Below are 55,146 nucleotides of genomic sequence, written 5' to 3' on the forward strand. Positions count from 1 at the left end.
GACGACCTCGACGTCCTTCATCAACTTCGGCGCGTTCCTCGCCTTCACCGCGGTCAATGTCTCGGTGATCGCACTCTATCTCAAGGGCAATGCGATCGTGCGCCCGCTCGGGCCGGTCCTTGCGCTCGCCGTTCCGGCGGCCGGCGCGGTCTGCGACCTCTTCCTCCTGTGGAACCTCGACGGGAACGCCAAGCTTCTCGGCATCGTGTGGCTGGCGGTCGGCGTGGTCTATCTTGCCTATCTCACCCGCTTCTTCCGGCTTGCGCCGCCGGAAATGGAGTTCGCCGAATGATCAGCGCCGGCTGAGGAACAGATGGAACAGCTCCGCCTGGCTGGAAATGGTGAGCTTGGCATAGGCCTGGCGGCGGTGGACCTTCACGGTGTTGGGCGAAAGGCCGAGCGTCGCGGCGATGGAATAGGTCGAGTGACCCTTGAGGATGAGGGTCACGATCTCCAGCTCCCGCTTGGAAAGCAGCGGGTGGCTGATCGTCGCGGCGGCATCCTCGCCCCCGGCCGGATCGAGCCGGGCATGCCAGTGCCGTTCGGCAAGCGCACGCACGACGGGCGCTGCACTTTCGAGGCGGACGATGTCGCGGCGCGAGAAGGCCGGCACCTCGCCCATGCGCGAAAGCGACAGCACCGCATCGGCATACCTCAGCTTCAGCACGAAGCCGATCTCGTCGACAATGCCCGTCGCCTGGTAGTGGCGGCGGTAATATTCCGTCTCGGCGAAGCGGTCGGGCGCGAGTTTGCGCATGATGAGCATGCCGCCGGGCGGCGGATTGCGGACGGCATCGTAGAAGGATCGAGGATATAGGCGCCGGCGAGATAGTGGTCGACGATGGTAGTGCGGTCGCCGACGATGCGCTCGTTGTCGAGGTCGAAGGCCTTGCCGCCGGGCGCATAGGCAAAGCCGTTCATCATCTCGAAGGACACGAGCTGCCTCAGCGCGCGCTCCAGCGCCGCGGGAAAGCCGCTCTCGCCGAGCAGCGATACGGCCGCGGCAAGCCCCGCATTCCACTGGTCGATATAGCCGCCCGCCCCGTCCGAACCTGCCGCCACGTTCCTTCCCCTCTTCCTTTCGAAAAGACCTAGCACGGAGTCCGCGACCATGCAGACTGTTTCTCACACGCCAGCGCCCGCCCATCCGCTCGACCTGCCCGCCACGCAGATCGCCGACGGCATCCGCTCCGGCGCGTTTCCGGCCGAGGCTGTCGTCGCCGAATCGCTCCGGCGCGCGAAGGCGGTGAACGGAGCGCTGAACGCCTTCACGCTGCTTCGCGAGGAGGCGGCGCTTGCGGCGGCGCGGGAGGCGGACCGGCGCGTGGCGCGCGGCGGCGACCTGCCCGCGCTCCTCGGCGTGCCCTTCGCCGCCAAGGACCTGACGCCGACGAAGGGCGACCTGACGACGCTAGGCTCCTGGACGAGCGGCAACCGGGTCCCGAACGAGAGCGCCCTCTGTATCTCACGGCTGGAGGCTGCGGGCGCGATCCTCATCGGCAAGACGACGACGCCGGAATTCGCCCATTCCAGCTTCACGGCAAGCCCGCGCTGGGGCATCACCCGCAATCCCTGGAACGCCGCTTGCACCAGCGGCGGCTCGTCGGGCGGTTCGGCGGTCGCCGTCGCCACAGGTGTCGTGCCCTTCGCCGAGGGCACGGACATGGGCGGCTCCGTGCGCATCCCCGCCGCATTCACCGGCATCGTCGGCCTGAAGCCGAGCCTCGGGCGTATTCCCATGACGATCCTGCCCAGCGTCTTCGACAATATCTCCCATTTCGGCCCGCTGGCCCGCTCGGTCGGCGATGCCGTGGCGTTCATGACGGCGACGGCCGGCCCGGACGATGCGGATATTTCCTCGCTGCCGCTCTCCTTCGAGGCAGGGAAGGCGGCGGCAAGCCCGCTTGCGGGGCGGCGCTTCGCGCTCTCCCTCGATCTCGGCTACTACAGCGTGGAGCCCGCGGTGCGCGGCCGCATCCTCGCGGCGGTCGAGGCGTTGCGTACCGCCGGGGCGGTCGTCGAGCCGGTGGAGATCGGCTGGACGCGGGCCGTCAACGACCGGTGGTACGATCTGTGGTGCGTCTTCATGGCCGCGTTCTTCGGCGAGATGCTGGAGGACCATCGCGCGCGCATGGATCCGATCGTCGTCGAGCTGATCGAGCGCGGCCGGACGCTCGATGCCGCCAATTACAAGAAGGTGGAACTGCTCCGCACGACGATGTGGCGCGACCTTGCCGCCATCCTCTCCCGCTACGACGCGCTGCTTTGCCCGACCTGCGCCGTCACCGCGCCCCCGGCCGAAGCGGACGACAACGACTATGTCGCGGACCTGTCCGACGGCCGTTTCGGCGGGCTGGACATGACCTGTCCGTTCAACCTCCTGCCGCAATGCCCGGCTTTGTCGGTGCCGGCGGGTCTGGGCGAGGACGGCCTGCCCGTCGGGCTGCAGATCGTCGGCCGGCGCTACGCCGACGAGGCGGTCCTGTCGATGGGCGATGCCGTCGAGGAGACGCTTCGCACGGCGGGCCTTGCACCGGGCCGGCCGGTGGGGTGGGACTGGGGCGGCCTCTAGGCGATCGCCTGTTCCACCGCAGCGGCTTTACCGCCCGCCGCGCAGCGCCACGTAGATCGCCGGGATGACGAGCACGGTGAGCAGCGTGGAGGAAGCGAGGCCGAAGAGCAGCGAGATGGCAAGGCCCTGGAAGATCGGGTCGGCGAGAATGACCGCCGCGCCGATCATCGCGGCGAGCGCGGTCAGCAGGATCGGCTTGAAGCGGATCGCGCCGGCTTCGAGCAGCACATCGACCAGCGGCCGTTCCGACCCGCCGGAATGGCGGATGAAGTCGACCAGCAGGATCGAGTTGCGCACGATGATGCCGGCAAGCGCGATGAAGCCGATCATCGACGTCGCCGTGAAGGGCGCGGCGAAGAGAAAGTGCCCGAGCATGATGCCGATGAAGGTGAGCGGAATCGGCGTCAGGATGACCAGCGGCAGGCGGAAGGAGCCGAACTGGGCGACCACGAGGATGTAAATGCCGAGGATCGCCACCAGGAAGGCCCCACCCATGTCGCGGAACGTCACCCAGGTCACCTCCCACTCGCCGTCCCACAGCAGCGTCGGGCGTGTTTCGTCGTCCGGCTGGCCGTGCAGCGCGATTTCCGGCTTCGGAAGGTTGCCCCAGTCTGCCTTCTCGATGGCCTCGTTCACGGCGAGCATGCCGTAGATCGGCGCCTCGTAGGCACCGGCAAGCTCGGCCATGACCATCTCGGCCGCCCGGCCGTTGTGGCGGAAGATCGGGTAGGACGCCGGCTGGCGGGAGACGGAGACCACGTCGCCGAGTTCCACCACGCCGCGCCCGCCCGGCAGCGCGTTCGCCGGGACGGGGGTCGCAAGCGCGCGCTCGTCGAGCACGCTTGCGCCCTTCGGCAAAGCGACACGGATCGGAATCGGCTGGCGCCCGCCGCCGCGATGCGAATAGCCGACGGTCGTGCCGCCGTAGAGCGCGCGCAGCGTGTCGTAGACGTCGGATTGCTCGACCCGGTAATATTCGAGATTGTCCTGGTCGATGGCAATGCGCAGGCGCTGCGGCTGGTTGTGATAGCTGTCGTCGACGTCGACGATGAACGGCACGCTCCTGAAGGCTTCGCGCACCTTTCCGGCCACGGCCCGGCGCGTTTCGGCATCCGGCCCGTAGATCTCGGCGAGGAGCGTGCCGAGCACCGGCGGTCCCGGCGGCGGCTCGACGACCTTCGTCACCGTGCCCTGCGGCAGGGCGAGGCCTTCGAGACGCTTGCGGATATCGAGCGCGATGGCGTGGCTTGCGCGTGCGCGCTCGCCCTTGGCGAGGAGATTGACGACGATGTCGCCCTGCTGCGGCTCGGCGCGCAGGTAGTAGTGCCGCACCAGCCCGTTGAAATCGAAGGGGGCGGCGGTGCCGGCATAGGTCTGGAAGGACACGATCTCCGGCACGTCGCCAAGCCGTTCCACCATTTGCTGCAAGGCCCGGTCCGTGTCCTCGACCGAAGCGCCCCTCGGCAGGTCGAGCACGACCTGAAGGTTCGCCTTGTTGTCGAAGGGCAGGAGCTTCACCGTGACGTTCCGGGTGTAGAGCAGCGTGAGCGAGGCAAGCGTCGCGACGCCGACGACCAGCAGGAAGGCCCAGGCGCGGGCCCGGCTTTTCAGGACCGGGCGTGCGACGGCGCTGTAGAGCCGGCCGAGACGCCCGCCGTCGGATGCCTCGGCGGCATGGCCGCCCGCGCCGTCCTTGCGCCCGAGCTTCATCATCAGCCAGGGCGTCAGCATGACGGCGACGAAGAAGGAGAACAGCATGGCGGCCGAGGCGTTGGCCGGGATCGGGCTCATGTAGGGGCCCATCATGCCGGAGACGAACAGCATGGGCAGCAGCGCGGCCACCACCGTCAGCGTCGCCACGATGGTGGGATTGCCGACCTCGGCGACCGCGTCGATCGCGGCCTCGGCCCGCGAACGGCCGTCGCGCATCGCCCAGTGCCGGGCGATGTTCTCGATGACCACGATGGCGTCGTCGACGAGGATGCCGATGGAGAAGATCAGGGCGAACAGGCTGACGCGGTTCAGCGTATAGCCCATGATCCAGGAGGCAAAGAGCGTGAGCAGGATGGTGATGGGGATGACGACGGCCACCACCATCGCCTCGCGCCAGCCGATGGCGAAGGCCACAAGCGCGACGATGGAGACTGTGGCGAGGGCGAGGTGGAAGAGAAGCTCGTTGGCCTTCTCGTTCGCGGTCTCGCCGTAATCGCGCGTGACCGTCATCTCGACGTCTTCCGGGAAGATCTGCCCGCGGACCTGCTCCAGCCGCCTGACGATGTCGTCGGCGATGACGACGGCGTTGGTGCCCGGGCGCTTTGCGACCGCCAGCGATACGGCCGGCGCGCGCTGCAATCCCTCCGGCGTGCGGCGGATGTCGGTGACCCGGCTTTCGGCCGGCGATGTCGCAAGCACGGTCCTGGCGACGTCGCGCACATAGACGGGCCGGCCGTCGCGCGCGGTGAGGAGGATGTTACCGATCTCCGAGAGCTCCTGCAGCGTCCGGCCGGCGACGACCGCGCGCTGCTCGCCGGCTTCGCGCACCGTGCCGACGCGGAAGGAGCGGTTCGCGCCCTCGATCTTGGCCGCGAGCTGCTGGAGCGTGATGCCGTAGAGCGAGAGCCGTTCCGGATCGGGCTCGACCGAAAACTGCTCGGGCTGCTCGCCGACGAGATAGGTAAGGCCGATGTCGGGAAGCTTGGCGACCTCGACCTGCAGCTCGCGGGCAAGCCGCGTCAGGCCGTTCGCCGTCCAGCGTTCGGCGCTCCCGGGAGATGGCCTCAGCGTCACGACGACAATTGCCACGTCGTCGATGCCGCGCCCGACGATCAGCGGCTCGGGGATGCCGACCGGGATGCGGTCCATGTTGGCGCGGATCTTCTCGTGCACCCTGAGGATCGCGGCGTCGGCATTCGTGCCGACCTTGAAGCGCGCCGTCACCAGCGCACCGTCGTCCTCGGTCTGGGAATAGACGTGCTCGACGCCGTCGATCCCCTTGACGATGGTCTCCAGCGGTTCCGTGACGAGCTTGACGGCGTCCTCGGCTCTGAGGCCGTTGGCGGCGATGCGGATGTCGACCATCGGCACGGAGATCTGCGGCTCCTCCTCGCGCGGCAGGGAGACGAGCGCGATGAGGCCGAGCGCGAATGCGGCAAGCAGGAAGAGCGGCGTCAGCGCGGAGGCGATGAAGGCGCGCGTGAGGCGCCCGGCAATGCCGGGACCGGGGATCGAAGGCTTCATGGCAGTACGATCCGGTCGCCGTCGTGAAGGCCGGTGAGGATCTCGATGCGCGGCGCACCGCCGTCCTCGAAGCGCTCGCCGGGGATGACGGCAACATCGGTCTCGCCCGATCCGTCGGCCAGCCGCACGTAGTCGATGCCGTGCAGCGTGCGCACCGCCTCCGGCGGAACGGCGAGCACCGAGCGCTTGCCGACCGGGATCGACACGAGCGTGCGCTCGTTGACGAAATAGTCGCCGATGCCGGCGACCTCCACGTCGGCGATCACGCGCCCGTCGACGATCTCGGGATAGACCTTGACGATGCGGCCGCGATGGGCCGGGGCGGTGCGGTCCGAAGCCTGCGTCAGGCCGCGCGCGCCGACCACGACGTCCGCGCCTTCCACGATCTCGGCGGCGTGGCGCTCGGGCAGCGACAGGCGCAGGTAGTAGGGGCCGGGTGCGATGCGGGCGATCTCCTCGCCCGGCAGCACCACCGAGCCGGGCGTGACCGGCACGGTAAGCACGCGGCCGGTGGCGGGCGCGACGACCGTGCCCTCGCGCGCGCTCTGCTCGATGACGGTGCGCTCGGCCTTCGCCGCCGCGACCTGGTTGGCGGCGACCTCGAACTGCATCTTCGCCTGGTCGAGGCTCGCCTGCGTGCCCGAGCCGCTTGCCCGGAGCTGTTGCGCCCGGTCGAGCTGGAGGCGGGCATTGTCGAGCTGGGAGCCGAGCGCGTCGATCCGCGCCCTTGCGGCGTCGAGCTGGAGGGCCAGCTTGTCGTCGACGATGACGGCGATGGTGTCGCCTTCCTTCACCTCGTCGCCCTGGCCGACGCTAAGTTCGCGCACCGTGCCGCCGATCCGCACGCGGGCGGGCACCACGATGCGGCTTTCGACCTGGCCGAACACGGCCTTCATGTCCGGGACGGTCGTCGCCCTGACGAGGAATTCGGCAGCGCCGGCATGGCCCGGCAAGGCCAGGAACAGCGCGAGGATCGCCATGGAGGGACGCGGGGTCGGACGGTGCATGAAGGACTGCTCTCCTGCTATTTGAATGCGACGCCTGCCGGACAGCCGAGCTTGCGGAAGACGATTGCAGCCGGGCAGAAGCCGGTGAACGAGGCCTGGACCAGATTGAGGCCGACGAAGACGGTGAGCAGGTGCCACCACGGCGAGACATAGAAGCCGAGCGCCAGGGAAAGCAGGACCATGAAGCCGGCGAAGAGCAGCACGGCGCGATCGATCGTCATCTTGAATACTCCTTGCGTTGCGGACCGGGGATCATTCCGCGGTCTCGATGTGGATGTCCTTGAGCTTGCGGATGCCGAGCATGTCGAGCACGAGATTCTCGTAGAAGGTCTCGGCCTTGCCCTGCCGCACCTTGCGCAGGAAGTACTTCTCGAAGCCGACCTTGGCGGCGTGCACCCATTTGCCCTGCGCGGACCAGTTGAGGTTGCGCGGCGGGATCTGCGGCTGGGCGACGAAAGCGATGCCCTCGTCGCCGAAATCGGCAAGGCAGACCGCGTTCCAGCTCGCAACGGCCCGCGGCGCCTCGCCCTTCAGGAGCGCGGCGATGTTCTCGGCGGTCGCCGTCACCATGGATTCGATCATGAAGCCGGTCTTCGGCACGCCGACGGCGAGCGGCGTCTTGCCGACGGGCGGGATGGCAACGCCGACGCCGATGGCGAAGACATTGGGGAAGGCCGGGTTGCGCTGGTATTTGTCGATGAGGATGAAGCCGCGCGGATTGGCAAGCCCTTCGATGCCGGCGACGGCCGGCACGCCGCGAAAGGCCGGCAGCATCATGGAGAAGGCGAAGGGCAGCTCGTGCGTCGCCTTGAGCGCGCCGGCCTCGTCCACCTCCTCGGCGGTCAGCATGCCGGGCTCGACCTTTGTCGTGCGGGCATTGGTGATCCATTTGATGTGGCGCTCGCGCAGCGCGCTTTCGAGCAGTCCCTTGGTGTCGCCGACGCCGTCGAGCCCGAGATGGCCGATATAGGGCTCGGGCGTGACGAAGGTCATCGGAACGCGGTCGCGGATGCGTGCGTTGCGAAGGGCGGTGTCGAGGATGAAGGCGAATTCGTAGGCCGGGCCGTAGCAGGAGGCGCCCTGCACCGCGCCGATGACGATCGGCCCCGGCGCCTTGACGAGCGCATCGAAGGCGGCCTTCGCCCTGAGGGCATGGTCGACATGGCAGATGGACTGCGTGTGGGCCTCGGGGCCGAGGCCCGGCACTTCGTCGAAGGCGAGATCGGGGCCGGTGGCGAGGATGAGGTAATCGTAGTCGAGGCTGGAACCGTCGTTGAGCTCCAGGCGGTTTTCGCCGGGATGCACGCGGCGCGCGCCCTCGGGCCTCAGCGTGATGCCGTGTGCCTTCAGCACCGGGACGAGGTCGACGGAGATGTCCTCGGGCCGGCGCCAGCCGACCGCGACCCAGGGATTGGAGGGAACGAAGGAATAGGTCGAGCCGAGGTTGACGACGGTGAGGCGATCGTCACGACGGAGCTTGCGTTTCATCTCGTAGGCCATGATGATTCCGCCGAGGCCTGCACCGAGAACGACGATATGGGTCATGGCTTTCGCTCCGTTGTGATGGTGGCGTCTCCGCCCGTTTGCGGAGGAGGGGAGGCCACGCTGTTCAAGGGTTTCGAGACTGCATGGCTTGCATGTAACATTCAAGGATTATAAATTCAAGAACATGAATGTAGAAGAAATGATCCCGGCGGCGGAAATGGCCGCAGACCTGATGCGCAGCCTCTCGCACCCGCAGCGGCTGCTGGTCCTGTGCGCGCTCGTCGACGGCGAGCGCTCGGTCGCCGACCTGCGCCACGCGCTCGCCATCGAGCAGGTGCCGATGTCGCAGCAGCTTATGCGGCTGCGGGCGGACGGCCTTGTCGAGGCGCGCCGCGAAGGCACGACCGTCTACTACTCTATCGTCCGGCCGGAGGTTCGCGCCGTCGTGCAGGCCCTGCACGACGCCTTCTGCCCGCCGGGGCGCGGCAAGCAGCCGTAGACCGCGGGGCCGGAAGGGAAAGACCGTTCCCCGAATTGATCTTGCGCAAGGTGGACATGACTGCCTGCGGTTTATTCGTCTCACATCTTGCCGATGGGAGAATGCACCTTGCCCCAAGCGAACCGGGACTTCCGGCAACGTCATTCCAGCACGATCCTGGTCGCGGTCGCGGCCGGAGGGCTTGTGATCGGGCTCGCCCTGTCGTGGCAGGCCGTCCGGCATGCAGATCTCGTGTGGACGGGCGCGACGCTGGTGATCCTTGCCGGCCTGCTCGTCCAGATCTTCGGCGCCCTGCGCAGGGGCGATGTCGGGCTCGATATCGTCGCCGCGCTGTCGATGTCCGCGGCGATCGCATTCGGCGAGCCGCTTGCCGGGAACGTCGTCGGCTTGATGTATGCCGGCGGCCAGTTGCTCGAGGCCTTTGCCGAAGGCCGCGCGCGCCGTGAGATGACGGCGCTGATGGGCCGCGTTCCGAGGTCGGCCATGCGCTATGCCGCAGCCGGGCTCGAGGAGGTCGCGATCTCGCAGATACGGCCCGGCGACCGGCTGCTCATCCGTCAGGGCGAAGTGCTGCCGGTGGACGGGATCGTGTCCGGCACCGCGGCGGCGCTCGACATGGCTGCCCTGACGGGAGAGTCGATGCCGCGGCCTGTCCTGCCGGGCGCGGAGGCCCTGAGCGGTTCCGTCTGTGCGGGAGCGGCCTTCGATCTCGTTGTGAGCCGGTCCGCTGCCGAAAGCACCTACGCGGGGATCGTGCGCCTGGTCGAGGCCGCGCAGGCCGGCAAGGCGCCGATGGCCCGCATGGCCGACCGTTTTGCGATGGGCTTTCTGGTCGTGACGCTCGGCATTGCCGGCGCTGCCTGGTACTGGTCGGGGGATCCGGTCAGGGCGCTTGCCGTGCTCGTCGTCGCGACGCCCTGTCCTCTCATCCTTGCCGTTCCGGTCGCCATCATTTCCGGGATGTCGCGCGCGGCAAGGATCGGCGTTCTCGTCAAGAACGGCGGCATGCTCGAAATGCTGGCGCGTGTCCGCACGGCGGTTCTGGACAAGACCGGCACGCTGACCCACGGCCAGACCGCCGTGGTCGATATCGGGACGGCGCCGGGTTTCTCGCCGGATACGGTTCTGGCGGCCGCCGCGAGCCTCGATCAGGCGTCCGGACATGTTGTCGCCGCTGCGCTGGTCCAGGCGGCAGCGGCAAGGGGCCTGCCTCTTTCGGCGCCGCAAAGCGTGCGGGAAACGCCGGGCACGGGCATCGAGGGGTGCGTGGATGGAAGACAGGTCGTCGTCGGCGGAAGCCGCTTCGTGCAGCGGACCTCCGGCTGCGACGACCCGCATCTCCTGATATCGCCCGAAATGCGCGCCTCCATGACCGTTGCCGTCGCCATCGACGGCGCCTTGGCGGGCGTGATCGTTCTCAAGGACCAAATCCGCGGAGATGCGGTGTCGGTTCTCAGCGATCTCCGGGCGGCCGGCATCCGGAGGCTCGTTCTGGCATCGGGCGACCGTGCCGAGATCGCGCAGGCCGTTGGCGAGGCGCTCGGCATGGACGCCGTTCTCGCCGACCTGACGCCGCAAGCCAAGGTCGCCGCAGTCGAAAGCGAAGCGCGCGACGGTCCCGTGATGATGGTGGGCGACGGCATCAATGACGCGCCGGCGCTCGCGGCGGCCGATATCGGCGTCGCGATGGGCGCGCGCGGCACGGCATCGTCGTCGGAAGCCGCCGGCGTCGTGCTTCTCGTCGACGAGCTCGGCCCGCTGGCAAGAGCGATCGCGATCGCGCACCGGACCCGCCGGATCGCGCTTCAGAGCGTCTCCGTCGGCCTTGCGCTTTCGATCGGCGCGATGGTCGTGGCGGCCTTCGGATATCTCCAGCCGGTCGAGGGCGCGATTCTTCAGGAGATGATCGACGTGGCCGTGATCCTCAACGCCCTTCGCGCGCTTCGATGACGTGAAGGCTCGGATGCCGATGGTCGGCGTCGCGCTCATGGCCGGCGAAGGTCCTTGCGGATGAGGACCAGGGTCGGGTCCTCGTCGTAGGGGACCGCGACGAAGCCCTGTTCGCGCTCCAGTTCGATGGCCTCGTGGTTCTCGCGGCTTTCGACCGATTCCAGGTATGCCGCGCCGCGGGCCTGCGCATAGCGCGCGACATGGCGCAGCATTTCCCAGGCGACGCCCTTGTGCTTGTCCTCGCGCCGGACGGAGATCGCCACTTCCGCTTTTTCCATGGACGGATCGAAGGCGACCATCGCCGTGGCGACCATCGTGCGGCCCTCACCGGCGAAGGCGAGGAAGTTCTCCGTCGTCCGGTGATCGACCCTCGTCATGGCGACGAGCCGCTCGTGGCTCACCTCGCGAACGCCGCCGAGGAAGCGGAAGCGCAGGTCCTCCGGCGCCACATGGGTGAAGAAGTCCGCCAGCGGCGCCTCGTCCTCGGGGCGGACCGGGCGGACGTGGAGCACGAGCCCGGTCCGGGTCGCCAGATCGCAGCTCCAGACGTCCGCGGCGGCGGGCGTGCCCGTTTCTTCCACCGTCTTCGCCGAAAGCGTCCCGGCGGCATCGGTCTCGATGATGACCTTCAGGGCCTGCGTGTTCGCGGCATTGGAGAAGGTCTCGTAGGCGTCGGCGATCCGATCGAGGGCGAAGCGGTGCGTGATCAGCTTCTTCGGGTCGATCTTGCCCGCCCGCACGGTCTTCAGGAGCATCGGTATCGTGACGGTGTCCACCAGCCGCGTGGTGATGGCGATGTTCTGCGACCACAGCCGTTCCAGGTGCAGGTCGGCCTTGACGCCGTGCACGCCGATATTGGCGATGATGCCGCCCGGCGCCACGATCTCCTGGCAAAGCTCGAAGGTCGCGGGAATGCCGACCGCCTCGATCACGGTGTCGGCGCCCTTGCCCCCCGTCAACGCCAGCACCTGCCGCGCGACGTCCTTGCCGCCCGCGCTGATCGTCTTCGTCGCGCCGAAGCGCGTCGCCACGGAAAGCCGGTTTTCGTCGAGATCGACCATGACGATCTCGGCGGGGGAATAGAACTGCGCCGTCAGCAGCGCCGCAAGCCCGATCGGCCCCGCGCCGACGATGGCGACGGACCCGCCGGGCTGTACCTTGCCGTTCAGCACGCCGCATTCGAAGCCGGTGGGCAGGATGTCGCTCAGCATCACCAGCGCTTCCTCGTCGGCCCCTTCGGGGATCGGGTAGAGGCTGGTGTCGGCATGGGGGATGCGGACATATTCGGCCTGGGTGCCGTCGATCGTGTTGCCGAGGATCCAGCCGCCGGTCGTGCAGTGGGAATACATGCCGCGCCGGCAGTATTCGCACTTGCCGCAGGAGGAGATGCAGGAGATCAGCACGCGGTCGCCCCTGGTGAACTGCGTGACGCCCGCACCCGTCTCCTCGACGATGCCGACGCCCTCGTGGCCGAGGATGCGGCCGGGCGTGCAGGTCGGCACGTCGCCCTTGAGGATGTGCAGGTCGGTGCCGCAGATCGTGGTGCGCGTCACCCTGACGATGGCGTCCGTCGCCGCGGCGATGACCGGCATCGGCCGTTCCATGAGGGATTTGCGTCCCGGTCCTTCGTAGACGAGAGCCTTCATCGGATGTCTCCTTCGCGATCGGTTGCGGACGGCGGCGATTGTGCCTTTCCCGCCCGGACCGGGCTTTGACGCGGGTCAAAGCGATGCCCGCGGATCGGGCGCACACTCTGCGGAACGCTCGAACTCCGGGAGACGCGATCATGACTGCCGCAGATGTTCCTTCCGCATCCACAGCCCCCGCCTTCAAGACGAGGGAGACGAAGCTGCGCCTCGGCGCGCTGACGGCGCTCGTCATCGGCTCGATGGTCGGCTCCGGCGTCTTCAGCCTGCCGCAGAACATGGCGGCGGGCGCCGGGCCGCTCGCCATCATGATCGGCTGGGCCATCACCGCCGTCGGCATGCTGGCGCTGGTCTTCGTCTACCAGTCGCTGGCGACGCGAAAGCCCGACCTCGACGCCGGCCCCTATGCCTATGCCAAGGCCGGCTTCGGGCCGTTCGTCGGCTTCAACAGCGCCTGGGGCTACTGGATCAGCGCCTGGGTCGGCAACGTCTCCTATGCGGTCATCGTCTTCAGCGCGCTCTCCTACTTCTTCCCCGCCTTCGGCGACGGGAATACGTGGCAGGCGGTGCTCGGCGCCTCCGTGCTCCTCTGGGCGATCCACATCCTCATCATGGCCGGCGTGCGGCAGGCGGCGATCGTCAACCTGATCGTCACGATCGCCAAGATCGCGCCCATCGTCCTTTTCGTCGGCCTCGTCGCGGTCGCCTTCAAGGTCGACGTCTTCAACGCCGATTTCACCGGCCTCGGCAATGCCGGGCTCGGCTCGATCATGAACCAGGTGAAGAGCACCATGCTGGTGACGCTGTGGGTGTTCATCGGCATCGAGGGGGCGAGCGTCTTTTCCGCGCGCGCCGAGCGGCGCAAGGACATCGCCACGGCCACCGTGCTCGGCTTCTTCACCTGCCTTGCGCTCTATGCGCTGGTCTCGCTGCTCTCGCTCGGCATCCTGAACCAGCCGGGGCTGGCCGCGCTGAAAAACCCCTCCATGGCCGGCGTGCTGGAAGCGGTGGTCGGGCCGTGGGGTGCCGTGCTCATCAACCTGGCGCTCGTCGTCTCCGTCATCGGTGCCTTCCTGAGCTGGACGCTGCTCGCCGCCGAGGTGCCCCATGTCGCCGGCAAGGACGGGACCATGCCGAAATTCTTCGGCCACGAGAACGCGCGCGGCGTGCCGTCGACCTCGCTCCTCATCACCAACCTCCTGGTGCAGGCCTTCCTCGTCATCACGCTGTTTGCGCAGAGCACGTACCAGGCGCTGTTCTTCATCGCCTCGGCGGCGATCCTCGTGCCTTACATCTTCTCCGGCGCCTACGCGGCCAAGCTCGCGATGACCGGCGAAAGCTACGGCGCCGGCGAAAACCGGACCGGCCCCATGCTGCTCGGCCTGGTCGCGACGGCCTACGGCCTCTGGCTCGTCTATGCGGCCGGGCTCTCCTACCTCTTCATGTGCGCCATCCTCTATGCGCCGGGCATCGTCTTCTTCGTCTGGGCGCGGCGCGAGAACGGCGAGCGCATCTTCCGTCCGGTGGAGGCGATCCTTGCGGCCGCGCTGGTGGCGGTGGGGCTCTATGCCGCCTACGCCATGTGGACCGGCACCGTCAGCGCCCTTTGAAACATTCCTCGAAAGGAACCGTCATGGCCGCTCTCGGCGCCCATTCCGAAGTCGGCCGGCTGCGCGAGGTGATCGTGCACCGGCCCGGTCTCAGCCTCCGCCGCCTCACCCCCGACAATTGCAGGGCGCTGCTCTTCGACGACGTGCTGTGGGTCAAGCGCGCCCGGCAGGAGCACGACGTCTTCGTCGATGCGCTGCGCGAGCGGGGCGTCACCGTGCACCTCTTCGGCGAACTGCTGGCCGAGACCATGGCCCTGCCGGAGGCGCGCGACTGGCTGCTCGACCGGCGCGTCGATGCCTCGGTGGTCGGCTACGACATGGTGGACGAGCTGCGCGGCTGGCTGGACGAAATGCCGGCCGGTGATCTCGCGACGCTGCTGGTCGGCGGCATCGCCCGCGCCGAGCTTCCCTTCCAGCCGGCCGGGCTGACCGGCCGGACGCTGCTGCCGCAGGATTTCGTGCTGCCGCCGCTGCCGAACCAGCTCTTCATGCGCGACAGCTCCTGCTGGATCTATCGCTCGGTTTCCGTCAATGCCATGTACTGGCCCGCGCGCAAGCCGGAGACGGCGAATGTGGAGGCGGTCTATCGCTTCCACCCGCGCTTCCGCGATGCCGGTCTTCCCTTCGTCTCGCCCGACAATCCCGGCCCCGGCGTGAGCCTGGAGGGCGGGGACGTCATGCCGGTCGGCGGCGGCGTCGTGCTGGTCGGCATGGGCGAGCGCACCACGCCGCAGGCGGTCGGCGGCCTGGCGCGCAGCCTGTTTTCGGCGGGGGAGGCGACCCGCGTCGTCGCCGCCCTGATGCCGCGCGACCGTTCCTTCATGCATCTCGATACCGTCTTCACCTTCTGCGACCGGGATCTGGCGACCATGTACCCGCCGGTCGTCGACCGGCTGCGCACCTTCTCGCTGCGCCCGGGTGAGGGCGAAGCCGCCGTCGACGTCGTCGAGGAGGAAAAACCCTTCGTCGAGGTGGTGAAGGAGGCGATGGGCCTTACGTCCCTGCGCGTCGTGTCGACCGGCGGCGACAGCTACGAGTCCGAGCGCGAGCAATGGGACGACGGCAACAACGTCGTTGCGGTCGAGCCGGGCGTGGTCATCGGCTACGACCGCAACGTCTACACCAACACCCTGCTGCGCCGCGCCGGCGTGGAGGTCATCACCGTGGAAGGCGCCGAGCTCAGCCGCGGGCGTGGCGGCGGCCATTGCATGAGCTGCCCCATCGCCCGCGACCCGATCTGACCGAGGAGACCCGACATGCCCGTCAACCTGCATGGCCGAAACGTGCTGACGCTGGACGATTTCACCGGCGCGGAGATCCGCTACCTGCTGCGCCTTGCCGCCGACCTCAAGACGGCCAAGCAGGCCGGCACGGAGGTGCCGCGCCTCGTGCGCAGGAACATCGCGCTGATCTTCGAGAAGGATTCGACGCGAACCCGCTCCGGCTTCGAGGTTGCGGCCTACGACCAGGGCGCAAACGTTACCTATATCGGCCCGTCCGGCAGCCATGTCGGCCACAAGGAATCGATGAAGGATACGGCGCGCGTGCTCGGGCGCATGTACGATGCCATCGAGTACCGCGGCTTCAGCCAGCACCAGGCGGACGTGCTGGCCGCCTATGCCGGCGTGCCGGTCTATAACGGGCTCACCGACGAGGCGCACCCGACCCAGGTCCTCGCCGACTTCATGACGATGCGCGAGTTCACGCACAAGCACCTGTCGGACATGACGCTCGTCTTCGTCGGCGAGGGGCGGGACAACGTGGCGATGTCGCTTGCCGTCGGCGCGGCGAAGGTCGGCATGGACATGCGCATCGCTTCGCCGCGTTCGCTCTGGCCGGAGCCGTCGTTCTGCGATCATGTCCGCGCGCTCGCGGAGGCGAGCGGCGGCCGCTTCCGGCTGGACGAGGACGTGACGGCTTCGGTGGAAGGAGCAGACTTCATCTATACCGACGTCTGGCTTTCCATGGGCGAGAAGGAGAGCGCCTGGGGCGAACGCATCGAGCTCCTGACGCCCTATCGCGTCACCCGCGCGCTGATGGCGGCCACCGGAAACCCCTATGCCAAGTTCATGCATTGCCTGCCGGCCTTCCACGACACGGAGACGGAGGTCGGGCAGGACATCGCGCGCAGCTACGGCATCGATTGCATGGAGGTGACGGACGAGGTCTTCGAATCCGCCGCGTCGGTCGTCTTCGACCAGGCGGAGAACCGCATGCACACGATCAAGGCGATCCTCGTCGCCACCATCGGAGCCTGAGATGCGGATTGTCGTCGCGCTCGGCGGCAATGCCCTCCTGAAGCGGGGCGAGCCGATGACGGCCGACAACCAGCGCGCCAACATCCGCCGCGCGGCAACGGTGCTTGCCGAATTGATCGCGGCCGGCCATGCGCTGGTGATCACCCACGGCAACGGGCCGCAGGTGGGCCTGCTCGCCCTCCAGGCGGCCGCGACGCCGGAGGCGCCGTTCCCGCTCGACGTGCTCGACGCCGAGAGCGCCGGCATGATCGGCTACGTCCTCCAGCAGGAGCTCGGCAATGCCGTGAGGGACAGGCTCTTCGCCGCGCTCCTGACGCAGGTGCGGGTCGATCCGCACGACCCTGCCTTCGGGGCGCCGACCAAGCCCATCGGCCCCGTCTACGACGAGACGGCCGCCCGCAGGCTGGCGGCGGAGCGCGGCTGGCGGATCGCCCCGGACAACGACAAATGGCGGCGCGTGGTCGCCTCGCCGAAACCGCTTTCGATCGTCGAGGCCGAGGTGCTCTCCTTTCTCGTTGCGCGCGGCGTCGTCGTCATCTGCGCCGGCGGCGGCGGCATTCCCGTCGTGGAATGCGAAGACGGCAGCCTCGTCGGCGTCGAGGCCGTCGTCGACAAGGATTTCGCCTCCGCGCTTCTCGCACGGCAGCTCGATGCGGATCTCCTGTTGATGCTGACCGATGTCGATGCGGTCTATGCCGGCTGGGGAGGGCCCTCGGCCCGGCCGCTGGGGCATGTGACGGCGCGCGATCTTTCGCCGGCCGACTTTCCTGCCGGCTCGATGCGGCCCAAGATAGAGGCGGCGGTCGATTTCGCCCGCGCCACCGGCAGGCCGGCGGCCATCGGGACGCTGGAGGACGCCGTGGAGATCGTCGCGGGAACGCGCGGAACGCGGATAGGGCCCGACGAAACGGCCGGGGCAACCGGCCCCGCTTGATCCGCGTCAAGGTGGCGGGCCGAGGGCCGATTATTCTTGTTAGGCATCAAGACGGACGGAGATTGGTCCAATGAGCTACAAATCCATTCTGGTGAATCTGGATATCGACGGGCCGATCAAGCCGGTCGTCAAGGCATCCGCCGAACTGGCGCGCCGTTCGGGCGCCCGGCTGATCGGTTTCTGCGCGGCCGATGCCTACCTGCCGGTTACAGGTCCGGAAGGCGCCACGCTGGCCGCCGACGTGTGGCAGCAGATGCGCGAAGACGACGAGCGCCGCTTCAAGGAACTGCGCAAGGAGTTCGAGGCGCTGGTCGCCGGCACGGTCGAGACCGAATGGCGCGATGCGCTGGAAAGGCCGACCTACGCCCTCGTGCAGGCCTCCAGGATGGCCGACCTCGTCGTCACGCAGGCGGTCGACGGCGCGGCGGCGCGGGACACGCCCCGCCGGTCCGATCCGGGAAGCGCCGTCCTGCAGACGGGCCGCCCCGTCCTCGTCGTGGGGACGGACACCGAACACAGGCTCGGCAGGAAAATCCTCGTCGCCTGGAAGGACACGCGGGAGGCGCGGCGGGCGGTGTGCGACGCGATCCCGCTGCTCAAGGCTGCCGACGACGTCGTCGTCGCGACGGTGGCCTCGCAGATCGACCACTGGGCCCGCGAGAGCCTGACCGATGTCTGCGCCTTTCTCGTCCGCCACGGCGTGACGGCGCGCAGCGAAACGGTCGAGAGCGCCCGGGAGAGCGACAGCCTGCTCCATCTCGCCGACCTCCATGATGCCGACCTCGTCGTGTCGGGCGCCTTCGGGCACAGCCGCCTCAGGGAATGGGTCTTCGGCGGCATGACCCGCTCGCTGCTCGACGAGATTCGCCTCCATCGTTTCATGTCGAGCTGACGGATCCGGGAACGGCGGCCGAGGCGGAGGCAGGCAGATGCAGCCAGAATCGCCCTTGCAGCGGGCTAGCGATGCTGCGCCGGCCTATTGGTCGATCCCCGCCGAGGCGCTTCTTGCGCAACTGGACACCCGTATATCCGGGCTTTCCAGCGAGGGGGCGAGGGCGCGCCTCGATGACGTCGGGGCCAATGCGATCCGGGCAGGGCGCGGCGCCTCGGCACTCACCGCCTTCGCGCGGCAGTTCCGCAGCCCGCTCGTCCTCATCCTCATCTTCGCGGCCGTGGTGTCTGGGATCGTCGGCGAGGGCAGCGAGGCCGCCATCATCGGCGTCATCGTGCTGGCGAGCTGCGTTCTTTCCTTCACGCAGGAATACGGCGCCTCCCGCGCCATGCAGGCGCTCACCGCCCGCATCGCCCGCAAGGCCCTCGTGCTGCGCGACGGGCGGGAGGCCCTGCTTCCCGTCGAGGCGATCGTGCCGGGCGACATTGTGCGGCTCTCGGCGGGAAACCTCGTTCCGGCCGACGGCATCCTTCTGGAAACGCGCGACTTCAACGTCAGCGAGGCGGCGCTGACCGGCGAGACCTTCCCCGTGGTCAAGACGGCCGGCATCTGCCCTCCGCAGGCGCGCATCGGCCAGCGGACGAACACGGCCTTCACCGGCACGTCCGTGCGCAGCGGCACGGCGACGATGGCGGTCGTGAAGACAGGCGGGAAAACGGAGTTCGCCGCGATCGCCGCAACCATCGCCCATGCCGCGCCCGAGACGGATTTCGCGCGCGGCATCCGCCGCTTCGGCTACCTGATGACGGAGATCATGCTGGTCATCGTCATCCTTGTCTTCTTCGCCAATCTGCTGCTGCATCGCCCGGCGGTGGATTCGCTGCTGTTCTCGCTGGCGCTCGCCGTGGGGCTGACGCCGGAGCTGCTGCCGGCGATCATCAGCGTGACGCTGGCGCGCGGGGCCCGCACCATGGCCGCGAACGGCGTCATCGTGCGCCGTCTCGACGCCATCGAGAACCTCGGCAGCATGGACCTCCTGTGCACCGACAAGACCGGCACGCTGACGGAAGGCGTCATCCGTCTCGACGGTTGCCGCGATGCATCGGGCGCCGAGGCGCCGCAGGTGCGGCTCTGGGCGCTCCTCAACGCGACCTTGCAGGCCGGCATGGCGAACCCGCTGGACGAGGCCATCGCCGCCGGAAAGGGCGTGGAGGACGACCTTGCTGCCTATGCCAAGGTGGACGAGATCCCCTACGACTTCATCCGCAAGCGGCTTTCGGTGATCGTCCGCCGGGCGGACGAGCCGGAGGACCTGATGATCTGCAAGGGTGCGCTGCAGACCGTGGTCGCCGCCTGCTCCGTCGTCCTTGGCGAAAGCGGCGCGCCGGTGCCGCTCGAAGCGGCACGGGCCGCGGCGATCGACGAAAAGGTCAGAGCCTGGAGCGGGCAGGGTTACCGCGTCCTCGGGCTCGCCGTGCGCCGCTTTTCGCGGCAGGACGCCTATCGCCGCGAGGACGAGGCGGGCCTTGCCTTCGCCGGCTTCCTGCTCTTCCTCGATCCGCCGAAAGCAGGCATCGCGGAGACGCTGAAGGCGCTCGCCGCCCGCGGCATCAAGGTGAAGATCATTACCGGCGACAACCGCTATGTCGCCGCCCATCTTGCCGAAATCGTCGGCCTGCCGCAGCGCCGTGTCCTTACCGGAACGCAGGTGAGCCGGCTGACGAAGGAGGCGCTGGTGCGCCGCGTCACGCAGAACGACATCTTCGCCGAGATCGACCCGAACCAGAAGGAGCGCATCATCGCGGCGCTGCGCAGGCACGGCCATGTCGTCGGTTATCTCGGCGACGGCATCAACGATGCGCCGGCCCTTCACGAGGCCGATGTCGGCATCTCGGTGGAGGGCGCGGTGGACGTGGCGCGCGAGGCTGCCGACATGATCCTGCTCGAGCGCGATCTCGGCGTGTTGCTGCGCGGGGTCGACGACGGGCGCAGGACCTTCGCCAATACGATGAAGTACATCTCGATCACCACCAGCGCGAATTTCGGCAACATGGTCTCGATGGCCTTCGCCTCGCTCGCTTTGCCTTTCCTGCCGCTGCTCGCCCCGCAGATCCTTCTCAACAACTTCCTCTCGGACGTGCCCTCGCTCGCCATCGCCACCGACAATGTCGACGCCGATCAGGTCCGCACGCCGCGGCGGTGGGACATCGCCTTCGTGCGCCGCTTCATGGTGACGTTCGGGCTGGTCAGCTCGGTTTTCGATTTCATCACCTTCGCCTTTCTCCTCCTTGCCGCCGGGGCGGCGGCCGGGGTGTTCCAGACCGGATGGTTCGTCGAATCCCTCATCACCGAGCTTGCCATCGTGCTGGTGGTCCGCACCCGCAAGGCCTTCTGGCGGAGCCGCCCGAGCGCGCTTCTCTCATGGCTGACGTTGGTCGTCGGCCTTCTCGCCGTCGCGATTCCCTTCCTGCCGGGTGCGGACTGGTTCGGTTTCGTCCCGTTGCCGCTCCCGGTCCTCGGCGGGCTCGTCGCAATCACGCTCGCCTATCTGGCGGCGTCCGAAGCCATGAAGCATTGGTTCTTCGCACGCCGGCGCCGCGGTTGAGAGAGGCTCATGGCGCGTGCCGCCCGTTGCCGGCCGGGTCGCTTTCGCCCCAGGCGCGCCAATGGGTCGGCGATATCTCGACATGCTCCCTCGTGCCGGATTTGACCCAGCCGACCAGCGTTCGCCGGCAGGGGAACACGAGCGCATTCATGCCGTCCCGGTCGAAGACCGCCAGTTCGAGATCCTGATTGTAGGGCGCAGTGGAAGCCGGTTGCCACATGGAGCGATGCCTGCGAGGAGCCCGATGCGAACGCGCATTCAAGCCGTCCGGATGGCCGCCTCGATCTCCGTTCTCGAGTGCCCGGTCATATCTTTCGCGATTTCGCCGAGCAGCCTGTCCCGCAGGCTCTTGTGAAAGTGCCGGCGCATCTCCCCGAGCGTTCGCGAATCCGCGACGATCAGGAGCTTGCCGATGCTTCCGGCGATCGCGGCCCGGTTCAGGGCAGCGCTTGCCGCCGCTGCGAAGTTGTCCTCCGAAAGGCGGGCCTTGTCGGGATTTCCCGCGCTGTTCCGGTGGCGTCCGCCGGACCCGGCGTGGTCTTCTTCCACCCGCGGTTCCGGCAGGGCGAAGAGCTCGATGCCGGGCTCGTGGGCGATGTTCTGGAACAGTAGCATCGTCCGCCCGTCGACGACCGCCACCGTTGCACCGTTCGGCAAGATCATTGTGTTTCTCCCTGTCTGTTCGTCCGCCGGTCCGCGGCGGTATCGTTGTTCGGATGCGCCGGCACCGGCTAGGCGGCCAGGTCCTTCAGCGCCTGGAGCTTGACGATTTCGACGCCGCGCAGGTTCGGCAGCCGGATGATGCCCTTCTGGCGGAACCTGGAGAACACGCGCGACACGGTCTCGATGCTGAGCCCGAGATAGTCGCCGATATCGGCGCGCGACATCTGCAGGTCCAGACGCCGCAGGCCGCCCTGGCGTTCCGACATGTCGAGCAGGAATGCGGCGGCCCGCTCGGCGGCGCTGTGGCGGCCGAGCACGAGCAGGTGTTCCTGCGCCCGCACGAGGCTTTGCAGCGCCATGGGCAGGAGCGCGCCGGCAAGGTCGCCTTGCAGCAGCGTCGCGCGCTGGATCCTGATTCCGGTGGCGCATATGGCTTCGGCGAAGAAGTGATGCGTGGTGTCCGTCTCGAACCCGAACATCTCGCCGGGAAGGAGAAAGGCGGAGATCTGCCGGCGGCCGTCGGCAAGGAGCCGATAGACGCGCACGGCGCCGAACTCGACGGTATAGAGGCTGCTGCTCTTTTCCCCCTGCGCGTAGATCTCGGCGCCTGCGCTGAAGAAGGTCGGAGCCTCGCCATTCGCGGGGCGGGCGGCAAGCCCCGGCTCGAATGCGGCCTTGCGGTAGAACGATGCCTGAATTTCTTCGTGAAGCGCCATGATCTTTCCCCGAATGTCGATGGGACGATCAATCGCGCAAATCCGGCGACACGGAAATTCGGTCATCTCCGTAAGGGAAACTACGTAGGCGCGGCCTAGCGTGCCTTGCCGGCGGCCTTGAGGGCGATGGTCATGCGCACGAGTTCCGGCAGGCTTTTCGCCTGCATCTTCGACATGATGTTGGCGCGGTGCACCTCCACCGTGCGCGGGCTGATGTCGAGGTCGTAGGCGATGGTCTTGTTTGCCGCCCCCGCGACGACCGAGGAAAGGACCTGCTGTTCCCGTTCGGAAAGGCTGTTCAGGCGCGCCCGCAACGTCGCGATGTCGGCGGATATCTCGGTCGCGTCTTCGAGGCGGCTGGCGGCACGCGTGATCGCGTCGATCAGGGTCCGGTCCTCGAAGGGTTTTTCGATGAAATCGACCGCGCCCGCCTTCATGGCCGACACGGCCATCGGCACGTCGCCGTGGCCGGTGATGACGACGGCGGGAATGAGAAGGCCGGCCGCACCGAGCTTTTCCAGGAGTTCGACCCCGCTCATGTCCGGCATGCGCAGGTCCGTGACGAGACAGGCCTTCGCAAGCGTCGGCGCCACGTCGAGAAAGCGTGTGGCCGATTCGTGTACGCGCACGGTGAAACCCGACATCGTAAGGAGGAAGGCAAGCGATTTGCGCACGGGTTCCTCGTCGTCGACGACGTGGACGACATAGCTGTCAATCGTCATGGGCCCTCCCTTCTCCGGCAATCGGAAGCGAGAAGCGGAAGGTCGTTCCCGCATCGCCGTTCCGGACTGCCGATATGTCGCCGCCATGCGCCTGGATGATGCGCCGGGATATCGAGAGCCCTATGCCCATTCCGCTTGCCTTGCTCGTAACGAAGGGCTGGAAAAGACGTGCCGCGATCTCGACGGGAATCCCGGGGCCCGTATCGGCGACCTCGACGAAGGCCATGCCGGCCTCGCCCCGCATGGTGCGGACCGTCAGCTCGCGCCGGCTGCTCTCGCGCATGGCTTCCATCGCATTGCGCATCAGGTTGATGAGAACCTGCTGGATCTGTACGCGATCGACAAGCACCTCTTTCGTATCGGGCGAAAAGGCGAACACCGTCCGCACGCCGAGCTCGCGCGAGCCGACAAGCGCGAGCGCAGCGGCTTCCTCGATCAGCTTGCGCAGGTCCTCCGGCGCCTTTTCCGTCTCGCCGCGTGTGACGAATTCCCGCAAATGGCGGATGATCTCTCCGGCGCGCAGCGATTGCCGGGCGGCATCCGCCAGCGCCTCGCGCATCTGTGCGGCCGGCCCCTCGGCGATGCCGTCCAGAAGCCGGACGCAGCCCTGCACGTAATTGGCGATGGCCGCGAGCGGCTGGTTGAGCTCGTGCGCCAGCGTCGAGGCCATTTCCCCCAGTTCGTTGAGGCGCGCCAGCCGCGCCAGTTCGCTCTGGGCCTCCTGCAGCAAGGCCTCGGACTCCTCGCGTTCGGTGAGGTCGCGGATGAAGCCGGTGAAATACCGCCCGTTCCCCGAGCGCATCTCGCCGACCGCCAGTTTCATCGGGAAGGTGGTACCGTCCTTGCGGCGCCCCACGACGACGCGATCGATGCCGATGATCCGCTTTTCCCCCGTCGCGACATAGCGGCGGATATATCCGTCATGCTCGTGGCGATAGGGATCCGGCATGAGAATATGCACGTTCTGGCCGATCACTTCGGCTTCCTTGTAGCCGAACTGCCGCACCGCGGCGGCGCTGAACGAGGTGATCCGCCCCTGTTCGTCGATGACGACCGTCGCATCGGGAACGGTGTCGAGGATCAGGCGGAGATGTGCCTCGCGCGCCCTCAGCGCGCCTTCCGTCTTGTCGATTGCCCGGCGTGCATGATGGAGCATCTCGCCCATCCAGGTGATCGTCAATCCGACGAAGGCGAAGAGGCCCGTCTGCACCCCGACAGCCTGGTCGGGGCCGGCTATATAGGCCGCGCCGATGAGGGAGAGCAGCGAGGCCAGCAGGCCCGGCCCCATGCCGCCCGCGATGGCCGCGACGAGGATGACCGGCGTGAAGAGGATGAAGGGCGCCGTGTTTCCAAGCACGCCCTGCAGCAGCCATCGGGCGATGAAGACCGCGGCGACGGCGATCAGCGCAAGGACATACCCCGCCCTTCCTTCGAAGCGTGGTGAAAAGATGGTCTGCAGGAAGCGTCCCTGCAATCGTGGCAAATCGCGCGCCGGCATGCCTCTCCCGTCAAGACGCCCGGTTTCGGCACCATCCGAGGACATATTGACTGGCGTCGAGAATATATCCATGCGCGCATGAAGGGAAGCGTGCAGGGCGACCTCAGGTTGCCGGCCACAGGTCGCGCAGCGGCTTGCTTTGCCCGGTGGGCTCGATCCGGCAGGCAATCCAGCAAACGCCGCCCGGCGCCCTGCTGCATTGACGCGGATCAAAATGCCCGCGGCGGCTCCGTTTCATTTCTCCGTCAGCCGGCGAAGGCTGAAATTTGTGCGAATGCATAATTTTGAGGCGCATGCCTTCCGGGGCCTGCGGCGATCATGGCTGCTGCGGGCGCTTTTGCCGGGATTTCGGTCACGCAGACGGATGGCATGGCCCTTGCATCGTGGTGGGGACAACCATCGGGGCCACGCAGACCATGGGCGATTTCGACAGAGGGCACATATCCGATCACCGCGCCGGACGGGGTTGCCGGTGATCGTGTTTCCCGCGCCGGATGTGCCGGACGGCTCGGCCGTGCCGGTGCGCATGCAGCGCGCCGAGGGCAGCGCGCGGCTTGCCTTCCACCGACGCCATGGCACGACGCGGCTGCGGACGCTCTACCAGGAGGGATGCGTCAAGATCCGCCTGCCGACGCCCTTGCCCGGATCGCCGCCGGAAGCGATCCTGATCAACACGGCGGGCGGGCTTGCGGGCGGCGACCGGATATCCGCCGAAATCGAGGCTGCGGGCGCGACGGCGGCGACGGTCACCACGCAGGCCTGCGAGCGGGTCTATCGTTCGACAGGCGAGGCGGCAACGGTGACGAACAGGCTTATGGTCGGCGCCGGCGGCCGCCTTGCCTGGCTGCCGCAGGAAACCATCCTCTTCGACGGCGGGTGCCTTTCGCGGCGGCTGGAGGCCGACCTTGAAGGCGATGCCGAGCTCGTGGCGGTGGAGGCGGTGCTGTTCGGCCGCACCGCCATGGGCGAGACCCTTTCCCACGGCGCGCTGCACGATCGCTGGCGCATCCGCCGCGATGGCAGGCTGGTTTTCGCCGAGGATTTCCGCGTTTCCGGCGCCATCGCCGCCCGGCTTGCCCGGCCTGCGACGCTATCCGGATGCACCGCCATGGCGACCGTCCTCTACGCAGCGCCCGAGCCGGAGCGGCTGCTTCAGGCCGTGCGCGCATCCATCGGGGATGCGGGCGGGGCGAGCGCCTGGGACGGCAAGCTGCTGGTACGTCTCGTCGCGGCCTCCGGCCTTGCGCTCCGCCAGCGTCTCGAACCGCTTCTTTCGCTTCTGCTCGCCGGACGCCCGCTGCCGAAAGTCTGGCAATTATAGGAAAGGTCCCATGAACCTCACCCCCCGCGAGAAGGACAAGCTGCTGATCGCCATGGCCGCCATCGTGGCGCGCAAACGGCTGGAACGCGGCGTCAAGCTGAACCATCCCGAAGCCATCGCGCTCATCACCGATTTCGTGGTCGAGGGCGCGCGCGACGGACGCCCGGTCGCCGACCTGATGGAGGCGGGCGCCCATGTCGTGACGCGCGACCAGGTGATGGAGGGCATCGCCGAGATGATCCACGACGTGCAGGTGGAGGCGACGTTCCCCGACGGAACGAAGCTCGTGACCGTCCACCAGCCGATCCGCTGACTTTTGAAAGGGCAAACCGATGAAAAGACTGCTTCTCACACTGCTTCTGACCGGCGCGGCCGCAAGCCCGGCCTTCGCCCATCTCGATCCGGCCGCGCACGGCTCGCTCGGAGCCGGCTTCTCGCATCCGCTGACGGGCGCCGATCACCTGCTCGCCATGGTCGCCGTCGGCCTCTGGGCATCGCTGATCGGCGGGCGGGCGCTCTGGGCCGTGCCCGCCGCCTTCGTTGCGGCGATGAGCGTCGGGTTCCTCGCGGCGCTCGGCGGGCTCGGCCTGCCCTTCGTCGAGCCGGTCATTGCCGCCTCCGTCGTGGTGATCGGGCTTCTGGCGATGGTGGCCCTTCAGGTGCCGGCCGCGGTCGGCATGGCCGTCGTCGGTTTCTTCGCCCTGTTCCACGGCTATGCGCACGGACTGGAGCTCGGCGGCGCGAGCGGCCTTTCCTTCATGGCCGGCTTTGCGGCGGCGACCGCGCTGCTGCATGGCGCGGGCGTGGCGCTGGGCCTCGGCCTCGGCGGGCGCGCCGGGCGGATCGCGGCGCGGATTGCCGGCGGCCTTGCGGCGCTCGGCGGCCTCTGGCTCGTGGCGGGGGCGTGACCATGATCCCCGGGGAAATCCTGACGGGCGACGGCGATATCGTGCTGAACGCGGGAAGCGAGCCGGTGACGCTCACCGTCGCCAATACCGGCGACCGGCCGATCCAGGTCGGCTCGCACTACCACTTCTTCGAGACCAACCCGGCGCTTTCCTTCGACAGGCCCCTTGCGCGCGGCATGCGCCTCGACATCGCGGCGGGCACCGCCGTTCGCTTCGAGCCGGGGCAGGAGCGTATCGTGCGGCTCGTGCCGATCGGTGGCAACCGTGAGATCTACGGTTTTCGCCAGCAAGTTATGGGGAAACTCTGATGGCCGCCCACCTTTCCCGCGCCGCCTATGCGCAGATGTACGGCCCGACCGTCGGCGACCGCGTGCGCCTTGCCGATACCGAACTCTTCATCGAGGTCGAGAAGGATTTCACCGTCTACGGCGAGGAGGTGAAGTTCGGCGGCGGCAAGGTGATCCGCGACGGCATGGGCCAGAGCCAGGCGACGCGCGCCGAAGGGGCGGTCGACACCGTCATCACCAATGCATTGATCGTCGATCATTGGGGCATCGTGAAAGCCGATATCGGCCTGAAGGACGGGCTGATCGCGAAGATCGGCAAGGCCGGCAACCCGGACACCCAGCCGGGCGTCGATATCGTCGTCGGCCCCGGTACGGAGGTCATTGCGGGCGAGGGGCGCATCCTGACGGCCGGCGGCATCGACGCGCATATCCACTTCATCTGCCCGCAGCAGATCGAGGAGGCGCTGATGTCCGGTGTCACCACCATGCTTGGCGGCGGCACGGGCCCTGCCCACGGCACGCTCGCCACCACCTGCACGCCGGGCCCCTGGCATCTGGCGCGGATGATCCAGTCCTTCGACGCCTTCCCGATCAATCTCGGCCTTTCCGGCAAGGGCAACGCCTCGAAGCCGGCGGCGCTCGTCGAGATGATCGAGGGCGGGGCCTGCGCCCTCAAGCTGCACGAGGATTGGGGCACGACGCCTGCCGCCATCGACACCTGCCTTTCCGTCGCCGACGACTACGACGTGCAGGTGATGATCCACACCGACACGCTGAACGAGAGCGGCTTCGTGGAGGACACCATCGCCGCCTTCAGGGGCCGCACCATCCATGCCTTCCACACGGAAGGGGCGGGCGGCGGCCATGCGCCGGACATCATCCGCGTCTGCGGCCTTGCCAACGTCATCCCGTCCTCGACCAACCCGACGCGGCCCTATACGCAGAACACCATCGCCGAGCATCTCGACATGCTGATGGTCTGCCACCACCTGTCGCCGTCGATCCCCGAGGATATCGCGTTTGCCGAAAGCCGCATCCGCAAGGAGACCATCGCCGCGGAGGATGTCCTTCACGATATCGGCGCCTTCTCGATCATCTCCTCCGACAGCCAGGCCATGGGCCGCGTCGGCGAGGTGCCGATCCGTACCTGGCAGACGGCCCACAAGATGAAGGTGCAGCGCGGCCGCCTGCCCGGCGAAACCGGCGACAACGACAATCTGCGCGTCCGGCGCTACATCGCCAAATACACGATCAATCCAGCCATCGCGCAGGGGCTTTCGAAGCATGTCGGCTCCGTCGAGACCGGCAAGCGCGCCGATCTCGTCCTGTGGAACCCCGCCTTCTTCGGCGTCAAGCCGGACATGGTGCTGGTCGGCGGCACCATCGCGGCAGCACCCATGGGCGATCCGAACGCCTCCATCCCGACGCCCCAGCCGATGCACTACCGGCCGATGTTCGGCAGCTACGGGCGTGCTCCGGCACTTTCCTCCGTCACCTTCGTCAGCAGGGTAGCGCTGGAGGGCGGCCTGAAGGCGCGCCTCGGCGTCACCAAGGACATGGTGGCCGTCGAGAACACCCGCGGCGGCCTTTCCAAGGCCTCGATGATCCTCAACGACGCGACCCCGCATATCGAGGTCGATCCCGAAACCTACGAGGTGCGCGCCGACGGGGAGCTGCTCACCTGCGAGCCCGCGACCGTGCTGCCCATGGCGCAGCGCTACTTCCTGTTCTGAAAGGGTCGGCCTTGCCCTACCGCTCCACCGAAATCCTGAAGCCCGACGACGGCCGCACCCCCATCGACGTGGTCGTCCTGCCGCACGACCAGCGCCATGTGCGCCGCAAGCTCCTGCACATGCAGCATGACGACGTCGTCATGCTCGACCTCAAGGCGCCGGTGCTGCTGGCCCATGGCGACCTCATTCTCACGGAGACGGGCGAGACCGTCGAGGTAATCGCGGCGGAGGAGTTGCTCTACGAGGTGACCCCGAAGGACAGGCTGCATCTCGTCGAGCTTGCCTGGCATCTCGGCAACCGCCACCTGCCGGCGCAGATCGAGGAGGCACGCATCCTGATCCTGCGCGATCACGTCATCCGCGACATGCTGACAGGGCTCGGCGCATCGGTCCGCGAGATATCCGAGCCTTTCCATCCGCTGCGCGGCGCCTATCACGGCCACCATCACCACGGCCATGACTGAAACGGCCGATCTCGTCCGGCTGATGACCTGGCTGTCGCCCGCCTTCCCGGTCGGCGCCTTCTCCTATTCCGGCGGGCTGGAGCAGGTCGTGGCGGATGGCGACGTGCGGGATGCCGGGACCTTGAAGGACTGGCTCGAAAGCCTCCTTGCATATGGCACTCTCTGGAACGACGCCGTGCTGTTCGCCGAGGCGCATAACGCCTTGGCCGACGATGAGCGGCTGGCGGAGGCCGCGGTGCTTGCGGAGGCCCTGTCGGGCTCGGCGGAGCGGCATCGCGAAACCATGCTGCAGGGCGGGGCCTTCCTTTCGGCGGCGGCGAACTGGCCGCATCCGGTTCTCGACCGTCTCGGCGGGGCGGCGGCCTATCCGGTCGCGGTCGGCGCGGTGGCGGCGGCTCATGGCATTGCAGCGGAGGCGGGGCTTGCCGCCTATTTGCATGCTGTCGCGTCGAACCTCGTCTCGGTCGCCATCCGCTGCGGCGTCATCGGCCAGAAGGACGGCGTGACGGTGCTGGCGGGACTGGAGGCGCGGATCTTGGCATCGGCGGCGCGGGCCGCGGGTTCCACACTGGACGATCTCGGGGCCGCGACGCTGCGGGCCGAGATCGCGAGCCTTCGCCACGAGACTTTGCCGACGCGGCTCTTCCGCTCGTGAGAAGGCTGCAAACCCGGATTTTCAGGAGGTGGGAATGACATCGAAGAACGGCCCCTTGCGCGTCGGCATCGGCGGTCCCGTCGGCTCCGGCAAGACGGCGCTGACAGAAAAGCTCTGCAAGGCGATGCGCGGGCACTATTCCCTCGCCGTCGTCACCAACGACATCTACACCAAGGAGGATGCCGAGGCGCTCATGCGCATGCAGGCGCTGCCCCTTGAGCGCATCGTCGGCGTGGAGACCGGCGGCTGCCCGCACACGGCGATCCGCGAGGACGCCTCGATCAACCTGCAGGCCATCGCCGATCTCAACCGGCGTTTTCCCGATCTCGACGTGGTCTTCATCGAATCGGGCGGCGACAATCTCGCGGCGACCTTCTCGCCCGATCTTGCGGACCTGACGATCTATGTCATCTCGGTCTGCCAGGGCGAGGAGATCCCGCGCAAGGGCGGGCCTGGCATCACCCGCTCGGACCTCCTCGTCATCAACAAGAAGGATCTCGCGCCCCATGTCGGCGCCGATCTCGACGTCATGGAGCGGGATGCGACGCGCATGCGCGCAGGGCGCCCCTTCGTCTTCTCCGACATGAAGCGCGCAGACGGCGTGGACCGCATCGTCGATTTCCTGCGCATCCAGGGCGGATTGTGAGGGAAGGATGCGGGGCCGCCCGAGCGGCGTCGCATTTTGTCGATAACGTCCTGAAAGGCTTGCGAGATCGTCATATATGGACGATCTTCCTGTATAGATGAGATGCCGGGGTCGACGCCCCAGAAGGAGGGCGCCGATGTATCGTGTCTGGAACTATGTCACCGACTACTCGCTGATGCTGATCGGCGGCGCGGTGATCGCGCTGCTTTGGGCCAATACGGCGCCCGACAGCTATCACGCCCTCGTGCATTTCCAGTTGTGGGCCGGCGGGCCGGTCGGTGTGCTGGAAGCCCATGAGGACGCGCCGCGCAGGGTCATGACCCTGCATTTCCTCTTCAACGACGGGCTGATGGCCTTCTTCTTCGCCATCGCCGCCAAGGAGGTCTGGGAGGCCGTGGCGCTTCGCGACGGTGCGCTTCGCGGCCGCAAGGCGCTGACGCCGCTGATCGCGACCGTCGGCGGCATGGCAGGCCCCGTCGTCGTCTATCTCTGCCTCGCCATGGCTCTTGGCGTTCTTGCGGATGTCTCGCGCGGATGGGCCATCCCGACGGCCACCGATATCGCGTTTTCCTATCTCGTCGGGCGGATGGTCTTCGGCGCCCGTCATCCGGCGATCGGCTTCCTGCTTCTCCTCGCCATCGCCGACGATGCCGGCGGGCTCGCCATCCTTGCGATCTTCTATCCTTCGGGCGAGGTGGCGCCGGCCTGGCTTCTGCTCTCGCTCGCCGCGGCGCTGGGCGTCTTCTTCCTTGCCAATGTGCTGCCGCGCCGGCTCGACCGGGGTAACCAGGACCGGCCTCGTTCCACCTGGGTGCGCAAGACGCTGGGATTCTGGCCCTGGGCGCTGGCGGGTGCACTGAGCTGGTACGCCTTCCAGATGGCCGGCCTGCATCCGGCGCTCGGCCTGTTGCCCATCGTGCCGACCATTCCGCATGCGGAGCGGGAATTCGGCGTCTTCGCCGAGGAGGAGCGTTACCAGACCGACCTGCTCAACGTGATCGAGCATGGCCTGAAGGTGCCCGTGCAGTTCGTGCTGTTCGGCTTCGGGCTGCTCAATGCCGGCGTCGAGTTCTCGACCATTTCCGAGCCCACCTGGCTGGTGCTTCTCGGGCTGATCATCGGCAAGCCCCTCGGCATCACCCTGTTCGGCTGGATCGCCGCCTATCCGCTGCGCCTCGGCTTGCCCCAGGGCATGGAGATACGCGACCTGCCCGTCGTCGGCTGCGTCGCTGCCATCGGGTTCACCGTCGCGTTGTTCGTGGCCTCGGTTGCCTTCCCGGCCGGGCCGGTTCAGGACGCGGCGAAGATGGGGGCTTTATTCAGCCTTGTCAGTGCCGTCATCGCCATTGCCGCCGGTCGTATCTGCAGGGTGCGCCGGAGCGTGTAGCGGCCCGGGTATAGTCATCCGCCCCCGGCTAGGTGCCCGGGGCTGTCTGGTCCGCGCTCTTTTCGGCGGCGCGGCGCGCGCGGATCGCGGCGGCGATGAAGACGCGGGAGAGCCCGTGGTAGAGCGGCTCGCGGGAAAGGATGCGGGAGGTGAGATAGCCGAGCATGGAGACTGCCATCAGCGGGATGACGGCGTCATGGTCGCCGGTCATTTCGAGGATGATGACGAAGGCCGTCATCGGCGCCTGCACGACGCCGGCGAAATAGCCCGCCATGCCGAGGACCGCCGCAAGCGCGACGCTGGTGCCGAGAAGCGAGCCGACCGTGCTGCCGAGGCCGGCGCCGACCGAGAGGGAAGGGGCGAAGATGCCGCCCGGTATGCCGGACAGCATGGAAAGGAACCCCGCCGCGAACTTTTCCACGAAGAAGAGGAGGGGAAGGGCCTCGCCCTGCACCGCGCTCCTGGCCTCGGCATAGCCCGTGCCGAAGGTGCGCCCGCCCGAAACGACGCCGATGAGGGCGATGGCGAGCCCGCAGCAAAGCGCGAACAGCACCATGCGCTTCATCGGTTCGGGCTGGGCCCAGCGGCGGATGCGCTGGCCGAAATAAAGGGCAAAGCCGCTGAAGGCCGCGCCGAGCGCGCCCCCGCCGATGCCGCAGACGAGGACGAGGCACCAGTCGCGCAGGTCGGTCGGGGCGACCGACGTGGAGCCGAAATACTGGTAGCTGCCCGAAATGCCGAGCGCGGCAAGGCCGGAGAGGATGACGGCGGCGAGCACGAAGCCGTTGGCGCGCGCCTCGTAGGTGCGGCTCATCTCCTCGATGGCGAAGACGATACCGGCAAGCGGCGTGTTGAAGGCGGCGGCGATGCCGGCGGCCGAGCCGGCGAGGATGAGGCCGCGCGCCTGCGCCATGCCGCCGAAGCGCGCGACGGCCAGCATGATGGAGGCGCCGACCTGGACCGTCGGGCCCTCGCGCCCGATGGAGGCGCCGGAAAGAAGGCCGAGCACGGTCAGCATGATCTTGCCGAAGGCGACGCGCAGGGACAATAGCCTGCCGCGGTCCTCTTCATCCTTCAGGTGCCGCGCGGCGATTGCCTGCGGGATGCCGCTACCCTGCGAATTCGGGAAAAACCGGATCGCCAGATAGGCCGAGAGCGCAAAACCGGCGGGCGTGAGGAGGAGCGGCAGCAGGAAGCTCCATTCCGTGGCCGCGGTCGCATGCGCGAAAGCGCGCTGGGCAAGGTCCGCGAGCTTGGCAAAGCCGACGCTGATCACGCCGGTCGCGAGCGCCCCGCACCAGAAGACGAGGCGCGGGCGCCAGAGCGAGAAGGATCCCCAGAAGACGCGGGAGCGCCGGAGCAGTTTCGATTTGCGGTATAGATCGGCCATCCGGGTTTTCGGTTTGCGCTGGACCGGCGGCATGCCCGTTCCGGGCCATGCCATGAAGGTGCCGTTCTTGCACGAGTCCGGGCGGAGCGACACCCCTTTTTTGGCGGTGCGCGCTGTTTGCCTTGCCGTCAGGCGCCGGATCGATGCCGGTTCCGGGTCCGCCGGGCGATCAGGGCGTCGATGGAGAAAAGCCCCGGGCCCCGCGCGGCGATGAAGAGGAGGCAGGCGGCCCATGTGCCGTGCGTCGGCCAGGCATCCGGATAGACGAAGATCTCGATCACCAGCGTCATCGCCAGGAGCGCCAGCGCGGAGAACCGGCTGGCAAGGCCGACGACGAGGAGGACCGGAAAGACATGCTCGGCGAAGGCTGCGAGATGCGCGGCAAGCCAGGGATCGATCAGCGGCAGCCTGTACTCGTTCTCGAAAAGATAGACCGCGCTGTCGGAGACCGACCAGCCGTCCAGCTTCGTTTCGCCGGATCGCCAGAAGACGCCGGCTATGGAAAGGCGCGCGACAAGGGCGATGACGTCGCTCGGGATATGGCCGAGCGCCTGTATCGCCCGTTCGACAAGGCGCTGCGGCAGCGATACGGCGAGGTCAGGCATGGTCGCGGTCTTCATCGTCTTGGTCCTTCCTGATGGCGGTGAAGGCTCCGGCACGGAGCAGGATTGCGAGATTTGCGGAAATGTCGAAGGCGGCATCGGCTGCCATGGCCGTGCTCGCGGCTTCGGCAAGTGCGCGGCCTTGCGCCAGATGCCCGAAGAAGGGCGCGCCGGCGGGCGGAAGCGGCACGACCTCGACGATCATGTGGGGCCGGACCACCAGCGCGTCCTGGCCCCGCCAGTCCGCAACGGGTTCGACAGGACGCTCGCCGGCGTTCATCGCCCAGATCGTTACCGCCGGATGGGGCGAGGAGAGGACCGAGAGGGACGGCTGGGGAACGAGGACGAGGCCGCCCAGCCGGTCGGGGGCGATCTCGGCGAGAACCTGCGGATCGAGCGGCGCGGCGTCGGCTGCATGATAAGCGCGCGTGCGGGCCGCCTCGATGCGCATGACATCCGCGAGATAGGCGATCTCCCGCGCCGGCTCGAAGTTCGCCGCGAAATCCGGAAAATCGTCGCCATAGGCCAGAAGCAGCGGCGAGCGCGGCGGATTGAGGCGGATGAAGACCGCGGCCATCGCCCGGAAGAAGTCGGGCCCGACGATCCGCTCGGCCGCGGGAAACCGCGTGGCAAGCGCGCCCGTGAGGCTGGCCGCCACGTTGTTGCGGTAGACGCCGTAGCGCCGCTCCGGCGAGGGCGAATTCCAGGCCGCGATGCCGGCGGGCGGCGGCGTCGCCTCCAGGAGGCCGGCGGCGAAGGCGCTCTGGGTGGCGTCCGACATGGTTCAGGCCGCCCTTTGCCGCGCGGCCGCGTCGAGCATGCGCTGCGCGGCGGCGGCTTCGCCCCGCAGCACCGGCCAGGCGGGCACGTCATTGTCCCATTCGATGAGGCTGGCGACCGGTCCCGTCCGGCTGATGACCGTCTCGTAGAGCGCCCAGACGGGATCCTTCACCGGCGTGTCGTGGCTGTCGATGAGGAGCGGCGCGCCGAGCTCGTCCACCGTTTCCGAATGGCCGCTGAGGTGGATCTCGCGCACCGCCTCCAGCGGGAAGCGGGCGATGTAGTCGCCTGGGTCCAGATTGTGGTTCGTCGCGGCGACGAAGACGTTGTTGACGTCGAGCAGCAGGCCGCAGCCGGTGCGCCGGGCGACCTCGGCGAGGAAGGCCGTCTCCTCGATCGTGCTTTCCGAAAACAGGACATAGGTGGCGGGATTTTCGAGCAGCATCTGCCGGCCGAGGGTCTCTTGCACTTCATCGATATGGTCGGCCACGCGGTCCAGCGTTTCCTGCGTATAGGGCAGCGGCAGGAGGTCGTTGAGGAAGACGCTGTCATGCGTCGACCAGGCGAGATGCTCGGAAAAGCTCTCCGGCCGGTAGCGCTCGCAGAGCGTCTTCAGCCGGGCAAGATGGGCGCGGTCGAGCGGCTGCATGGAGCCGATGGAGAGGCCGACGCCGTGGACCGAGAGGGCATAATCCTCCCGCAGCCGGCCAAGCTGGGTATGCGGCGGACCGCCGGCGCCCATGTAGTTCTCCGCATGGACCTCGAAGAAGCCGATGGGCTGCGGTTCGGCGATGATGGCGGCGAAATGCTCGGGCTTGAAGCCGGCACCGGTGCGCCGGGGCAGGGCGGAGGGGATCATGGTGAAGCCTTTCGACGGGAGAAGCGACGGCGCCGCGAAGGCGCCGTCCGGTGGGGCGGGTGCAGGCCTCAGGCCGGCGCCATGCCCTGTTCCAGCATGCCGTGGCCGTCCGGCGTCTTCATCGACAGGCACGTGCCCTTGGGAACGAGCTTGAAGACGTTCTGCTGGTAGTCGATCTTCGACGTGCCGGCGCAGGTCGTGCCGGCGCCCGCGGCGCAGTCGTTCTGGCCCTTGAGGGCGACGCCATAGCACTTTTCCTTCGCGTCGTCGGCAGCGGCGGCCGGGGTGGCGACGGCGGCGAGCGCGGAAGCGAGCGAACCGGCAAGGGCGAGGGTGGCGATCATGGTCTTCATCTTTGTCTCCGTTAGTGGCCAGCCCCATTGGCTGTGCATTGCGGGCTACGGAGAGCGCCGTGCCTTCGTTACAGGCCTTGCGTCGCTTTCGCCTGCCGGCGGCCCGCCCGGCGGGCGGTAGTGTTGGAAAAAGAATTGTTAAATCAGAGACTTGTTGTCGTTACGGAAATCTTTGCTTCCATGCGGTAACAAAATCGTGTTCCCCGGCGTAGGGTAGGAAACAGTGACACAGTCGGCGCGTGAAGAGGAATGGGCGAACTGGCTGCGCCTTGCCATAAAGGGCGACGCGCAGGCCTATAGCCGTTTCCTTTTCGCGGTGACGCCGTATCTGCGTGCCATGGCGCGGCGGCGTTGCAGCCTTTACGGCGCGCCCCTGAGCGAGGCAGAGGACGTGGTGCAGGAAGTGCTGCTCGCCATTCACCTCAAGCGCGGCACCTGGGATCCGGCCCGCCCGCTCGGCCCGTGGCTCACGACGCTGGTGCGCAACAAGCTGATCGACAGCCTGCGCCGCCGGGGCCGGCAGAAGAACGTGCCGATCGACGATGTCTCCGATTTCCTGGAGGCGGCGGACGAAACGAATGAGGCGGCCGACCGGATCGACACGGAAACGATGCTCGCCCGGCTGAAGGAGCCGCAGCGCGATATCGTCCGCTCGATCTCCATCGAGGGGGAGGGCATCCGCGAGACGGCGGCGCGGCTGAAAATGACGGAAGTGGCCGTGCGCGTCGCCCTTCACCGGGCGCTGAAATCGCTGGCCGCCCTCTACCGGAGCGAATGACATGAAGACCGACGACCTGATCACCCTGATGGCGCAAGATGCCCCTACCGGCCTGCGCTACGGCCGCGCGCTTGCGCTTGCGCTGGGTGTCGGCATCGCCGTCTCAGTGGTTCTCCTCGTTGCTACCGTCGGCATCCGCCACAATATGGCGAGCGTCTTCGAGACCGCGCGCGTGCTCTTCAAGATCGCCGTCACCTTTATGCTCGCCGTCCTTGCCGCGCGGCTTGCCGTGCGCATCGGCCGGCCGGGGGCGGAAACGCGCGGCCCCGCATTGCTGCTCGCCGTGCCGGCGCTGATGGTCGCCGCCGCCGTCGCCGCCGAACTCTTCGTGCTGCCGGCGGATGCCTGGCCGGCGAGCCTCGTCGGCCGGAACGCGCTGTTCTGCGTGTTTTTCGTGCCGGTTCTTTCGCTCGCCCCGCTGGCGGGCCTGTTCTGGGCACTGAAGAAGGGTGCGCCGGAAAATCCAACCTTTGCGGGCGCCACGGCCGGGCTTGCCGCCGGCGCCATCGCCGTGGCTGTCTATGCCTGGCATTGCCCGGACGACAGCCCGCTCTTCCTTGCCACCTGGTACACGATCGCCATTGCCGTGGTCACCGTGGCCGGTGCGCTTGCCGGCCGCCGCTGGCTTCGCTGGTGACCGCATAGGTCAAGTTGCGCTTCTACGGTTTGACGGAGATCATCGCGGTCGCCTCGGGCAGGGGCTAGCCTTCCTTCATTGGGCAACCGGACCAGTGAAGGAGCTTGCACATGTCATTCAAGACCATACTCGCGCTCATCGGCACCGCGACGAGCGAAGCGGACCTCGACAAGGCCATCGCGCTTTCGGCGGAACTGGAGGCGCACCTTTCGGTGGTGGTGCTGCGGACCGCGATCTCGACGTTCGGCGTGGACTATCCCGCCGCCGCGGCGTGGCTGGATGCGCGCCAGAAGGAGATCGACGAATTGATCGACGTCCGGCACAAGGCGGAAGACCGCTGCCGGAGAGGCGGCCTCTCCTTCGATATCGATCATATCTACGACGACCGCTTTATCATCGAAAGCAATATCGGCATGCGTGCCATGTATGCGGATGTGGTCGTTCTTGGGGAGGGGATCCGTTCGGATGACGACTTGCGCAAAGCCGCCGTCAATGCCACGGCTTTCGATTCCGGAACGCCGCTCGTCCTCATGCCGGCGCTGCGGCCGACGTCGCTGAAGCCGAAGAACGTGCTCTTCGCCTGGAATTCCCGCCCGCAGGCGGCGAGCGCCGCGAAAGCCGCCGCCGGGATGCTGGCGGGCGCCGACGCGGTCCACCTCGTCGTTGTCGATCCGGACGCCTCCTATTTCGGCAATGGCGGAGAGCCGGGCGCCGACATGGCGGCCTTCCTCTCCCGGCACGGCGCCAAGGTCTTCATCGAGCAGCTTGCGAGCGGAGAGCGGGCGGCGCAGGACGTCATCCGCCAGCATGCGCTGGAGCTTGGCTGCGACATGATCGTCATGGGCGCCTACGGCCATTCGCGTCTGCGCGAGCGGGTCTTCGGCGGCGTCACCGCGTCGATCCTCGAAGACTGCGACGTGCCGGTCTTCCTGATGCGGTAGCCACATAGGATGTTCCGAAAAGACGACAGGAGGTGACTATGCCTGAATGCGATATGATGACGACCGAGCATGCCGCCGCACCCCTTGCCTGGCCGGTGATCGGCACGGAGCCTTTCCTCCGGGCGCCGTTCGAGATCGGCCTGGCGATGCATCGCTACTGGCTGGTCGCGGCCTCGCGGCTGCTTCAGGACCAGGCCGCGCATCTGCAGAACCTTGCCGAATGCAGCGATCCGCTGAGCATGCTGGTCTGCCAGACGGAGCTTGCCGAAAAGTCCGTCGCAGCCGGTCTCGAGGATCTGCGGCGCGGTGTCGATACGGTCACGGAGGCCGCCGGCGAGCCGCCGCAATAGAGTATCGGAGGGAACGTGCTTTCACTGAAATCGCTCGGCGGGGCGGGAACCGTTACCGGCTCCAAGCATCTGCTCACCCTCGACGGGCATCGTATCCTCGTCGATTGCGGCCTCTTCCAGGGCCTGAAGAACCTGCGCGAACTCAACTGGGCGCCGCTGCCGGTCCCGCCGCACGATATCGACGCGGTGATCCTGACCCACGCGCATCTCGATCATTGCGGATACCTGCCGCGGCTGGTGCGGGACGGCTATCATGGCAAGGTCTACGCGACACCGGCGACCCGGGACGTCGCAGAACTGATCCTGATGGACAGCGGTCATCTGCAGGAAAAGGATGCGGAATTCCTCAACCGGCACGCACTGTCGCGGCACCGGCCGGCCCTGCCGCTCTATGGCGTGCGGGAGGCGCAAAGGGCGGTCGGGCACTTTTCGACCGCGGCCTTCGGCCAGACGGTGCGGCTTGCCGGCGGCGCGTCGTTCCGCTTCCGGCCTGCGGGGCATATCCTCGGCGCGGCGAGCGTCGACCTCGAATGGGGCGGCCGGCGCATCCTCTTTTCCGGCGATATCGGCCGCTATGGCGATCCGCTCATGCCGGACCCGGCCCCGCCGCCGGCGGCCGACTATATCCTGATCGAATCCACCTACGGCGACCGCCTCCACGACAGGACCGATCCGGCCGCGGCGCTGGGCGCGATCGTCGAGCGGACGATCGGGCGGGGCGGCACGCTCGTCATTCCGGCCTTTGCCGTCGGGCGGGCGCAGGAGCTCCTCTATTATTTCTGGAAGCTGGAGAAGGCGGGCCGCCTGCCCGCGGTTCCGCTCTTCCTCGACAGCCCCATGGCCATCGAGGCGACCGGCCTTCTGGGCCGCCACATGCAGGACCATCGCCTCGACGGGGAGACCTGCGGGGCGGTCAGCGCCATCGCCCGCCATGCGCAGGATGTCGAGGCCTCGAAGGCGATCAGCGCGAACCGCTTTCCCAAGATCGTCATTTCCGCTTCGGGCATGGCGACCGGCGGCCGCGTCCTGCACCATCTGAAGGCCTTTGCGCCCGATGCGCGCAACACGATCCTGCTTGCCGGCTTCCAGGCAGTCGGAACGCGGGGCCGCTCGTTGCAGGAAGGCACGGCCGAACTGAAGATCCACGGCGACTGGGTGCCGGTCAAGGCGGAGGTGGCCCATCTCGACATGCTCTCGGCCCATGCCGATGCCGGCGAGCTGATGCGATGGCTCTCCGCCTGCCCGCGCCCGCCGCGCAAGGTCTTCATCGTGCATGGCGAGGCGGAGGCGTCGGAAGCCCTGCGTATCCGCATTGCGCGGGAGCTCGGATGGCCGAGCGTCGTGCCGCGTCTCGATCAGGAATTCGAGCTTTGAACCCGGCCGGCTTCAGGCCCGGCGGTGCTTGGGGGTGACGCCGTAGGCCTTCTTGAAGGCCGTGGTGAAGCTGGAGGGATTGCGGTAGCCGGCGAGATAGGCGGCCTGCGAGATCGGGATACCGTCCCGCTCCAGCGCGATGCGCGCCGTCTCCAGCCGCTGCTGGCGGATGAAATCCGATACGGCGATGCCGAAACGCTCCTTGAAATGACGCTGGATGGAGGACGTGCTGATGCCCACCGCCCGCGCGATGCGCTCCAGCGTCAGGTCCTCGCAGACATGGGCGAGGATGTAGTCGCGCACCTTCTCGCTCTGCCGCCGACTGCCCGCCGACGGCTGGTTCGGCGCGGCCCTGTCCGCCTCCACCAGCACCGAGCAGGCCTGGCACAGGATGTCGAAGGCATGGGCATTGCGATGGAGCGTCAGGAGTTCGCCCGCCATCGCCACCGGCGGCTTGAGGATATGCTCGGCGGTCTGGATGAGATGCCGGTTCGGCGCGAAGCGGAAGGTGGCGAGGTGCCGGGAGAAGAAGGCCCTCAGCTTGGGCATGCTCGTCGGCTGCGAGCGAATGAGACGGTCGATCCACGGCTGCGGTGCGGAGATCATCACCTTGCGCAGCGGCGTGGTGCTCTCGTTGACGAACCGGAGCTGGCAGTCGCGCGCGACGTTCAGCAGGAAGACGACCGGCTCCGGATGGGCCTCGTCGCCCGCCTCGATGTGGAAATGCTCCCCGTCCATCACGAAATGCTGCTGGCCCTGCAGCAGCACCATCAGCAGGAATTTCGGCCAGACGTCGTAGAGGTTGTCGTCCGGCGTGCAGCTTGCCGGACCGTCCATCGCGCCCACGAAGAGGTGCTGGGGAATTTCCGGTTTGATCCTGATGTTCAAGACGCCGCCCTCTCGCATCGCCCGACCCGCCGATATGACCGCGGCTGCCTCCTGCGCGAAGTTTTCTGAAGCCTGCGCGAAAGTCTTTGCGGTCGACAGCCGAACCAAGCTACTGGCATAGTTGACTGCGTTAATCAAGTTTAATCGCCGGCCGTCGCGCCGGCCTTCGTGTGTATGGGTTCGGGAAAATGTGGGGCACTCTTTCGCCGTCTATCGGTCGGCATCGCATCATGCTTTTGGCCGCAGCGAGCATTCTGACGCTGAACGTGGCGGCCGCGCAGGAGAAAAAGGCGGACGACGGCAGCACCGCGCTGGAAGCGGTGGTCGTCGATGGCGGCGCCGACGAGAGGGGCGACGGCCCGGTCGGCGGCTACGTCGCGAAGAAAAGCCTTGCCGGCACCAAGACCGATACGCCGATCGCCAGGACGCCGCAGACCGTCTCCGTCGTCTCGAAGGAGCAGATCGAGGACCAGCACGCCCAGTCCGTCGCCGAGGCGCTGCGCTATACGCCGGGCGTCTTCACGGAATATCGCGGCGCCTCCAACCTGCGCGACGAGATCTTCGTGCGCGGCTTCTCCTATGTGCCGAAATATCTCGACGGCCTCTTCCTCGGCGGCGATCTCTCCTATGCCAAGATCGATCCCTATCTCCTGGAGCGCGTCGAGCTGATCTCGGGTCCCGCTTCCGTGCTCTACGGACAGGCCAATCCCGGCGGCATCGTCAACATGGTCAGCAAGAAGCCGACCGGCGCGCCGCTGCGCGAGGTGGAGCTTTCCCTCGGCACGGACGGCTACGTCTCCGGCGGCTTCGACATCAGCGACGTGATCGACGAGGATTTCGCCTATCGCCTCGCCGTTACGGGCCTGTCGCGCGATCTGCAGGAGAATTTCGCCAGGCAGAAGTCCTTCGCCGTCGCGCCGTCCGTCACCTGGTCGCCGGACGAGGGCACGTCACTCACGGTGCTTGGCGGATACCAGTACGAGCCGGATGCCGGCTACCGCAACTTCCTCGATGCGGCGGGCACCGTCACACCCATCCCGGGCTATGGCTTCGTGCCGCGTGACTTCTTCGCCTCCGATCCGGATTTCGAGCGCGCCGAGCGCCGGCAGGCGTGGATCGGGTACGAGTTCAAGCATGAACTGAACGACAACGTCACCTTCCGCCAGAACGCGCGCTACCACCGTACGGACTGGCTGCACCACACGCTCGTCTACGGCTACCTTTCGCCCGATCCCGTCACCGGCAACAATACGATCCTCAACCGCACGGCGAGCGGGGGCACGGACGACTGGAACCAGTTCACCATCGACAACCAGATGGAGGCCACGTTCTCGACGGGCGCTGCCGACCATACGCTGCTCGCCGGCTTCGACTATCGGTATCGTACACGCGATTATGCGTGGGGTTATGCCTCGGTGCCGACGCTCAATCTCACCGACCCGCAATATGGCGGTCTCGGCCTGGACACGCTCGTGCTGCCGAAGGACTCCTGGACGGAGACGACCGCCCATCAGGCCGGCGTCTATCTTCAGGACCAGGTGGAGATCGGCAATCTCGACCTGCTCGGCGGTGTCCGCTACGACCGGGCGAAAACCGAGATCGACGACCTCAACGCCACCAACAACGACCAGTCCTATGACGGCGGCGCCTTCACCTGGCGCGCCGGCGCGCTCTATACGTTCGACAACGGCATCGCGCCCTATGTCAGCTATGCGACGTCCTTCGAGCCCGCGCTCTATTCGCCGCCCGCCGGGCAGTCCGCCTTCTCGCCGACGACAGCCAGGCAGTTCGAGGCCGGCGTCAAATATGCGCCGGAAGGCAGCGGCATCCTTCTGACGGCCGCCTATTACGACCTGACGCAAAATGATGTCGTCGCCGCGACCTATCCCGGCCCGGTCTACAAGCAGATCGGCCAGATCCACAATCACGGGATCGAACTCTCCGCTCATGCGGAGATGACGGACAACCTGTCGCTCATCGCCGGCTATAGCTACATCGATTCGGTCGTCGAAGAGTCTGTCGATGCGGGAGAAGTCGGCAAGATGCCCTCGCGCATCCCGCAGCACCAAGCCTCGCTCTGGGCGACCTACACGGCCGATTCCGGCGCGCTGGAAGGGCTGACCGTCGGCGGGGGCCTGCGCTACATCGGCACGAGCTGGGGCGACGGCGCCAATACGTTCAAGGTCGGCGCGGTGACGCTGTTCGACGCCATGGCGTCCTACGATTTCGGCGTGAAGAACCCGGACCTTGCCGGGCTCTCGCTCCAGGTCAACGTCAAGAACATCGGCGACGAGCGCTATGTGGCCTCCTGCGCCAATGCCTATGCCTGCTTCTATGGCGAGGGACGCAGCATCGTCGCGACGCTGAAGAAGCAATGGTGAGGTTGAAGATCATCGGGCTCGGGCTTCTCGCCATGGGCCTTTCGATGACACCCATGCCTGCGGCGGAGACGCCGCAGGCCGTGCCGCTTGCCGCAAACGGCGAGGCGCAGGGCGCGGCCACGGCCGCCGGGGCGCGGCAGGCCTTCGACCCGCAGGCCTCCGCCGGTGATTACCTCAAGGGCCGGCTGCGCGTGACGGCGGGCCGGTTCGATCTCGACTCGTCGATGCGGAAGGCCGGCACCTGCGCCGCCTTGCCGAGGGGGCGGGGGGCATTGCCGACTTCCAGTTCGTGGCGGAGCGGCCGGACGACCGGCTGGTGGTGAGCGCGCAGGCGCCCGGCGCCTATGCGCTGGCGATCGAGCGCAAGGTGGCCGCCGCCGACCAGCTTCCGCCGCCGCCGGATTATCTCAGCCCGACGATTGCCGACATGGCCGCCGCTCTTGCCGCCGGCCAGTCGACGGATGCCTTCTGGGCCATGGTGGCGTCAAGGGGCACGCCCCTCGTCGAAGACGGGCGGGAAGGGCACAGGATCGTCACCTTCCTCGGCCGGGGCGCTGAGCGCAACATCCGCCTCTTCGGCGCGCCGAGCGGCGACCACGAGGAATTGCATCGGCTCGGCGCGTCCGACATCTGGTTCAGGAGCTTCGAGGTGCCGGATGGCACGCGGCTTTCCTATCAGCTCGCCTTCGACGTGCCCGACGTGCCGGGCACCGCACGGGACCGGCGCGTCGCCATCCTCGCGACGGCGAAGGCGGATCCGCTGAACCGCCATCCGTGGCCGGCCGATGCGGCGGACGCCTATAATCAGGATTCCGTGCTGGAGCTTGCCGGCGCGCCGCCGCAGCCATGGCTTGCCGAAAGGGGCAGCCCGGCGGGCACGCTGGAGCGACTTTCCATCGAGAGCCCCGCCCTCGGCAACCGGCGGGATGTCACCATCTACCGGCCGGCCGGCTTCGCCCCCGCCGACAAGCGGACAATCCTGCTCTTCGTCTTCGATGCGGACCAGTATCTGGAGCGCGTGCCGGTACCGCGCATCCTCGACAACATGATCGCTGCCGGTGCGGTGCCGCCGGTCGTGGCGGTCTTCGTCGCCAATCCCGATCGCGAGGCGAGGGCGCGCGAACTGCCCGCCAATCCCGCCTTCGCGGATTTCATGGCGAAGGAGCTCCATCCCTTCGTGGTGAAGGAGACCGGCTTTGCGGCGCCGGCCGCGCGCACGGTGCTGGCCGGATCGAGCTATGGCGGGCTTGCCGCCGTGACGGTCGCCCTGCACCACCCGCAGGTCTTCGGCAATGCGCTCTCCATGTCGGGCTCCTTCTGGTGGAGCCCGCCGGGCACGCCGGAGGACCGCAGCGAATATGTGGCGGGGCAGGTCGCCGCCGGCCCGATGCTGCCGCTGCGCGTCTTCCTTTCCGCCGGCCTCTTCGAGACCGGCGCGCAGGGCACGGCCGGCATTCTGGAGACCAGCCGGCACCTGCGCGACGTGCTGGAGGCCAAGGGCATTCCCGTCACCTATCGCGACTATGCCGGCGGCCACGATTATCTGGTCTGGCAGGGTGTGATCTCGGACGGGTTGATCGCGCTCTTCGGCAAGGACCGGCCGTAGGGCCGGCTTTCCTTGCGAAGAAAACATGACTAGAAGAGTTATATTTTACGGCGCGGCGAAGCTGCCGCCCGTCCGGAAGAAGGAAAGGCCATGCTCGAATCCACCGCTGTCCTGACGACCGCAAGCGGCCCCAAATATCTGGTGCAGCTGTGCAAGCACTTCGCCCACAAGATCGAGGTCAGCTACTCGGAAAGCCATGGCGAATGTCGGTTCGGCCGCGGCTCCGCCGTGCTGGACGCGGATGAGACGGGCCTGCGCATGGTTGCGCGTGCCGGCGACGAGGAGGGGCTGGCGCAGGTGCAGTCGATCGTCGAATCGCATCTCGTCCGCTTCGCCTTCCGCGAGGACATGGCGGCGCTCGACTGGCGGCGGCAGGACAGGGTCGCCTGAGCATTTCAGCATCGAAGGTAAAACCATGAAAGATTTCCGCCCGCTCGCGGCGCTTGCCGCCGCCCTTCTCTTCGCTCTTCCCGCCGGCGCCGTGGATGTCGTAACGGCGCGCGGCACCGTTGCGGTCGAGGCGATGCCGAAGACCGTCGCCGTCTATGACGTCGCCGCGATCGATACGCTCTCCCGCCTCGGCATCCGCCCGGCCGGCGTGCCCGACAAGCTCTACGTGCCGGAACTGGAGCCGCTGAAGGAAGGCGCGACGGAAATCGGCACGCTGTTCGAGCCGGACCTCGAGGCCCTGAGCGCGCTTGCGCCCGACCTCGTCATCGTCGGCGCCCGCTCTGCCGCAAGGGCAGAGACCGTCGCGCAGGTCGCGCAGACCATCGACATGACCATCGACGGCGACGACCTCTTTGCCCAGGCCAGGCAGCGGCTCGCCTCCTACGGCGCCCTCTTCGGCAAGCAAGCCGAGGCGGACGCCATCGCCGCCGATCTCGACGCGAAGCTCGCCGCAGCGAAGGCGGCGGTCGCCGGCAAGGGCAATGCGCTCATCGTCATGACCAACGGGCCGAAGGTTTCCACCTACGGCCCCGGCTCGCGCTTCGGCTGGGTGCATGCGGCGCTCGGCCTTGCGCCGGCCATCGCCGATATCGAAACGGCGACCCACGGCGAGGCGGTCTCCTTCGAGTTCATCCGCCAGGCCAATCCCGACTGGCTGCTGGTGCTCGACCGCGCCGCCGCCGTCGGCTCCAACGAGCAGGCTGCGAAGGTCACGCTCGACAACGAGCTGGTCGCCGAGACCACGGCCTGGAAGAAGGGGCAGGTCGTCTACCTGCCGGCGCCGGATTTCTACATCTCGGCCGGCGGCGTGCAGTCGCTGGAGCGCGTGCTTTCGGCGATCACGGAGGCCTTCGCCGCCGCGAAATGACCGCTGCTCTTTCCACCTCATCCTGGCGGGCGAAGGCGGCCGCGGGCCTCGGCCTCGCGGCGCTCTTCGCCGTGAGCCTTGCCGTCGGCGTCAGCCCGCTGCCGCCCGGCAGGGTCCTGTCCGATCCCGACGCCCTGCAGCTCCTCCTCGTCAGCCGTCTGCCGCGCACGCTCGCCGCCGTCCTCAGCGGCGCGGGGCTGGCGATTGCCGGCCTCATCATGCAGACGCTCTCGCGCAACCGCTTCGTCGAGCCGGCGACGGCCGGCACGGCGCAGAGCGCGGAACTCGGCATCCTTCTCGTCACGCTCTTCTTTCCCGCCGCGAGCCTGCCCGTGAAGACGCTCCTCGCCGCCGGCGCGGCGCTTGCCGGCACATCGGTGTTCCTTGCGACGGCCCAGCGCCTGCCGCCCGCCCAGCCCTATCTCGTACCGCTCTTCGGCATCGTCTACGGCGGCGTCATCGGCGCGGCGGCGACCTATGCCGCCTGGCAGGCCGATCTCCTGCAGTTCCTCTCGGTCTGGACCAACGGCGACTTTTCCGGCGTGCTTCGCGGGCGCTACGAGCTCCTGTGGATCGCCGCGCTGATGGTCGCCGCCGCCTTCCTCGTCGCGGACCGGCTGACCATCATGGCGCTCGGCCGCGAGGCGAGCATCGGGCTCGGTATCGACTATGCGCGCATGATGCAGATCGGCCTCGTCATCGTCTCCGTCATCACTGCGCTCTCGGTCGTGGTCGTTGGCATGATCCCCTTCGTCGGGCTCGCCGTGCCGAACATCGTCTCGCGGCTGATGGGCGACAATGTGCGCGGCACGCTCGGCTGGGTCGCGGCGGGCGGGGCCGGGCTGGTGCTTGCCTGCGATATCGCCGGCCGCCTCATCCGCTACCCTTATGAAATACCGGTCGGCACGGTGATGGGCGTTGCGGGCGGGGCGATCTTCCTCTGGCTGCTCTTCCGGCGGGGCGGCCATGGCTGACCGCCGCCTTCTCGCCCTTGCCGCCGCCGCGCTGCTTTCGGCCTTGGCGTTCCTGCTCATCGGGCTCAAGGGCAACATCGCCTTCGTGCTGGAGCTGCGCCTTCTCAAGCTTGCCGCGCTGATGCAGGTGGGCGTCGCCATCGCCATCTCGACGGTCATCTTCCAGACCGTCACCGGAAACCGCATTCTCACCCCCTCGGTCATGGGGCTCGATGCGCTCTATCTCTTCGGCCAGATGCTGATGGTCTTCCTGCTCGGCGGCGTCGGCTATGTGAGCCTCGACCCGCAGGTGAAATTCGCCGTGGAGGTGATGGTCCTGATGGTACTCGCCTCGGGGCTGCTCCTGCCCATGCTGAAGCGCCGGCTCGACATGGGGCTGATGCTGCTCGCCGGCGTCGTCTTCGGCGTCCTCTTCCGCAGCCTTTATTCCCTGCTCGCCCGCCTCATCGATCCCAACGACTTCGCCGTGGCGCAGACGGCGAGCTTCGCCAATTTCAACGCTGTGCGCACCGATCTCCTTGCCTTCGCCGCCGTCGTCACGGTCCTTGCCGCGGTGCTCGCCTGGCGGGCGCGGCATGTGCTCGACGTCGTTTCGCTCGGGCCGGAAGCGGCGACCGGCCTCGGCGTGAACTGGGCAGCGTCCGTCACCGGCCTGCTGCTCCTCGTCTCAGCGCTCGTCGCCGTCTCCACCGCGCTTGTCGGGCCGGTCGCCTTCTTCGGCCTGCTGGTGGCGGCTCTCGCCGAGCGTCTGGTGGTGACCCGCCGTCACGCCCGGCTTCTGCCGGCCGCCGCACTGACCGGCATCACCGTCCTCGTCGGCGGGCAGACGCTGTTCCAGCACGGCTTCGGCAGCGCGACCGCGCTCGGCGTCGTCATCGAATTCTTCGGCGGCCTCGTCTTCCTTCTGCTGCTGGTCCTCGGGAGTCGCTCATGATCCGGATCGAAAACGTCTCCTTCCGTCACCGCACGGTGCCGATCCTCAGCGATATCACGCTGACGATCGACAAGGGCGGCGTCGTGGCGCTGGTCGGGCCGAACGGCGCGGGGAAATCGACGCTCCTCTCGCTCGTCGCGCGCCTGCAGCCGCTTCAGATGGGCAACATCCAAATCGATGGCCTTCCGGTGGACGCCACGCCCGGCCGGCAGCTTGCGAGGGTGGTCGCGATCCTGCGGCAGGACACGACGGTGGCAAGCCGCCTCACCGTGCGCGAACTCGTCAGCTTCGGCCGCTTCCCGCATGGCCGAGGTCGCCTTTCGGCAGCGGACCATGCCATCGTCGACGCCGCGCTCGCCCGCTTCGACCTTGCCGATCTTGCAGGCCGCTTCATCGAGACGCTGTCGGGCGGCCAGCGCCAGCGCGCGCTCGTCGCCATGGCGTTCGCGCAGGGCACGGATTACCTGCTGCTCGACGAGCCGCTGAACAATCTCGACATGTACTATGCCCGTGAACTGATGCGCGCGCTGCGCGCTGCCGCCGACGAGAACGGCAAGACCGTCGTGATCGTCCTGCACGACATCAACCAGGCGAGTGCTCATGCCGACCGGATCGTCGCCATGAAGGGCGGGCGGATCCTTGCCGACGGCGCCCCTTGCGACATTCTCACCCCCGACATGCTGGAAGTCGTCTTCGGCCTGCGCGCACCCGTGGAGACGATCGGCGGAAAGCCGTTCGTGCTGCACCAGCTCTAGGCGCGAAGGGGGAGGGCGCTGCCGGCTCCCGTTTGCGCCCTGCCGGGCCTAGCTGGTCGCCATCATCGCCGCGACCTCGTCGAGATGGACGAAGCCGAAGCCCCGGGCCTTGAGCGCGAGGATGCCCGAGATCACGCCGGCGCCGGCGGCGCGATGCGGCTGGTTGATATGGGAGATGATGACGTCACCGCTTTTCGCCCCGGCGATGCGCTTGTGCGCCATGCGGGCGGATGCGCTGGCGCCGAAATCGCCGTTGAGCGAGAAGCCTGCGATCCGGAAGCCCATCGAACCGATCACCGCCATGGCATCGGGGCTGTAGAGCGCGGTCGCGTCGCGATACCATGCCGGGGTCGTGCCGAACGCGCGGGTGATCGCTTCGGCGCCGCCGCGCACCTCCTGCGCCACCGCGGCGGCCGTGCCGGCCGGTACCAGGCCATAGGGACGGCCGGTGCCGATGACCGCGGACAGATGCTTCGCGCCGTGGTTCTCGACGACGAAAAGGTCCGGATGCTCCTTCAGCAGCTTGATCGTCGCCGGATTGCGGTCGAGCCAGCGCTTGGTCGCGAAGATGGTGACCGGGATCCTGTTCTCGATCAGCGGACCGAGGATCCGCATGTCGGTCTCGCCCATGCAGGCATCCAGCGTTACCGCCACCTGCGATATGCCATGCGCCGGGGTGAAGTGCATGTGCGGTTCGACCAGATTGGAGCCGCGCGCCGTTCCGGCACAGATGGCGTAGCAGCAGGCGGCGATGAATTCCCGGCGGCGCATGGCGATCCCTTATACTTTCCCGATGCAGGCAATGGCCCGTTCTATCGGTCGGGCGATAGACCCGTGGTCTGTTCCATCCGGCGCATGCAATCGTCGTTTCCGACGAAGCGATAGGCGCTATAGACGGCAAGCCCATACTCCTCGTCGCCGACCAGGGCAACGCTGGCGGACTGCAGGTTCTGAAAGCGCCCCCGCAGATCGTTCCATTGATTGAAGACCTGACGCTCCTCGTCCATGATGGTGCGCTTGAACAGGCGGTCGCTGCCGGCGGCGGGCGCATGCGCCACGTCGACTTTCTCGTCCGGCTCGCCAAGTTCCCTAGTCATTTTGGCCGTGATCCCGGCAAACATCCCGCGTGTGAACGTGCCCTGGTCGTCGTCCTCGGTATAGGGCGTGATGGCGACCAGATTGCAGATGCCGACATCCTGGACGAAGGCGAGGATATATTCCTGGTAGTCGGGATCAGGCCGGGGAACCGCCGGGCACACATACTGCCCCGTCGAATCCGGCGGATTTACCGCAAGCGGTTCGCATCTCAGCTCCGAAGGGCGGGCAGATTGTGCGACGCCGAACGGCATCAGGTTCGGAAGATCGGCAGGCTGCTGGACTGCCAGCGCGGTTGCAACGATCGCGAGAAAGCCGGGAGATGCCGTCATGGAACTGCTTGAAAACCTTTTCGGCCCGCCGCGGGCAATGGCCGCACCGAATGCTATCCGCACCAGGGCAGGCGTGCCGACTCCATAGCAAAACGGCGCGATGGAAACCATCGCGCCGTGAACCGCTCCAGCGGAAATTTTCGCGTCTGTGTCAGCCGCCGAAGCCGAAGCCGGGGGGCATGTCGGTGAGCGAGATGCCGGACGGCTCCAGGCTCTTCAGGATCCAGGTCTGGTTGTTCCCGATGCGGCGGTTGTATTCGGCCCAGGCCGAGACGAAGCTCTTGAAGGTCTCGTCGGCACCGTAGTTGACCGCAATCACCGAAGGCGTCGAAAGGACCGGCGTCGGCACCTTCACGTTGCCGATCGCCGGCGCCTTCTTCGAAATGACCAGACCGTTCAGCATGGTGTTCACCAATGCGTCGGCCTTGCCGGTGGTGACGGCGATGATGGCCTCGTCGCGGGTCTTGAAACGCAGCACCTTGGCCTGCGTCAGGAACTGCTGGGTTATCAGGTCCTGCGCCGAGCCCATGTCGACGGCGAAGGTGTATTTCGGATCGTTGAGCTCGCTCCAGCTCTTGTCGTTCAGCTCGTCCTTGGCCGAAACCAGCACGAAGCTGTTGTAGTAGGTCGGATCGGAAAAGGAGACGGACATGGCGCGCACGGGCGTTGCCGTCACGGCGAAGGCCATGTCGACCTTGCCGCTCTGCACATCGAGAATGGCATTCGCCCAGCTCGATTCGACGACTTCGAGCTTCACGTCGAGGCTCTTGGCGACGTCGTTCGCCATGTCGATGACGAAGCCTTCCCATTCGCCGGTCCGCGGATCCTTGTTGAAGTAGGGCACTTCATTGAGGATGGCCGGAATGCGCAGCACGCCGCGCGCCCGGATGTCGTCGATGGTGCCCGCCGAGGCGGCGGCCGTGAACATCGACAGTGCGACTGTCGCAACGCCGCATATCTTTGCAATCAAGTTCATTGCTGGTGATCTCCATTGTTCCCCGGAATTGTCTTCTTCGGTGCCTGACCGCTCTCCTACCGGAGGCGGCTCTGTCGGCCGCATTCAGCCTATTCCGTCGTCCGATGGGCACAATGCTAGAGAGCGGGAAGAACTTATCGCGTTTTTTATATGTCTCGTCACAGGGGGCCGTTCGCGTAGTCGCCGGCGCGCGGCGGGTCGAGGATCGGCCCGACGAGCTCGCGGCGACAGTCCTCGAACAGTTGCTGCACCGTCGGATGTTTCTGGAGAAATCCCGCGCTGCCGAAATAGACGCGGACTTCCGGCAGGCTCGTGAGCTTGACCGCCGTGATCGTCTCGTCCTCCGGGCTGACGCACCAGGAGGGGATGATGGAGAAGCCGAGCCCCTCCTCGACGCAGCGCTTTACGCTCGAACTGCCGGAGGTCGAGATCGCCGGCTGGATGATACGGTCGTCGCGGTTGAGGAAGTCCACCGAGAGGTTGCGCAGCGTCTGCCCGGGCTCGTAGGTGATGAACGGCTTGCCGTCGGCCCAGGTGGGAATGTCCCGCTGCTCGGGCGGGGCACCCCAGCCGCGCGGGTAGACGAGGCTCAGCCTATAGCTGCCCAGAAGCCGCTGCGGCACCACGGGGTCGCCGAAGTAGCGCTCGGAGATGCAGATATCCAGGCTACCGTTCTTGACGAGCTCGGCAAGCACCGTATCGCGCTCCGAAACGGCGAATTCCATTTCCGGGAATATTTCCCGGAAGCGGGAGAGCACCCGGGGAAAGAGGTAGAAGAAGATTGCCTGCGGCATGCCGACCCGCAGCGACGAGCGCTGGCTTTCTATCAGCTTGGTCAGCCGTTCCAGCATGATGTCGAGCTCGGGATGGAGAAGGCTGTAGAGCGCCCGGCCGCGCGGTGTCAGCGAGATGCGCTTGGCGCCCTGTTCGCTGTCGATCAATTTTCCTTTGAGGATCTGCTCCAGCCGCCGGACGTGATTGGCGGCGGATTGATAGCTCAGGTTGAGTTCGCGCGCTGCGCCTGAAAACGAACCGTGGCGGGCAACCTGATAGAAGGTCTGGATGAGCGTGAGGCTGATCTCGGCCATGACGTTTTCCCTTTTCCTGCACCCTCTACGGGCTTGCGTCTTTCCCGCCGATACAAATTTCATGAACTGGCAAGGCCGTTCTCTTGTATCGACGCTGCGCGCTGCCTGCCGGCAATATCGGCGTACGAACTTAAACCTTGCCGGTCAGCAGAATGCCAGTCTCAACACCCGCCACAGCCGTCATCGTCGGCTCCGGTATCGTCGGAGCGGCGACCGCCTATTTCCTGACGCAGCACGGGGTAAAAGTCACGCTCCTCGACGCCGTTGCCCCGGCCGCCGAAGCGACGGGCGCTGCCGACGGTGCCGTCTCGGTCGCCAGCAAACGGCCCGGGCCGATGATGACGGCAGCTCTCTCCGGCGTGGCGCTCTACCGGGAGCTGGCCGCCACAGGCCTCTTTTCCGACATTTTCAAAAGCCGCTCCACCTTCATCGTGGCGGCCTCGAACGAGGAGTGCGAGGTGCTTCATGCCCATGCGGCGGCGCTCGCCGGCGCAGGCGTTCGTGTCGAGTTGCTGGCCGCTGCCGATGTTCGCCAACGTTTTTCCGCCCTTTCCACGCAGGCAAGGCTGGTCGTGGAGGTGCACGATGAGGGCCATGCGATCGGCTACCAGATCGTCCACCGGTTCCTGACGGCGGCAGGCGTTACGGTCCGCCGCGCCAGCCCCGTGCGATCCATCCTGACGGGCGACGGCCGATGCGCTGCCGGCGTCGTGACGCAGGACGGCGAGATCCGCGCCGATATCGTCATCGTGGCGGCGGGCAACGGGTCGGCCGAGCTGCTTCGGCTCGAAAACGTCCTGACGCCGCGCAAGGGGCAGTTGCTCGTCACGGAGCGGGCGCCGGCGCTCAACGCATCGATGCCGGGCTCCATCATGTCGGGCCGCTACCTTTTGTCGAAGGGGAGCCAGAAGGGTGGGGTAACGGTTCCGCGCGGACTCGGCCTGGTAATCGATCCGCTGCGCACGGGCCAGTTCCTGATCGGCGGCACGCGAGAAGATCACGGGAGCCGTCAGACCAACGATCTGGATGCGGTCGGCCGCATTCTTCGCCATGCGGTCGCGCTTGTGCCGAAGCTTGCGAGCGTGCGTCTGCTGCGCAGCTTCGCCGGGCTCCGCACGGCGGTCGTCGATGGCTTGCCGCTCGTCGGCCGGATTCCCGGATACGAGAATGCCTTCGTCGCCACGGGTTTCGAGGGCGACGGCATCTGCCTGGGGCCGGTTGTCGGTCGGGCCCTTGCAAGCCTCGCCTGCGGCGCAGAGCCGGCGATCGATCTCCGGCCGTTCGCCCCCTCCCGGTTCGCGGATCACGGGGTGGTGGCATGACGGGGCGTTTCTTCGACTGGAACGGCTCGGCAATTCCGTTTCGTGAAGGCGAGACCATTGCTGCTGCGCTGACGGGGGCCGGCATATTGCACCTTGGCGATGACAGTGTCGGCAGCGAGGCGCGTTATTTTTGCGGCATCGGCGCGTGCCAGAATTGCCTGGTGCGCGTGAACGGCGCCATTCGGGAAGCCTGCCTGACCCGGGCCGTGGCCGGCCTGTCCGTGGCTTGCGTGGAGCGGCGAGACCATGATTGAAGCGCAAGTGCTGGTTATCGGTGCCGGACCCGCCGGACTTGCCGCAGCGATCGAGGCGTCCCGCGCCGGATTGGCCGTTACGGTTGTCGAGCAGCGCGAAACGATCGGCGGAGCGATCTATCGGCAGGCCGTCTTGGGCGCGCCGGCGACGTATCAGCCGCCCGCCGTCAGGGCCCGCTGGCGGCGTCTGGTGCATGATTTCGCCGGCTGCGGCATTACCGTCCGGCACGGCTCGGTTTTTCTCGGCATCGACGGTGACGGCCTCGCCATCGTGGAGAACCGCGGAACCGGCCATGTCGAGCCGGTCGCGGCAAAGGCCGTCATCATTGCCGTCGGTGCGATAGAGAAGGTGCTGCCGCGGCCGGGCTGGAACAAGGCCGGCGTTTCGACGGTGGGCGGCCTGCAGATCATGATGAAGGAAACGGGCCGGGCGCCCGAGGGGCGAATCCTGCTGGCCGGGAGCGGCCCCTTGCTCATTGCCGTCGCCGCGCAGATGGCCCGGCTCGGCAATGCTCCGGTCGCGGTGGTGGAGGCGGGCGATCCGTTCCGCCACCCGCTAACGGGGGGCGGGTTGCTGGCCTATCCGACTCTTCTCGCCGAGGCCCTGTTCTATCTGAAGGATGTCTGGCTTCGCGGCATTCCCTGGCTGCGGGCGACGACCGTGGCCGGGATCGAGGCGGGGGCGGACGGCCTGGTTGCTACGTTGCACGATTATACCGGCACGGAGCGCCGCGTCGCGGTCGACCGCATCGGATTGCACGATGGCATCCGTCCCAACGATTTCGGTCTTTCGACGCCGCCGGGGACTTCCCCTGTCGTCGTGACGGCCGGCGACTGCCGCGAGGCCCTGGGGGCCGTGGCAGCGGAGGCGGATGGCCGGCGGGCCGCCCTTTCGGTCATCCGGCTTCTGCAGCAAAGGGAAGAGGTCGGCACTACTGCCGCGTTGCGGCGCGAGCGCAACGCGCAAGGCCTGCTTTCAGAGCTTTTCGCGCCTGTTTCCGCCCGTCCGCTTCTTTCCGGCCTGACGGACGACACCGTGCTGTGCCGCTGCGAGAACCGCACCGTGGGCGATTTGAAGGCCCTGTGCGGGAAAGAGGATCCGCTTTCGGGGCGAGAGGTCAAGCATAACGGGCGCTTTGCGATGGGGGCCTGCCAGGGCCGCTTCTGCGCCGAAAACACGGCCCGGTTGATGGCGGAGCTGCGGCAGGACGCGCCGGCCCCCTCGGCCGTCGATCTCACGGGGCGCCGCTGGCCGATCCGCCCGGTCCCCATCGGCGCGCTGGTGTGCGCCTCCGACGACACAAGCAAACAGGAATGAGGCCTTCCATGCCCAGGATTCAAACCGCTGCCGTTTCCTCCGTGCAGACCGTCATCGTCCACAACCCCTTCGACGGCGCCGTGGTCGGCGAGGTTGCCGAAAGCACAGCGGCCGATGTCGCCGACGCCGTGCTCAGGGCCAAGGCC

General features: G+C 67.4%; 58 protein-coding genes and 1 pseudogene (2 of these 59 cut by a window edge). 36 read left to right on the forward strand and 23 right to left on the reverse strand.

What is annotated here, in order from left to right; all coding sequences use genetic code 11:
- On the forward strand, positions 1-292 hold the final stretch of the coding sequence (locus tag HNQ66_RS04110) for an APC family permease (RefSeq protein ID WP_184141153.1). Its footprint begins 1,040 nt before the window's first position; the window shows 292 of its 1,332 coding nt (coding positions 1,041-1,332); its start codon lies off the left edge, out of view; it ends in the stop codon at positions 290-292.
- Here the strand turns inward: HNQ66_RS04110 and HNQ66_RS23510 are convergent, their stop codons facing one another.
- Positions 293-757, reverse strand: a complete 465-nt coding sequence (locus HNQ66_RS23510; RefSeq protein WP_246434168.1) for a response regulator transcription factor — start codon at positions 755-757, stop codon at positions 293-295. It lies immediately after the preceding gene.
- Positions 661-1,062, reverse strand: a complete 402-nt coding sequence (locus HNQ66_RS23515; protein WP_246434169.1) for a hypothetical protein — start codon at positions 1,060-1,062, stop codon at positions 661-663. The genes HNQ66_RS23510 and HNQ66_RS23515 overlap by 97 nt, the downstream gene beginning before the upstream one ends.
- A 49-nt stretch (positions 1,063-1,111) precedes the next feature.
- Here HNQ66_RS23515 and HNQ66_RS04120 point away from each other — a divergent pair, with 49 nt between their 5' ends.
- Complete coding sequence (locus tag HNQ66_RS04120) at positions 1,112-2,572, forward strand: amidase (RefSeq protein ID WP_184141155.1); 1,461 nt, start codon at positions 1,112-1,114, stop codon at positions 2,570-2,572.
- Between the two features lie 27 nt (positions 2,573-2,599).
- On the opposite strand, the gene HNQ66_RS04125 is transcribed toward HNQ66_RS04120, so the two are convergent.
- Genes HNQ66_RS04125 through HNQ66_RS04140 form a run of 4 tightly spaced genes read right to left on the reverse strand, consistent with a single transcriptional unit; the run spans position 2,600 to position 8,361 of the window.
- On the reverse strand, positions 2,600-5,809 hold the full coding sequence (locus HNQ66_RS04125) for an efflux RND transporter permease subunit (RefSeq protein ID WP_184141157.1): 3,210 nt from the start codon (positions 5,807-5,809) through the stop codon (positions 2,600-2,602).
- A complete protein-coding gene (locus HNQ66_RS04130) occupies positions 5,806-6,816 on the reverse strand; it encodes an efflux RND transporter periplasmic adaptor subunit (RefSeq protein WP_343059424.1) in 1,011 nt (336 codons plus the stop codon). The genes HNQ66_RS04125 and HNQ66_RS04130 overlap by 4 nt, the downstream gene beginning before the upstream one ends.
- A gap of 17 nt (positions 6,817-6,833) precedes the next feature.
- Positions 6,834-7,037, reverse strand: coding sequence for a YgaP family membrane protein (locus HNQ66_RS04135; protein ID WP_184141159.1), 204 nt, complete (start codon positions 7,035-7,037; stop codon positions 6,834-6,836).
- A gap of 31 nt (positions 7,038-7,068) precedes the next feature.
- Positions 7,069-8,361 carry an NAD(P)/FAD-dependent oxidoreductase gene (locus tag HNQ66_RS04140; RefSeq protein WP_184141161.1) on the reverse strand — a complete coding sequence of 431 codons (1,293 nt, stop codon included), beginning with the start codon at positions 8,359-8,361 and terminating at the stop codon, positions 7,069-7,071.
- A 124-nt stretch (positions 8,362-8,485) separates the two neighbouring features.
- Between HNQ66_RS04140 and HNQ66_RS04145 the strand changes: the two genes are divergently transcribed.
- Together HNQ66_RS04145 and HNQ66_RS04150 are read left to right on the forward strand one after the other, a co-directional pair.
- Complete coding sequence (locus HNQ66_RS04145) at positions 8,486-8,800, forward strand: ArsR/SmtB family transcription factor (RefSeq protein WP_184141163.1); 315 nt, start codon at positions 8,486-8,488, stop codon at positions 8,798-8,800.
- A gap of 108 nt (positions 8,801-8,908) precedes the next feature.
- Positions 8,909-10,750 carry a heavy metal translocating P-type ATPase gene (locus tag HNQ66_RS04150; protein WP_246434170.1) on the forward strand — a complete coding sequence of 614 codons (1,842 nt, stop codon included), beginning with the start codon at positions 8,909-8,911 and terminating at the stop codon, positions 10,748-10,750.
- A 35-nt stretch (positions 10,751-10,785) separates the two neighbouring features.
- On the opposite strand, the gene HNQ66_RS23520 is transcribed toward HNQ66_RS04150, so the two are convergent.
- Positions 10,786-11,127 carry a GNAT family N-acetyltransferase gene (locus HNQ66_RS23520; RefSeq protein WP_281396973.1) on the reverse strand — a complete coding sequence of 114 codons (342 nt, stop codon included), beginning with the start codon at positions 11,125-11,127 and terminating at the stop codon, positions 10,786-10,788.
- 237 nt (positions 11,128-11,364) lie between these two features.
- A pseudogene (locus HNQ66_RS23405) lies at positions 11,365-12,396 on the reverse strand (zinc-dependent alcohol dehydrogenase family protein); the annotation flags it as partial.
- Between the two features lie 140 nt (positions 12,397-12,536).
- On the opposite strand from HNQ66_RS23405, the gene arcD reads away from it, so the two are divergent.
- The 6 genes from arcD (at position 12,537) to mgtA (ending at position 20,695) form a co-directional block, all read left to right on the forward strand.
- Positions 12,537-14,006, forward strand: a complete 1,470-nt coding sequence (arcD, locus tag HNQ66_RS04160) for an arginine-ornithine antiporter (RefSeq protein WP_184141169.1) — start codon at positions 12,537-12,539, stop codon at positions 14,004-14,006.
- Positions 14,007-14,029: 23 nt separating this feature from the next.
- Positions 14,030-15,247, forward strand: a complete 1,218-nt coding sequence (locus HNQ66_RS04165; RefSeq protein WP_184141171.1) for an arginine deiminase — start codon at positions 14,030-14,032, stop codon at positions 15,245-15,247.
- Positions 15,248-15,262: 15 nt separating this feature from the next.
- Entirely contained in the window at positions 15,263-16,264 is a 1,002-nt protein-coding gene (gene argF, locus HNQ66_RS04170; RefSeq protein ID WP_184141173.1) for an ornithine carbamoyltransferase, read from the forward strand.
- Position 16,265: 1 nt separating this feature from the next.
- A complete protein-coding gene (gene arcC, locus HNQ66_RS04175; RefSeq protein WP_184141175.1) occupies positions 16,266-17,198 on the forward strand; it encodes a carbamate kinase in 933 nt (310 codons plus the stop codon).
- A 70-nt stretch (positions 17,199-17,268) separates the two neighbouring features.
- On the forward strand, positions 17,269-18,090 hold the full coding sequence (locus HNQ66_RS04180; protein WP_184141177.1) for a universal stress protein: 822 nt from the start codon (positions 17,269-17,271) through the stop codon (positions 18,088-18,090).
- A gap of 37 nt (positions 18,091-18,127) precedes the next feature.
- The gene (mgtA, locus tag HNQ66_RS04185) at positions 18,128-20,695 is read left to right on the forward strand and encodes a magnesium-translocating P-type ATPase (protein WP_184141179.1); all 2,568 of its coding nucleotides are present in this window, start codon (positions 18,128-18,130) and stop codon (positions 20,693-20,695) included.
- Between the two features lie 7 nt (positions 20,696-20,702).
- Here mgtA and HNQ66_RS04190 read toward each other — a convergent pair whose 3' ends face one another.
- The 5 genes from HNQ66_RS04190 to HNQ66_RS04210 all read right to left on the reverse strand — a co-directional run bounded on the left by HNQ66_RS04190 (position 20,703) and on the right by HNQ66_RS04210 (position 24,294).
- On the reverse strand, positions 20,703-20,915 hold the full coding sequence (locus HNQ66_RS04190; protein WP_184141181.1) for a hypothetical protein: 213 nt from the start codon (positions 20,913-20,915) through the stop codon (positions 20,703-20,705).
- 38 nt (positions 20,916-20,953) lie between these two features.
- Positions 20,954-21,358 carry a baeRF12 domain-containing protein gene (locus tag HNQ66_RS04195; RefSeq protein ID WP_184141189.1) on the reverse strand — a complete coding sequence of 135 codons (405 nt, stop codon included), beginning with the start codon at positions 21,356-21,358 and terminating at the stop codon, positions 20,954-20,956.
- A 68-nt stretch (positions 21,359-21,426) separates the two neighbouring features.
- The gene (locus HNQ66_RS04200) at positions 21,427-22,074 is read right to left on the reverse strand and encodes a helix-turn-helix domain-containing protein (RefSeq protein ID WP_184141191.1); all 648 of its coding nucleotides are present in this window, start codon (positions 22,072-22,074) and stop codon (positions 21,427-21,429) included.
- 95 nt (positions 22,075-22,169) lie between these two features.
- On the reverse strand, positions 22,170-22,790 hold the full coding sequence (fixJ, locus tag HNQ66_RS04205; protein ID WP_184141337.1) for a response regulator FixJ: 621 nt from the start codon (positions 22,788-22,790) through the stop codon (positions 22,170-22,172).
- Complete coding sequence (locus HNQ66_RS04210) at positions 22,786-24,294, reverse strand: PAS domain-containing sensor histidine kinase (RefSeq protein ID WP_184141194.1); 1,509 nt, start codon at positions 24,292-24,294, stop codon at positions 22,786-22,788. Before HNQ66_RS04210 ends, fixJ begins: the two co-directional genes overlap by 5 nt.
- Before the next feature lie 472 nt (positions 24,295-24,766).
- On the opposite strand from HNQ66_RS04210, the gene HNQ66_RS04215 reads away from it, so the two are divergent.
- The 9 genes from HNQ66_RS04215 to HNQ66_RS04255 all read left to right on the forward strand — a co-directional run bounded on the left by HNQ66_RS04215 (position 24,767) and on the right by HNQ66_RS04255 (position 31,695).
- Positions 24,767-25,615 (forward strand): urease accessory protein UreD, encoded by an 849-nt coding sequence (locus tag HNQ66_RS04215; protein WP_343059426.1) that lies wholly within the window; start codon positions 24,767-24,769, stop codon positions 25,613-25,615.
- A gap of 10 nt (positions 25,616-25,625) precedes the next feature.
- On the forward strand, positions 25,626-25,928 hold the full coding sequence (locus tag HNQ66_RS04220) for an urease subunit gamma (protein ID WP_184141196.1): 303 nt from the start codon (positions 25,626-25,628) through the stop codon (positions 25,926-25,928).
- Positions 25,929-25,947: 19 nt separating this feature from the next.
- A complete protein-coding gene (locus tag HNQ66_RS04225; protein ID WP_184141198.1) occupies positions 25,948-26,523 on the forward strand; it encodes a HupE/UreJ family protein in 576 nt (191 codons plus the stop codon).
- A gap of 2 nt (positions 26,524-26,525) precedes the next feature.
- Positions 26,526-26,831, forward strand: coding sequence for an urease subunit beta (locus tag HNQ66_RS04230; protein WP_184141341.1), 306 nt, complete (start codon positions 26,526-26,528; stop codon positions 26,829-26,831).
- Entirely contained in the window at positions 26,831-28,543 is a 1,713-nt protein-coding gene (gene ureC / locus HNQ66_RS04235; protein ID WP_184141200.1) for an urease subunit alpha, read from the forward strand. Before HNQ66_RS04230 ends, ureC begins: the two co-directional genes overlap by 1 nt.
- A gap of 11 nt (positions 28,544-28,554) precedes the next feature.
- Positions 28,555-29,007: an urease accessory protein UreE gene (ureE, locus tag HNQ66_RS04240; protein WP_184141202.1), complete on the forward strand. Its 453-nt coding sequence runs from the start codon at positions 28,555-28,557 to the stop codon at positions 29,005-29,007.
- Positions 29,000-29,662: an urease accessory protein UreF gene (locus tag HNQ66_RS04245; protein ID WP_184141204.1), complete on the forward strand. Its 663-nt coding sequence runs from the start codon at positions 29,000-29,002 to the stop codon at positions 29,660-29,662. The genes ureE and HNQ66_RS04245 overlap by 8 nt, the downstream gene beginning before the upstream one ends.
- A 34-nt stretch (positions 29,663-29,696) precedes the next feature.
- The gene (gene ureG, locus HNQ66_RS04250) at positions 29,697-30,308 is read left to right on the forward strand and encodes an urease accessory protein UreG (protein ID WP_184141206.1); all 612 of its coding nucleotides are present in this window, start codon (positions 29,697-29,699) and stop codon (positions 30,306-30,308) included.
- A 136-nt stretch (positions 30,309-30,444) separates the two neighbouring features.
- Positions 30,445-31,695, forward strand: coding sequence for a Na+/H+ antiporter NhaA (locus tag HNQ66_RS04255; protein ID WP_184141208.1), 1,251 nt, complete (start codon positions 30,445-30,447; stop codon positions 31,693-31,695).
- A gap of 28 nt (positions 31,696-31,723) precedes the next feature.
- On the opposite strand, the gene HNQ66_RS04260 is transcribed toward HNQ66_RS04255, so the two are convergent.
- The 5 genes from HNQ66_RS04260 to HNQ66_RS04280 all read right to left on the reverse strand — a co-directional run bounded on the left by HNQ66_RS04260 (position 31,724) and on the right by HNQ66_RS04280 (position 35,679).
- Positions 31,724-33,085 carry a chloride channel protein gene (locus HNQ66_RS04260; protein WP_184141210.1) on the reverse strand — a complete coding sequence of 454 codons (1,362 nt, stop codon included), beginning with the start codon at positions 33,083-33,085 and terminating at the stop codon, positions 31,724-31,726.
- Positions 33,086-33,213: 128 nt separating this feature from the next.
- On the reverse strand, positions 33,214-33,705 hold the full coding sequence (locus HNQ66_RS04265) for a DoxX family protein (RefSeq protein WP_246434172.1): 492 nt from the start codon (positions 33,703-33,705) through the stop codon (positions 33,214-33,216).
- Positions 33,683-34,468 carry an HvfC/BufC N-terminal domain-containing protein gene (locus HNQ66_RS04270; protein WP_184141212.1) on the reverse strand — a complete coding sequence of 262 codons (786 nt, stop codon included), beginning with the start codon at positions 34,466-34,468 and terminating at the stop codon, positions 33,683-33,685. The genes HNQ66_RS04265 and HNQ66_RS04270 overlap by 23 nt, the downstream gene beginning before the upstream one ends.
- Positions 34,469-34,471: 3 nt before the next feature.
- Positions 34,472-35,326: an MNIO family bufferin maturase gene (bufB, locus tag HNQ66_RS04275; RefSeq protein WP_184141214.1), complete on the reverse strand. Its 855-nt coding sequence runs from the start codon at positions 35,324-35,326 to the stop codon at positions 34,472-34,474.
- Positions 35,327-35,394: 68 nt separating this feature from the next.
- The gene (locus HNQ66_RS04280; protein WP_184141216.1) at positions 35,395-35,679 is read right to left on the reverse strand and encodes a BufA1 family periplasmic bufferin-type metallophore; all 285 of its coding nucleotides are present in this window, start codon (positions 35,677-35,679) and stop codon (positions 35,395-35,397) included.
- Between the two features lie 223 nt (positions 35,680-35,902).
- Here HNQ66_RS04280 and HNQ66_RS04285 point away from each other — a divergent pair, with 223 nt between their 5' ends.
- The 5 genes from HNQ66_RS04285 to HNQ66_RS04305 all read left to right on the forward strand — a co-directional run bounded on the left by HNQ66_RS04285 (position 35,903) and on the right by HNQ66_RS04305 (position 39,759).
- The gene (locus HNQ66_RS04285) at positions 35,903-36,457 is read left to right on the forward strand and encodes a sigma-70 family RNA polymerase sigma factor (protein WP_184141218.1); all 555 of its coding nucleotides are present in this window, start codon (positions 35,903-35,905) and stop codon (positions 36,455-36,457) included.
- Between the two features lies 1 nt (position 36,458).
- Positions 36,459-37,094, forward strand: coding sequence for an NrsF family protein (locus HNQ66_RS04290; protein WP_184141220.1), 636 nt, complete (start codon positions 36,459-36,461; stop codon positions 37,092-37,094).
- Between the two features lie 110 nt (positions 37,095-37,204).
- A complete protein-coding gene (locus HNQ66_RS04295) occupies positions 37,205-38,035 on the forward strand; it encodes a universal stress protein (protein WP_246434174.1) in 831 nt (276 codons plus the stop codon).
- A 38-nt stretch (positions 38,036-38,073) separates the two neighbouring features.
- The gene (locus HNQ66_RS04300; protein WP_184141224.1) at positions 38,074-38,385 is read left to right on the forward strand and encodes a phasin family protein; all 312 of its coding nucleotides are present in this window, start codon (positions 38,074-38,076) and stop codon (positions 38,383-38,385) included.
- 15 nt (positions 38,386-38,400) lie between these two features.
- On the forward strand, positions 38,401-39,759 hold the full coding sequence (locus HNQ66_RS04305; protein ID WP_184141226.1) for an MBL fold metallo-hydrolase RNA specificity domain-containing protein: 1,359 nt from the start codon (positions 38,401-38,403) through the stop codon (positions 39,757-39,759).
- 12 nt (positions 39,760-39,771) lie between these two features.
- Here the strand turns inward: HNQ66_RS04305 and HNQ66_RS04310 are convergent, their stop codons facing one another.
- Entirely contained in the window at positions 39,772-40,647 is an 876-nt protein-coding gene (locus HNQ66_RS04310; RefSeq protein WP_184141228.1) for a helix-turn-helix transcriptional regulator, read from the reverse strand.
- A 230-nt stretch (positions 40,648-40,877) separates the two neighbouring features.
- Here HNQ66_RS04310 and HNQ66_RS04315 point away from each other — a divergent pair, with 230 nt between their 5' ends.
- From HNQ66_RS04315 to HNQ66_RS04345, 8 genes are all read left to right on the forward strand, one after another.
- A complete protein-coding gene (locus tag HNQ66_RS04315; protein WP_246434175.1) occupies positions 40,878-43,028 on the forward strand; it encodes a TonB-dependent siderophore receptor in 2,151 nt (716 codons plus the stop codon).
- On the forward strand, positions 43,022-43,351 hold the full coding sequence (locus HNQ66_RS23410) for a hypothetical protein (RefSeq protein ID WP_210308665.1): 330 nt from the start codon (positions 43,022-43,024) through the stop codon (positions 43,349-43,351). Before HNQ66_RS04315 ends, HNQ66_RS23410 begins: the two co-directional genes overlap by 7 nt.
- Positions 43,318-44,634, forward strand: a complete 1,317-nt coding sequence (locus tag HNQ66_RS04320; protein ID WP_210308666.1) for an alpha/beta hydrolase-fold protein — start codon at positions 43,318-43,320, stop codon at positions 44,632-44,634. The genes HNQ66_RS23410 and HNQ66_RS04320 overlap by 34 nt, the downstream gene beginning before the upstream one ends.
- Before the next feature lie 90 nt (positions 44,635-44,724).
- The gene (locus HNQ66_RS04325; RefSeq protein WP_184141232.1) at positions 44,725-45,024 is read left to right on the forward strand and encodes a DUF2218 domain-containing protein; all 300 of its coding nucleotides are present in this window, start codon (positions 44,725-44,727) and stop codon (positions 45,022-45,024) included.
- Positions 45,025-45,049: 25 nt separating this feature from the next.
- Positions 45,050-45,952 carry a siderophore ABC transporter substrate-binding protein gene (locus HNQ66_RS04330; protein ID WP_184141234.1) on the forward strand — a complete coding sequence of 301 codons (903 nt, stop codon included), beginning with the start codon at positions 45,050-45,052 and terminating at the stop codon, positions 45,950-45,952.
- Entirely contained in the window at positions 45,949-46,926 is a 978-nt protein-coding gene (locus HNQ66_RS04335; RefSeq protein ID WP_184141235.1) for an ABC transporter permease, read from the forward strand. Before HNQ66_RS04330 ends, HNQ66_RS04335 begins: the two co-directional genes overlap by 4 nt.
- The gene (locus HNQ66_RS04340) at positions 46,919-47,860 is read left to right on the forward strand and encodes an iron chelate uptake ABC transporter family permease subunit (RefSeq protein WP_184141237.1); all 942 of its coding nucleotides are present in this window, start codon (positions 46,919-46,921) and stop codon (positions 47,858-47,860) included. Before HNQ66_RS04335 ends, HNQ66_RS04340 begins: the two co-directional genes overlap by 8 nt.
- The gene (locus tag HNQ66_RS04345) at positions 47,857-48,615 is read left to right on the forward strand and encodes an iron ABC transporter ATP-binding protein (RefSeq protein WP_184141239.1); all 759 of its coding nucleotides are present in this window, start codon (positions 47,857-47,859) and stop codon (positions 48,613-48,615) included. Before HNQ66_RS04340 ends, HNQ66_RS04345 begins: the two co-directional genes overlap by 4 nt.
- Before the next feature lie 48 nt (positions 48,616-48,663).
- On the opposite strand, the gene HNQ66_RS04350 is transcribed toward HNQ66_RS04345, so the two are convergent.
- The 4 genes from HNQ66_RS04350 to HNQ66_RS04365 form a co-directional block, all read right to left on the reverse strand.
- On the reverse strand, positions 48,664-49,386 hold the full coding sequence (locus tag HNQ66_RS04350) for a polysaccharide deacetylase family protein (protein WP_184141241.1): 723 nt from the start codon (positions 49,384-49,386) through the stop codon (positions 48,664-48,666).
- Between the two features lie 41 nt (positions 49,387-49,427).
- Positions 49,428-50,153, reverse strand: coding sequence for a hypothetical protein (locus tag HNQ66_RS04355; RefSeq protein WP_184141243.1), 726 nt, complete (start codon positions 50,151-50,153; stop codon positions 49,428-49,430).
- Positions 50,154-50,193: 40 nt separating this feature from the next.
- Positions 50,194-51,018, reverse strand: a complete 825-nt coding sequence (locus HNQ66_RS04360) for a transporter substrate-binding domain-containing protein (RefSeq protein ID WP_184141245.1) — start codon at positions 51,016-51,018, stop codon at positions 50,194-50,196.
- 158 nt (positions 51,019-51,176) lie between these two features.
- Positions 51,177-52,106 (reverse strand): LysR family transcriptional regulator, encoded by a 930-nt coding sequence (locus tag HNQ66_RS04365; protein WP_184141247.1) that lies wholly within the window; start codon positions 52,104-52,106, stop codon positions 51,177-51,179.
- Between the two features lie 152 nt (positions 52,107-52,258).
- Here HNQ66_RS04365 and HNQ66_RS04370 point away from each other — a divergent pair, with 152 nt between their 5' ends.
- The 4 genes in view from HNQ66_RS04370 to HNQ66_RS04385 are tightly spaced (at most 8 nt apart) and all read left to right on the forward strand, a layout consistent with a single transcriptional unit that may run on beyond the window.
- Entirely contained in the window at positions 52,259-53,428 is a 1,170-nt protein-coding gene (locus HNQ66_RS04370; RefSeq protein WP_184141248.1) for an NAD(P)/FAD-dependent oxidoreductase, read from the forward strand.
- Positions 53,425-53,682 (forward strand): 2Fe-2S iron-sulfur cluster-binding protein, encoded by a 258-nt coding sequence (locus HNQ66_RS04375; protein ID WP_184141250.1) that lies wholly within the window; start codon positions 53,425-53,427, stop codon positions 53,680-53,682. Before HNQ66_RS04370 ends, HNQ66_RS04375 begins: the two co-directional genes overlap by 4 nt.
- A complete protein-coding gene (locus tag HNQ66_RS04380; RefSeq protein WP_184141252.1) occupies positions 53,675-55,000 on the forward strand; it encodes an FAD-dependent oxidoreductase in 1,326 nt (441 codons plus the stop codon). Before HNQ66_RS04375 ends, HNQ66_RS04380 begins: the two co-directional genes overlap by 8 nt.
- A gap of 8 nt (positions 55,001-55,008) precedes the next feature.
- Positions 55,009-55,146 carry the beginning of an aldehyde dehydrogenase family protein gene (locus HNQ66_RS04385; protein ID WP_184141254.1) on the forward strand. It continues 1,260 nt past the right edge of the window, so 138 of the gene's 1,398 nt are visible here — the first part of the coding sequence; the start codon lies at positions 55,009-55,011; its stop codon lies beyond the right edge, outside the window.

This window comes from Shinella fusca (genome assembly GCF_014203155.1).
GTDB classification, from domain to species: Bacteria; Pseudomonadota; Alphaproteobacteria; order Rhizobiales; family Rhizobiaceae; genus Shinella; species Shinella fusca.

Coding starts and splice junctions, on each gene's coding strand:
- HNQ66_RS23510 (WP_246434168.1), bottom strand. CDS start 757: ATGCGCAAACTCGCGCCCGACCGCTTCGCCGAGACGGAATATTACCGC.
- HNQ66_RS04120 (WP_184141155.1), top strand. CDS start 1,112: ATGCAGACTGTTTCTCACACGCCAGCGCCCGCCCATCCGCTCGACCTG.
- HNQ66_RS04125 (WP_184141157.1), bottom strand. CDS start 5,809: ATGAAGCCTTCGATCCCCGGTCCCGGCATTGCCGGGCGCCTCACGCGC.
- HNQ66_RS04130 (WP_343059424.1), bottom strand. CDS start 6,816: ATGCACCGTCCGACCCCGCGTCCCTCCATGGCGATCCTCGCGCTGTTC.
- HNQ66_RS04135 (WP_184141159.1), bottom strand. CDS start 7,037: ATGACGATCGATCGCGCCGTGCTGCTCTTCGCCGGCTTCATGGTCCTG.
- HNQ66_RS04140 (WP_184141161.1), bottom strand. CDS start 8,361: ATGACCCATATCGTCGTTCTCGGTGCAGGCCTCGGCGGAATCATCATG.
- HNQ66_RS04145 (WP_184141163.1), top strand. CDS start 8,486: ATGAATGTAGAAGAAATGATCCCGGCGGCGGAAATGGCCGCAGACCTG.
- HNQ66_RS23520 (WP_281396973.1), bottom strand. CDS start 11,127: ATGACGAGGGTCGATCACCGGACGACGGAGAACTTCCTCGCCTTCGCC.
- arcD (WP_184141169.1), top strand. CDS start 12,537: ATGACTGCCGCAGATGTTCCTTCCGCATCCACAGCCCCCGCCTTCAAG.
- HNQ66_RS04165 (WP_184141171.1), top strand. CDS start 14,030: ATGGCCGCTCTCGGCGCCCATTCCGAAGTCGGCCGGCTGCGCGAGGTG.
- argF (WP_184141173.1), top strand. CDS start 15,263: ATGCCCGTCAACCTGCATGGCCGAAACGTGCTGACGCTGGACGATTTC.
- arcC (WP_184141175.1), top strand. CDS start 16,266: ATGCGGATTGTCGTCGCGCTCGGCGGCAATGCCCTCCTGAAGCGGGGC.
- HNQ66_RS04180 (WP_184141177.1), top strand. CDS start 17,269: ATGAGCTACAAATCCATTCTGGTGAATCTGGATATCGACGGGCCGATC.
- mgtA (WP_184141179.1), top strand. CDS start 18,128: ATGCAGCCAGAATCGCCCTTGCAGCGGGCTAGCGATGCTGCGCCGGCC.
- HNQ66_RS04190 (WP_184141181.1), bottom strand. CDS start 20,915: ATGTGGCAACCGGCTTCCACTGCGCCCTACAATCAGGATCTCGAACTG.
- HNQ66_RS04195 (WP_184141189.1), bottom strand. CDS start 21,358: ATGATCTTGCCGAACGGTGCAACGGTGGCGGTCGTCGACGGGCGGACG.
- HNQ66_RS04200 (WP_184141191.1), bottom strand. CDS start 22,074: ATGGCGCTTCACGAAGAAATTCAGGCATCGTTCTACCGCAAGGCCGCA.
- HNQ66_RS04210 (WP_184141194.1), bottom strand. CDS start 24,294: ATGCCGGCGCGCGATTTGCCACGATTGCAGGGACGCTTCCTGCAGACC.
- HNQ66_RS04220 (WP_184141196.1), top strand. CDS start 25,626: ATGAACCTCACCCCCCGCGAGAAGGACAAGCTGCTGATCGCCATGGCC.
- HNQ66_RS04225 (WP_184141198.1), top strand. CDS start 25,948: ATGAAAAGACTGCTTCTCACACTGCTTCTGACCGGCGCGGCCGCAAGC.
- HNQ66_RS04230 (WP_184141341.1), top strand. CDS start 26,526: ATGATCCCCGGGGAAATCCTGACGGGCGACGGCGATATCGTGCTGAAC.
- ureC (WP_184141200.1), top strand. CDS start 26,831: ATGGCCGCCCACCTTTCCCGCGCCGCCTATGCGCAGATGTACGGCCCG.
- HNQ66_RS04245 (WP_184141204.1), top strand. CDS start 29,000: ATGACTGAAACGGCCGATCTCGTCCGGCTGATGACCTGGCTGTCGCCC.
- ureG (WP_184141206.1), top strand. CDS start 29,697: ATGACATCGAAGAACGGCCCCTTGCGCGTCGGCATCGGCGGTCCCGTC.
- HNQ66_RS04255 (WP_184141208.1), top strand. CDS start 30,445: ATGTATCGTGTCTGGAACTATGTCACCGACTACTCGCTGATGCTGATC.
- HNQ66_RS04260 (WP_184141210.1), bottom strand. CDS start 33,085: ATGGCCGATCTATACCGCAAATCGAAACTGCTCCGGCGCTCCCGCGTC.
- HNQ66_RS04265 (WP_246434172.1), bottom strand. CDS start 33,705: ATGAAGACCGCGACCATGCCTGACCTCGCCGTATCGCTGCCGCAGCGC.
- HNQ66_RS04270 (WP_184141212.1), bottom strand. CDS start 34,468: ATGTCGGACGCCACCCAGAGCGCCTTCGCCGCCGGCCTCCTGGAGGCG.
- bufB (WP_184141214.1), bottom strand. CDS start 35,326: ATGATCCCCTCCGCCCTGCCCCGGCGCACCGGTGCCGGCTTCAAGCCC.
- HNQ66_RS04280 (WP_184141216.1), bottom strand. CDS start 35,679: ATGAAGACCATGATCGCCACCCTCGCCCTTGCCGGTTCGCTCGCTTCC.
- HNQ66_RS04290 (WP_184141220.1), top strand. CDS start 36,459: ATGAAGACCGACGACCTGATCACCCTGATGGCGCAAGATGCCCCTACC.
- HNQ66_RS04295 (WP_246434174.1), top strand. CDS start 37,205: ATGTCATTCAAGACCATACTCGCGCTCATCGGCACCGCGACGAGCGAA.
- HNQ66_RS04300 (WP_184141224.1), top strand. CDS start 38,074: ATGCCTGAATGCGATATGATGACGACCGAGCATGCCGCCGCACCCCTT.
- HNQ66_RS04315 (WP_246434175.1), top strand. CDS start 40,878: ATGCTTTTGGCCGCAGCGAGCATTCTGACGCTGAACGTGGCGGCCGCG.
- HNQ66_RS23410 (WP_210308665.1), top strand. CDS start 43,022: ATGGTGAGGTTGAAGATCATCGGGCTCGGGCTTCTCGCCATGGGCCTT.
- HNQ66_RS04325 (WP_184141232.1), top strand. CDS start 44,725: ATGCTCGAATCCACCGCTGTCCTGACGACCGCAAGCGGCCCCAAATAT.
- HNQ66_RS04330 (WP_184141234.1), top strand. CDS start 45,050: ATGAAAGATTTCCGCCCGCTCGCGGCGCTTGCCGCCGCCCTTCTCTTC.
- HNQ66_RS04335 (WP_184141235.1), top strand. CDS start 45,949: ATGACCGCTGCTCTTTCCACCTCATCCTGGCGGGCGAAGGCGGCCGCG.
- HNQ66_RS04340 (WP_184141237.1), top strand. CDS start 46,919: ATGGCTGACCGCCGCCTTCTCGCCCTTGCCGCCGCCGCGCTGCTTTCG.
- HNQ66_RS04345 (WP_184141239.1), top strand. CDS start 47,857: ATGATCCGGATCGAAAACGTCTCCTTCCGTCACCGCACGGTGCCGATC.
- HNQ66_RS04350 (WP_184141241.1), bottom strand. CDS start 49,386: ATGCGCCGCCGGGAATTCATCGCCGCCTGCTGCTACGCCATCTGTGCC.
- HNQ66_RS04355 (WP_184141243.1), bottom strand. CDS start 50,153: ATGGTTTCCATCGCGCCGTTTTGCTATGGAGTCGGCACGCCTGCCCTG.
- HNQ66_RS04360 (WP_184141245.1), bottom strand. CDS start 51,018: ATGAACTTGATTGCAAAGATATGCGGCGTTGCGACAGTCGCACTGTCG.
- HNQ66_RS04365 (WP_184141247.1), bottom strand. CDS start 52,106: ATGGCCGAGATCAGCCTCACGCTCATCCAGACCTTCTATCAGGTTGCC.
- HNQ66_RS04370 (WP_184141248.1), top strand. CDS start 52,259: ATGCCAGTCTCAACACCCGCCACAGCCGTCATCGTCGGCTCCGGTATC.
- HNQ66_RS04375 (WP_184141250.1), top strand. CDS start 53,425: ATGACGGGGCGTTTCTTCGACTGGAACGGCTCGGCAATTCCGTTTCGT.
- HNQ66_RS04380 (WP_184141252.1), top strand. CDS start 53,675: ATGATTGAAGCGCAAGTGCTGGTTATCGGTGCCGGACCCGCCGGACTT.